The organism is Shimia sp. W99 (assembly GCF_053851455.3).
The window spans coordinates 1,292,441-1,346,168 of the sequence record NZ_JBSQBU020000001.1 but is presented as its reverse complement, the minus strand read 5'-3'; the positions used below and the strand labels follow the sequence as shown (position 1 = coordinate 1,346,168).

Genomic DNA, 53,728 nt, shown 5'->3' with positions numbered 1-53,728 from the left:
ACCTGGGCGCACCATGCGCTCGTGCATGAAAACAACCGCCAGGACATGAAATGGGGCCTGATCATCGCCATCGCTCTGGGTGTGATCTTCACCGGTTTCCAGGCGTATGAATACAGCCACGCGGCCTTTGGTTTTGCCGGCAACATCTACGGCGCGTCCTTCTTCATGGCGACCGGCTTCCACGGCGCGCACGTAATCATCGGGACGATCTTCCTGTTCGTCTGCCTGCTGCGTCTGATGAAGGGGCATTTCACCCCCGAGAAACACGTCGGTTTCGAAGCGGCCGCCTGGTACTGGCACTTTGTTGACGTTGTCTGGCTGTTCCTCTTCGCGGCGATTTACGTCTGGGGCCAGTAACCCTCCCGGCAACGGTTGAAATCCGGTGCCAAACAGAGAATAACACGTCGCGGGCGGCCCGGTGCTGCCCGCGATTTTCTTTGCCCCGAATGAGGCCCGTGTGACCCGTTACATTCTGCCCCTGTTTTTCGGCATTCTCGGCACCGTGGTGCTGGTGAGCCTCGGTACTTGGCAGGTGCAGCGCTTGACCTGGAAGACGGGGGTTCTGGCCGAGATCGACGCGCGGATCGCCTCCGATCCCGTGGCCGTACCGGTGCAGCCCGATCCCGAAGAGGATCGGTTTTTGCCGGTCACCGCGCGTGGCACGATCACGAATGAGGAACTGCACGTGCTTGCCTCCACGCGCGATGTGGGGGCAGTTTATCGCGTGATCGCAGCCTTCGAGATCGAAGATGGGCGGCGCCTGCTTCTGGATCGTGGTTGGATCAAAACACCCCAGAAGAATGCCGCCCGCGCCCCTGTCGAAGCGACCATTGTGGGCAATCTGCACTGGCCCGACGAGATCGATAACTATACGCCGGATAACGATCTGGCGGGGAATATCTGGTTCGCACGCGATGTGGATACCATGGCGGCGGCGCTGACAACCGAACCTGTTCTGATCGTTTTGCGCGATACGTCGGAAAACGACCCTCCCGTGACGCCGTTGCCTCTGGACAGTGCGGGAATTCCCAACGATCACCTTGAATATGTTGTCACCTGGTACGGTCTGGCGATTGTCTGGGTGATCATGACGCTTTATTACCTGCGCCGACTGCGCAAAACCAAGAAGGCTTGAGACCGGTGAAATACATTTCGACCCGCGGAAACGCGCCTGTTCTGAGTTTCGAAGAAGCCATGCTGACCGGCCTTGCCCGTGACGGCGGCCTTTACGTGCCGGAAACCATCCCGACGATGAGCGCGGACGAGATCGCCGCGCTGGCCGGGGTGAGCTACGAAGAGGCGGCGCTCCGGGTGATGCGCCCCTTCGTGGGCGATGCCTTCACCGACGACGAATTCAAGGGCATCATCGCACGCGCCTATGAAGGGTTCCGGCATGTCGCCCGTGCGCCGCTGGTACAGCTGGGCCCTAACCATTTTCTGCTTGAGCTGTTCCACGGCCCCACGCTCGCCTTCAAAGACTTTGCCATGCAGCTCATCGGCCAGCTGTTCCAGTTCTCGCTGGGGCGCCGGAACGCGCGCGTGACCATCGTTGGCGCCACTTCGGGCGACACCGGTTCGGCGGCGATTGAAGCCTTCCGGGGCTTGGATAACGTGGATGTGTTCATCCTGTTCCCGCATGGCCGCGTCTCTGATATTCAGCGCAAACAGATGACCACGCCGGACGACGCCAATGTGCACGCGCTGGCGCTGGATGGCGACTTTGACGATTGCCAGGCCAAGCTCAAGGACATGTTCAACGATTTCGAATTCCGCGATGGCGTGAAACTGGCCGGGGTGAACTCGATCAACTGGGCGCGGGTGCTGGCGCAGGTGGTATATTACTTTACCTCCGCCGTCTCGCTCGGCGCGCCGAACCGCGAGGTGTCGTTTACCGTGCCGACCGGCAATTTCGGTGACATCTTTGCAGGTTACATCGCCAAGAAGATGGGGCTGCCGATCAAGGATCTGGTGATTGCTACGAACCAGAACGATATCCTGCATCGCACGATGGAAACCGGCGCCTACACCAAGGAAGGTGTGACGCCCTCGATCAGCCCGTCGATGGATATTCAGGTGAGTTCGAATTTCGAGCGTGCGCTGTTTGATGCCTATGGGCGCGACGGGAATGCGGTGGCACAATTGATGGAAGAACTGAAGGACGGGTCCTTCTCGATCAGCCAGGGGGCGATGGAAATCCTGCGCGAGACTTTCAAGTCGGGCCGTGCCTCGGAAGACGAGACCATGGCCACCATTCGCGATGAGTTTACCGCCTGTGGAGAAGTTCTTTGCCCGCATTCGGCAGTTGGGGTAAAAGTTGGTAACGAGAACCTGTCCGGGACACCGATGATCACCTTGGCCACAGCCCATCCTGCGAAATTCCCTGATGCCGTGGAACGGGCGATGGGGCGCCGCCCCGATCTGCCTCCGCACATGGCGGACATGATGGATCGCGAGGAGCACGTGACACGGGTGCCCAATGACCTTGCGCATCTCGAAGCCCTGATCAAAGAACGGATTGCCCAGCGTTGACCGTAGAACTGCACACACTCTCGAACGGTTTCCGGATCGTCACCGAGAACATGCCCGGGCTTGAATCCGCGGCCATCGGAATTTGGGTCAATGCGGGGGGGCGCCATGAACGCCCCGAGCAGAACGGCATTGCGCATTTCCTCGAACACATGGCCTTCAAGGGGACCAAGCGGCGCAATGCGCTTGAGATCGCCGAGGCCATCGAGGACGTGGGCGGCTATATCAACGCATATACCAGCCGCGAAGTGACGGCCTATTATGCGCGGGTGCTGCGCAATGACGTGGCGCTGGCGTTGGATGTGGTGGGGGACATCGTTCTGAACCCGGTCTTCGACCCGGTCGAGATCGAGATTGAACGCGGCGTCATCCTTCAGGAAATCGGGCAGGCGCTCGATACGCCGGATGACGTGATCTTTGATTGGCTGCAAGAGCGGGCCTATCCCGATCAGCCGCTGGGGCGTACCATTCTTGGGGAAGGGGCGCATGTGCGAGGGTTCGGACGGGACGACCTGTCATCCTTCGTGCGAGAACAGTATCGCCCGGATCGCATGATCCTGTCGGCTGCGGGCGGCATCGACCATGAAGAAATCGTACGGCTGGCCGAGGAGATGTTTGGGCATCTCGAGCGCGGCCCCCGCATTGAGATTGCACCGGCCAGATTTGGCGGCGGCGAATACCGCACCGAGAAGGCGCTGGAGCAGGCGCATTTTGCGCTCGGGCTCGAAAGCCCGGATTATTGCAGCCCGGATATCTATTCCGCGCAGATCTACACCACCGCGCTGGGGGGAGGTATGTCGAGCCGCCTGTTCCAGGAAATCCGTGAAAAGCGGGGCCTGTGCTATTCGATATTTGCCCAGACCGGCGCCTATGCCGACACCGGCATGACCACGATCTACGCCGGGACGTCCGGAGGCCAGATTGCTGAACTGGCGCAGATCACGATTGATGAACTCAAGCGTGCGGCCGAAGACATGAGCCCGGTGGAAATCGCGCGCGCGCGAACCCAGATGAAGGCGGGCTTGTTGATGGGGCTGGAAAGCCCGTCCAGCCGTGCCGAACGGCTGGCGCGGATGCTGGCAATCTGGGATCGCATCCCGGCGTTGAGCGAAACCGTGGAGCGGATTGACGCTGTCACGGACGAAGATGTGCGTCGCATCGCCGAACACATGGCGGTCGCCGCGCGTCCGGCCATGGCGCTTTATGGCCCCGTCTCCGGTGCGCCCGATCTGGACGCGTTGCAGCAGAGGCGCGCTGCCTGATGCTCCTGAACCGGCGCAAGGTGCGGATCGATTCCGAACGGTTGGTCCTGCGTCCGCCGATGCATTCGGATTTCCGCGACTGGGCCGAGCTGCGCAGCGCCAGCGCAGGTTTCCTTGTGCCGTGGGAACCGGTCTGGTCGTCCACGCACCTGAGCCGCAAGAGTTTTACGAACCGGGTCTACTGGGCGCAGCGTTCGATCAGCAATGACAGCGCACTGCCCCTGTTTCTGGTGCGGCGGCGCGATGAGACCCTGCTTGGCGCGATCACATTGGACAATATCCGGCGTGGCCCGGCACAGGCCGGGACCCTTGGCTATTGGATCGGAGAGGAATTCGCGCGCCGCGGTTACATGCGCGAGGCGATCGAAGCGGTGGTGCATCACGCGTTCCAGCGTATGGACCTGAGCCGGATCGAGGCGGCCTGTCTGCCCGAGAACATCGCATCACGCGGGGTATTGGAGAAATCCGGGTTCAAATACGAGGGCGTCGCGCAGAGTTATCTGCAGATCAACGGGCGCTGGCGCACGCATGTGCTTTATGCCGCTTTGCGCAATGACCGGCGCGGGCGCACCATGATTGGACAGGCCTGAGGCTTGTTGCGGGGAAGGGGGGCGGGGCCCCCTCTTGAGCCTGAAGGCTCAATTCACCCCCGGGGTATTTCTGGAAAAAGAAAGATGCGAGGCGCGGTCTAGCGCATCCAGAACCCGTTTTTGCGGATGGTGTTGCGGATCGCCTGTTCCCGGCGCGGCAGGAAATCGCGATCGAACAGGGCGCGGACCTTGTGTCCCCGGCCCTGGTAGATCATGCGTTTGAACGGGTCGTATTGTTTCAGAACCTTCTTGATCCTGTTCGGGGCGGAGACATGTTCGAGGACCTCGACCACGTGGTCACCTTCCCGTGCATAAAGCAGGGGGAGCACCCGGTAATGGCAGCTGATTTCGCCATCGAGATAGCCCTTGGGCAGGCTGTCACGACCACCACCAAAGGAGTGAATGACCAGTGGCAGCGCAATCTGGTCCAGCCAGGGCGTCATGCTTTGGCAGACCAGCTCGGGCGGGGGATCGGTGCGGATACTCTGTGCAAAATCTGCAAACCGGGTGCCGAATTCATGCGGGCAGCGGAAATAGAAGAAGCCCGCGTTGAAATACATGTAGCGGCGCCAGTACTCATCCGGCTGGGACAGGTCCAAAGTCGGCGTCATGTCCAACCCGAACCTGTCATATAGAGATTGCCAGATTTCTGTGTAACCGGGGCCATAAAGCTCGATCTGGGGCCAGGTCCCCTCGACGCGCAACGAGGCGGAGGGGCGGTCGAAATCAAATGGCACCGTCGTCAGGTCGCCGGTGATCAGGGTGTCGGTATCAAAGAACACGAAAGGTTCACCCCTAGGCAAGGCGGTCAGCAATTCGATCTTGTTGCCTTCGGGATAGGACTGGCCGAAGAGGCGGTTTTCAAACGGCAGGAAGGTGACATCGAATGTTTCCAGAAGCGCGCGCACGTCGGGGCTGGAGATGCGCGGGTCTTTTTCCCATCTGGGGCCCGGCTGGGGTTCGGCCACGAAAAGCTTGCCGGAAAACTGCGGCGACATGGCGCGCAGCGAGGCGGCAAAGAGAACGGCCTCGTATTGCAGGCGGCCGGATTGGCCGACAATCACCACGTTGAAACGGGGAGGTTTCGATGCTTTTCTTGCCATTTTTTCTGCTGCCCTGCACGATAGCTGCGAGGACTATAGATTGCCACCGGGCGCGGTAAAAGGCGGGAAACACCGCGGTTTATGGGGGCAATCGGTTTTTCACGGGAGGAATTGCAATGAAAACCATTGGTATCACGTTGCTTGCGGGTGTTTTGGGGGCATGTATTGCGTTTGCGCAGGACGCGCGCGAGGCCGAGGATCAAACCCCTACAGGCAAGTTCATGACGGCCACGGAAGTACGTCCCATTCTTCAGGCGACCAAAGGGAACTGGATCGCGGTGCGTGAATATGGCGGGCAGGACCTGGTGTATTTCACCCATCTGATTTCGTGGCGCTGTGGGCTTTACGAGGTGCATTATTCGATCAATGGCGGCCCGGTGCGGGAATTCCCGTTGCCGGATTGCCCGCCTGACATCGCTCAACCAAATGCCATACCCCAGGATGCAGAGATTTACCTGTCTTTTGGTGCGGGCGCGGTTCAGTCGGTGCGCGTGGACCTGCTCTATGACGACCTTGGCTCCGAAAGCGTGACCTTCGAGCGGGCAGCAGTTCTGATGAACTAACGACGTGCAGCGGCGTCTATTCCGGCGGCGCAATATGTGACGAGCTCGTCCAAGTGCTCGCTGATCTCGCTCGAATCCTGACCCAAGGCTCCGATCCGCCAGCGCGAAGTCAACAGCGCCAGCATCGCGGACACCGAGTAAACGAACCCGGCAGAGATCGTCTGGCGCGGGGCTTGCGGGTAGAGCGCGCAGATTTCGCTGACAAAGCGATTGGCGGTCGGGTCGAAGCAATGCGCCGTCAATGCGCGCCAACGCGGATCCGCCGACACGATGGCAACGAGCCGCGCATAGGCAAACCAATGCGCCCCACCTACTTCCGCCTTTTCCAGGTATGGGCCAAAGAAACATTCTAGAAGCGCGTTCACCGTGAGCGGGCCACGTGCCTTGCGGGCCGCAAGCGCTTCGAGCCGTGCGGTAGACAGCTCCTCGGCGCGCCGTGCCACGACGCGCCAGAAGAGCTCTTCCTTAGTGCCACCATGATGATTGACCAACGCCACCTGAACCCCGGCTTCCGAGGCGATGTCACGCAATGAAGCACCATCGAATCCGTGGGCGGCAAAGACCTGTTCGGCGGCATCCATGATACGCGCGCGGGTCTCCAAGGAGCGTTTGGACGGCGCTCTTTGTCGTTGTTTTTCCTTTGGAATTCCACTTGGCATAAAAACAGCTTGCCTTATTTTTAACAGTTGTTCAATTTAAAATGAAGGGAGTGAGGAGAAAGCCCGGTGAACACACGTGAACAATTCGCCCTGATCGGGGCGGGGCCGATGGGGTTGGCAGCGGCCAAGGTCTTGGTCGAACAAGGCATCGCCTTTCAAGGGTTCGAGCTGCATTCTGATGTGGGGGGCTTGTGGGACATCGAGGCGCCGCGGTCGACGATGTATGAAAGCGCGCATCTGATTTCGTCCAAGACAATGACCGAATTTGCGGATTTCCCGATGGCGGAAACGGTGGCCGAATACCCGTCGCATCGTGAAATGGCCGCCTATTTCCGTGCATTTGCCGATCACTTTGATTTGCGCAAACACTACCGTTTCGGGGCCGAGGTGCTGGAAACCTCGCCCCTGGGCCGGGATGGCGAAGGCTGGCGCGTACGTTGGCGCGATTCTGACGGCGCGCACGAGGCCGTGTTTGCCGGTGTCATGATTGCCAACGGTACCTTGTCCGAACCCAACATGCCCACCTTTCAGGGCGCGTTCGAGGGCGAATTGATCCATGCCTGCCAATACCGCCACCCAGAACAGTTCGCGGGCAAGCGTGTGCTTGTGGTGGGGGCGGGCAATTCGGGCTGTGACATCGCCGTGGATGCGATCCACCACGGCGCGCGGTGCGATCTGTCCATGCGGCGGGGATACTACTTTGTGCCGAAATACGTGTTCGGAAAACCGGCGGATACGATGGGCGGCGCGATCAAGTTGCCGATGTGGCTGAAGCGCAAGGTGGACGGGCTGATCCTGAAGTGGTTTGTCGGCACGCCCGAGAAATACGGATTTCCCAAGCCTGACTACAAGCTTTATGAAAGCCATCCTGTCGTGAATTCGCTGGTGCTTTATCATGCGGGCCATGGCGACCTGACAATCCGTCCCGATATCGACCGTTTCGAAGGCGACACCGTGCTTTTCAAGGATGGCACGCGGGTTGCCTATGACATGATCCTCGCAGCGACGGGCTACAAGCTGCATTACCCGTTCATCGACCAGGCCGAGTTGAACTGGCAGGGGGATGCGCCGCACCTTTATCTGAACGCAATGCACCCCGAACGCGATGACCTGTTTGTTCTGGGCATGATCGAGGCCACCGGGCTGGGCTGGCAGGGGCGGCATGAACAGGCCGAGATGGTGGCGCGCTATATCGCCGGGCTGCGGGCCGGATCAGAGGCGGCGCGTACGCTCCAATCCGAGAAAGCGAAGCAGTTCGAAAGGGCCACCGGCGGAATGGATTACCTGAAACTGCCGCGCATGGCCTACTATGTCGACAAGGCCACCTATCGCAGGGCCGTGACCAATTGGATCGACCGTCTGTCGAAAGGAGCCCACGCATGACCCCGGTAGATGACGTTGTCCTGAACTTCAGCCCCGGATCGCTGAACGTGTTGAATGCCATTCTGGCGGTGGTGATGTTCTCGATCGCTATCGACCTGACACCGGCGGATTTCAAGCGGCTGCTCAAGGCCCCGAAACCGGTGATCACGGGGCTGGTGTCCCAGTTCGTCGTGCTTCCGGCGCTCACCTTCCTGTTGGTGCTGGCGCTGCAACCGCAGCCATCAATCGCGCTCGGGCTAATCCTTGTCGCGGCCTGTCCGGGTGGGAATATCTCGAATTTCATCACCCACAGGGCAGGGGGCAACGCGGCGCTTTCGGTCAGCCTCACCGCCTTCGCCACGGTTTCCGCGATCCTGCTGACACCTTTCAATATCGCCTTCTGGGGCAGTCTATATGCTCCAACGCGCGAGATCCTGCGCCAGACCTATATCGACCCGGTGGCCGTGGCGATTACCGTGGGGCTGATGCTTGTTCTGCCGCTGATCCTTGGCGTTACCTTGAACGTGAAGCGCCCCGACCTGACACAAAAGATGCGCACACCGCTGCAATGGCTGTCGATGGGGATTTTCGTGGCTTTCGTCATCATCGCGATCGCGGCGAACTGGGCCTACTTCCTGCAATATGCGGGGCTGGTGGCCGGGCTGGTCATCTTGCACAACGCGCTTGCTCTGGGCGCGGGTAACGTCGTGGCGCGCATCGCCGGACTGTCGCAGTTTGATCGCCGCTCGATCACCATCGAGACGGGCATTCAGAACTCCGGTCTCGGGCTGGTCCTGATATTTGCCTTCTTCCACGGGCTTGGGGGCATGGCCGTCGTGGCGGCGTTCTGGGGCATCTGGCATGTCCTGTCCGGTATCGGGCTGGCTGCGCTCATGGCCCGGACGGAGGCTGCACGATGACGCGTATCCTGATCACCGGCGCGGCGGGCATGGTTGGGCGGGCCCTTCTGGACGAGCTATGCGGCAAGGGGCATGAAGTGATCGCCACCGACTTGCGCGCGCCGGATCGGCTGGACGGTGCCGTGCGCTTTTCGCCGATGGACGTAACAAGCGACGATCCGGGCCGCGTCATCACAACCGAATGCCCCGAGGTCATCGTACACCTGGCAAGTATCGTGACACCGCCCAAGGGCTCGACGCGCGATCTTGAATACGCCGTCGACGTTGACGGCACGCGCAAGGTGCTCGAGGCGGCGATTGCCGCTGGAACGCGGCGCATCGTCGTGACCTCGTCCGGCGCGGCCTATGGCTACCACGCGGACAACCCGGTGCCCTTGCACGAGGACGACCCGGTGCGCGGCAATGCAGAATTCCCCTACAGTCATCACAAGCGGCTGGTCGAAGAGATGCTGGCCGAAGCGCGCCAGTCGTTCCCTGCTCTGGAACAGGTTGTCCTAAGGGTCGGGACCGTATTGGGCCCCGGAACGGAAAACCAGATTACGGCGTTGTTTCACAAGCCCCGGCTTCTGGCACTGCAAGGCAGCGACAGCCCCTTTGTCTTCATCTGGACCCGCGATCTTGCGCGCATTCTCGATCGCGCAGCCACTGATGGACCTGCGGGGATCTTCAACGTCGCCGGGGACGGCGCGATGGCGGTGGATGATCTGGCCCGGGAGCTCAACAAACCTGTTTTGCGTCTGCCCGCCACACTTCTGAAAGGGGCCCTGTCGGTAGCCAAGCCACTTGGCTTGTCCCGGTATGGCCCGGAACAGGTGCGCTTTCTGCAATACCGCCCGGTTCTGGCCAATGACGCTCTGAAGCAGAAATTCGGTTATGTGCCTGAGAAATCGAGCCGCGAGGTGTTCGCGCTTTGGAAAGAGGCGGCAGGGCTATGAAAACAGCGGTGATTTCCGGCGGGGCCGGGGGGCTCGGGCGTGCGCTCTCTGCGGGTTTGCAGGCGCGCGGCTGGCGTTGTGTGTTACTGGACCTTGACGTTTCGAATCTTGAAAGAACGTCTACACAGGTCCCGATTGCCTGCGACCTGACCAACTCCGCACAATTGCAGGCAGCGACGCAGGAAATTCTCGACCTCACACCGGCCATCGACCTCGTGATCTACAATGCGGGCATTACCCATATCGGCCCATTTGAGGCTCTAGAGGACGCGACCTTGCGCCGGGTGTTCGAGATCAACGTCTTTGCCGCCGTCGCCATGGCGCGCGCATTTCTCAAGCCGGTACGCGCGGCGTACGGCACACATCTGGCGATCTCTTCTGTGGCCGGGTTTTCGCCGCTATATCACCGAACGGCCTATGCTGCGTCCAAACATGCGCTCGAAGGATTTTTTGCGTCGCTGCGGTCCGAGGAATCGCCCCATGGCGTGCGCACCCTGATCGCCGCGCCAAGTTTTGTCGCCACCAATATCGGTAATGCGCAGGCCGACGAGACCGGAATCGCCCGCCCCGGATCGGCAAGCGACGGGATCGACTACATGACCCCCGAAGACGCGGCTGCCGTGATTCTCAAAGGGGTTGAGCGCGGCGTACCTATGATTCCGGTGGGGCGGGTCGCACGGCTAAGTTGGTGGATCAACCGCATGAGCCCGCGTCTTTTCCAGCGCCTGATGGAACGCAATATCCGCGATGCGTGACAGCAAGCGCGCCTGTCGCCGCAACTGGAATCTGTGTCTCTGAGGAGGGGAAAGTGGTGGGCGACCTTGGAATCGAACCAAGCGTGCGTCTCCGCGAGGGAGTTACAGTCCCCTGCCACACCTTGCGGCCTGTCGCCCACTTTCCAGACCTTGCGGTCTCGGTGTGAGGGGCTGATTAAAGTGATGCGCCGGGGGCGTCAACAAGAAAATCCCTTGCGCTGACCGCTTCCTCGGAGCATTGGTAGATCCGCTTGTTTTGAGAGGGATCGGGCCATGAAAAAACCAAAGTGGGTGGTCGAAAAGGAACAGGCCAAACGCAAGGCTGCTGCCGAAACGCTCTGGCTCTTTGGCCTGCATGCGGTGCGGGACGCGCTGATGAACTCCGCGCGCGAGAAAACACGGCTTGTGGTCACGAAAAACGCCGCAGATAAGCTGGCCGATGCGATTGCCGCGTCGGGCATGACGCCGGAAATCGTCGACCCACGCAAATTTTCCGTGCCGATTGATCCTCAATCGGTGCATCAGGGCGCCGCGCTTGAGGTCAAACCGCTGAACTGGGGCCGACTGGAAGAGCGCGCCCTGGGCGACGGAACCAACCCGCCCCGGCTGATTCTGCTCGACCGCGTGACCGATCCGCACAATGTGGGCGCCATCCTGCGTTCCGCAGAGGTGTTTGGCGCCCAGGCCGTGATCGGCACACGCCACAACGCGGCACCGGAAACTGGCGCGCTTGCCAAGACAGCGAGCGGCGCGTTGGAGCGCCAGCCCTACCTGCGCGAACGCAACCTCGCAGATACGATCGTGGCGCTTCAGGGGATGGGCTACGTCGTTCTGGGGTTGGATGGCGAGGCCGACACGACCATTGAACAGGCGCTGGACGGGCGGCGCGATCATGCTGTCGCGCTGGTTCTGGGGGCCGAAGGGCCGGGGCTGCGGCAAAAAACCAAGGAAACCGTGGACCAGCTGGTCAAGATCGACTTCGCCGGCAATTTCGGTTCTCTCAATGTGTCCAATGCTGCGGCCGTGGCGCTCTACGCTTCTCTGCCGCGCTGATCAGTCTTTCTTTTTCCAGAAATACCCCCGCCGGAGGCTCCCGAAGCCGCCGCGCGCGCCTTACATAAGGCAAAAGGCATGCCAGAGAGGAAACGCCTTTGCCCCACTATTCGAAAATCGCGACCTGCTGTTATTGCGGCGCCCGCGCCGCACTGGTGTTGCGGGGCAAGACACGACATGAACTGGCCTGTGCCTCCTGCGGTGCGCCCTTGCACGACCTCAAGCAAATGCCGCGCCCGACAGGTGATCCCCAGCCGGCAAGGCCTGCTGCGGCGCCCGTGCTGCGTCGCAAGGTGAAATCGAAGAAAAACAAGTCCAAGAAACGCAGAAGCCGTCGTTCGGACTGGATCGAAGACATCTTCGATGTGATTGAGGATATCTTCGATTGAGCAGAATTTCGCCGATTTTCACCTTCTGTTCACATGTTTTTTATAGACCCTACAAAACGTGTTCAACGTACCTAGATCTATAAGGCAAACGCGGACACGGAACGTTCGTGTTTGACTTCACTGTCCCTCGTTCCGTACCTCGCGCCCAAGTTCGTCTTGGGCGCTTTTTTCTTTGCCACAAGCCGTGTAGCGTGGCGCCATGAGCTATACTGATGACTTCCTGAAAACCGTTCTGCGCCGGACCAAAGTGGTGGCCGTGGTGGGTGTGTCGATGAACCCTGTGCGCCCGAGCTATTACGTGGCGCGCTACATGGGGCTCAAAGGGTATCGCGTGATTCCGGTCAATCCGCTCCATGCAGGCGAAAAGCTGTTTGGGGAAACCGTGGTAGGGGGACTTGCCGAGATCGACGCGCCGGTCGACATGGTCGACATCTTCCGCCGGTCCGAAGCTGTTCCGCCGATAGTGGAGTCTGCGCTCGAACACCTGCCGCATCTCAAGACGATCTGGATGCAGATCGGCGTCGAGCATGCCGAGGCAGCCGCAATGGCCGAGTCGCGCGGTGTGGACGTGATCATGAACCGCTGTCCCAAGATCGAATACCAGCGGCTCTTCGGTGAACTGCGCATGGGCGGTTTTGCGACGGGCGTGATTTCGTCCAAACTCTGACCGGCTCAGTTTCGGCTGCGCGTGACGGCGTCTTCCCGTTCCGCGCGCCGCCTCTTTTCGGCAAACACCTGTTGGCGCGGAATCCAGCGATACCGCGTATCTTCCTCGACAGGCGCCCAGAACAGCTTTCCGCCATAGCGCCACGGATCAAGCACGATCCCATCTTCCATCGCCGCCCCCGGCGCCGACACAATAACGGTGCTATGTTCAACGCGCACGTTGTCGGTGTTGGCAATGGCGCGATGGAACTGCACTGACTGGAAGTTCTCCTGTCGCAGGCGTTTTTCCAGATCATCCGCCCAATGCCAGCACAACCCCCGTGGGCGCGTGCCGCGATTGACCTTGGCGTTGTGCACCAGCGGCGGGTCGGTCACATTGTATTCCCGCGCAAGCTGCTGAGAATAGCTGAAGGAAATCTGGGCCAGCCGTGTGGCTTCTTCGGGATCAATCGCCGGGCTCAACTGGCGCACCTCCTGGCTCAGACCACCGACATCCGGTTTCCAGTCCGAGGGCGCTGGCGCCCCACAGGCGCCGAGGGTCAGGGCCGTCATCACAACGGCGAACAGGCGAAGGATCATGCGCGTAACGTCATTCTGTTTCCAACCCCAGAATAACGCGCTCTGGGACAGTTGGAAGCCCGCAAGGTCAGCTTTTGCGCGACGCCTTTTCGGCAACCCCGCTCATGCCCTGACGCCGGGCCAGTTCGCCCAAAACATCCGCCAGCGCCACATCGCATGACTCGAGCATGACCAGCAGGTGATAGAGCACATCCGCTGCCTCATAAGTCAGCTTGTCCCGGTCATTCTTGACCGCTTCGATCACGGCCTCGATGGCTTCCTCACCGAACTTCTCGGCGCATTTCTCAGGTCCCTTGGCCAATAACTTGGCCGTCCAGCTCGACTCCGGATCGGCCTTTGCCCGATCTGCGATGGTCGCGGCAAGATCTTCTAGAATGCTCATATCAGCCTCATCGGAATACCTGCGTCGGCCATGTGCTGCTTGGCTTCCTGGATGGTGTATTCGCCAAAGTGGAAGATCGAGGCCGCAAGCACGGCGCTTGCGCCGCCCTTGGTCACGCCTTCGACCAGATGATCAAGTGTCCCGACGCCGCCCGAGGCAATCACCGGCACGTCCACCGCGTCCGAAATCGCCTTGGTCAGGGGCAGGTTGAACCCGGCCTTGGTGCCGTCGCGATCCATCGAGGTCAAAAGAATCTCTCCCGCGCCCTTGGCCACGACCAGCTTGGCAAATTCCACGGCGTCGATCCCGGTGGGTTTGCGCCCGCCATGGGTGAAGATCTCCCATTTCCCGGGGCTGACCGTCTTGGCGTCGATGGCAACCACGATGCACTGGCTCCCGAACTGGGCCGCGGCTTCGGCCACGACTTCCGGGTTGGCAACCGCCGCCGAGTTGAACGACACCTTGTCCGCCCCGGCCAGCAAAAGCCGCCGCACATCCTGAACCGTGCGCACGCCGCCGCCCACGGTGAGCGGCACGAAACATTGCTCGGCACAGCGTTGCACCATGTCGATCATCACGCCACGGTTGTCGTGGGTGGCGTGAATGTCGAGGAAACAGATCTCGTCGGCCCCGGCCGCGTCATAGGCGCGGGCCGCTTCCACCGGATCGCCCGCATCACGCAGGCCAACAAAGTTCACGCCCTTGACCACACGGCCATCGGCGACATCGAGACAGGGGATAATGCGGGTTTTCAACATGGCTCTCTCTTAGACCGGACCGCGCAGCAATAAAAGAGACAACGCGCCTCACGCGGGGGCTCGTCTTGACGCCCGATAGGGCACGCTGATACCCCTCGACCCATCTTGCGGCCCGGATCGGGCCAGCCCCAAGCGAAAGCCCCGAAGACATGCGCTGGATCGTTGCCCTTCGCCGGATCAGTTACGCCCGCAAATACCGCCGCCGTCATCCCAGCGCGCCGGTGCCGTCAGAGGTGTTATATTACCTGCATATCGGCAAAACCGGAGGCACGTTCTTCAAGAAAACCACCAAGGATTCCGGTAGCTTCACCCATGAACCGATGTTGCTGATCCCCCTGGGTCACAACCTGCTGCATTCCCATTTGCCCAAGGGCAGCCGTTTTATTCTCGGAACACGCGATCCTGCCACGCGCTTTGTCAGCGGTTTCCTGAGCCGCCGCCGCCGTGGCGTTTCGGGACGTAACCGCCAAAGCCGCGCCGAACAGGTGGCTTTTTCACGGTTTGAGAGCCCTAACGCCCTTGCCGAAGCGCTGAGCGCCCAAGACCCGGCCACCTGCAGGGCCGCCGAAAAGGCCATGCGTGACATCCGTCACGTGAACGAACCGCATGTGCACTGGTTCCCGGATCGGGATCGACTGGCCGAGGACATTGCCGCGGGACGTGTCTATCGCGTCCGCCAAGAGGCACTGATCCCCGACATGCGCGCCGTGTTCCGCGCAACCGGGTTCGAAGTGGCGCCTGACAAGCTCGAAGACCGTCCGCGCGCCCATGTGGCCCCGGACGGGGACGACAAACACCTCAGCCCCGAGGCCGAGGCCAATCTGCGGCAATACTACGCCGCAGATTATGCTTTTCTGGAATGGCTTGACGCACAGGGGCTGCCCGGCGCCAGCGCCTGATCTCAGCCCTGAAAGAGTGCCAGCGCCTCTTTGAGGTCAATCGCCCCATCATAAAGCGCGCGCCCCGAAATCGCGCCATTGAGCGGCGCGCCGCAGGATTTCAGCGCCTTCAGGTCATCAAGCGATGAAACACCGCCCGAGGCAATCACGGGGATCGACACCGCGTTGGCCAAGGCGGCTGTCGCCTCGACATTCGGCCCCTGCATCGCGCCATCACGGTTGATGTCGGTGTAGATAATCGCGGCGACGCCCGCATCTTCGAACGACTTGGCGAGATCTGTGACCATGACGTCGGTCTCTTCGGCCCAGCCCTTGGTGGCCACCTTGCCGTTGCGCGCGTCAATACCAACCGCAACCTTGCCCGGAAATGCCTTTGCCGCTTCGCGCACGAGATCGGGGTTTTCAACCGCCACTGTGCCAAGGATAACCCGCGCCAGCCCCTTGTCGATCCAGCGTTCGATGGTGGCCATATCGCGAATACCACCACCCAGCTGCGCCGGTACCTTGGTCTGTTTCAGGATCTCTTCCACGGGTGCCGCATTCACCGGCTCCCCGGCAAAAGCGCCGTTGAGGTCCACCAGATGCAACCACTCACAGCCCGCGTTCACGAACTCCAGCGCCTGTGCGGCAGGGTTCTCGTTGAACACGGTTTCCTTTTCCATGTCCCCGTGGACAAGACGCACGGCATTGCCGTCTTTGAGGTCGATGGCGGGGTAGAGGATCATGGGCACACCTGTCTGACTGTCGTTTCGCGCGCGGTGTGGCATGGGTTTGCCGGAAATGCAATGTGACCCCAAGTCAGGGTTGATCGGAATCGGGCGCTGGATCAGTCTCTTTTGCAAAGAGGGAGGACCAGACATGAAAAAGACACTTCTGGCCGCAGCCGCGGCAGTGGTTTGTGCAACAGCGGCCATGGCAGACCCGGTTGCGGGCACATGGAAAACCGCGCCGGGCGACACCGGGGGCTATCTGCACGTGACCATTTCGCCCTGTGGCGCGGCCATTTGCGGGACCATCAAGGAAGCCTACGACAAAAACGGCAAGGTCTCTGCCGGGTACGAGCATAAGGGCAAGAAGATGCTCTGGGACATGAAGGCAGACGGCGGCGGCGCTTATAGCGGCGGCAAGATCTGGGCGCCGGATAGCGACAAGACCTACAAGTCCAAGATGAAGCTCTCGGGCGCCAAGCTGAACGTCAAGGGCTGCGTGGCTGGCGGCATGATCTGTCGTGGCCAGGATTGGACCCGGATCAACTGATCTCACAATCTATTGCAAAAAAGGGGGCGCGTCGACCGACACGCCCCCTTTTTTGCTGGATTACACAGCGCCCGTGTATTCGCCACGCGCCGGGTAGTTGTTGGCAATCGCGAAATCCAGTGCGCTGACCAGTTCCGAAAAATGCGGACGCACGAAAGGCATGGTCTGAACCGAGCCATAATAAAGCGACATGTCCGGGCTCACCATGAACAACCCCGGCTCCGAGAACAAAGCGGGCTCTTCAATTCCGATCGACGTTTTTCCGCGTGAAGTCGAGATATAAAGCCCCCAATCACGCGCGACGGACAGCGGCAGATCATATCCAAACCGCAGGTCCTTGGCGTCAATCTTCTCGGCCATGTCACGGGTGCGCTCTTCGCCATCCGAACTAACCGCGATGCAGGTCACGCCGCGTTCGGCAAAGTCGCCCCCGCGCTTTTCCAGCTCCTTGAGATAATTGGCGCAAATCGGACAATGCAAACCGCGATAGAAACAGATGACCGTTCCCCGCGCGCTGTTTTCGCTGGCAAGGTCAAACTTTGTCCCGTCCAATGTGGAAAGGGTCAGGTTCGGTGTTTTCTGACGGGGAATCAGCATCTGAGCTCCATTTGCGAAAAGACTTGATCTCAACTATTACAGGAATTATCGTCGGGAAAATCCGAAATATCCGACAAGAATGCCGAAAGCCATGGATCGATTGACTACTCTCGTGGAGCGGTTCCGCCTCTCTGTGCGCCCGTCCGCACCGCCCATGGCCAACCTGGTTGCGCTTGCGGATACGCAGATGGTCCCGTTACAGGTATTGTTCTTTGCCCATGGTTCCTGCGAAAGCGTGCCCGACTCGTCGGTGCTGTTCGCGCTCGAGGTGGAGTGGGCCGGGGCTCAGAACCCTCTGTTGGCGGCCTTGCCGGATTGCGTTGCGTTTGATCTTGCAGACAACACGGACACACGCGCGCTTGTGGCCTTGATGCATGCCGAGGTTCAGTCAAACCGATGTGGCGCGCAATCGGTGGTGAACCGGTTGGGGGAGGTGTTGATGGTGCGCCTCCTGCGCGATCAGATCGAACGCGGCGCCACTGGCACCGGTCTGTTGGCCGGGCTCGCCGACCCGCGTCTCAGCCGTGCGATCGTGGCAATTCACGATCATCCCGGCCGGGTCTGGAGCAATGAGGATCTCGCGCAAACGGCTGGCCTGTCGCTGTCACGCTTTATTGAACTCTTCCGGGACAGGGTTGGCGAAACCCCGATAGGATACCTGCGCCGCTGGCGGCTCATTCTGGCGCGGCAGGATGTTGCGCACGGAGATCGTATCGACATGGTCGCCCGCCGCTATGCCTATGGCTCGCCTGACAGTTTCACGCGTGCCTTTCGCAAAGCATACGGGATACCCCCAACAGCGCTGCGCAGGTCCTGATCCTTCTTTTTCCAAAAATACCCCGGGGTGAACGCTGAAAACCAAGGGTTTTCAGCGTGAGGGGCTGGCCCCTCCTGCCGTCAGGGCGTCCAGCGCAGGAAATTCCCGATCATGCGCAGGCCAACCGCCTGGCTTTTCTCGGGATGGAATTGCATCCCCAGCATCGTGTCGCGCCCGATAATCGCGGTGACATCGCCGCCATAATCCACATGCGCAATCCGCTCCTCAGGATGGGCGACATGGAACTGGTAAGAGTGAACGAAATAGGTGTGATCCCCGCTGGCAATCCCCCCCAACACCGGATGGGGCCGTTCGATCACCAGATCGTTCCAACCCATATGCGGCACCTTGAGCGTCCGGTCCTTCGGGGTGATCTTTTCCACGTCGCCAGCCACCCAGCCCAAGCCGGATGTCTCTTCGTATTCATGCCCGGTGGTGGCCATCAATTGCATGCCGACGCAGATCCCGAGGAAGGGGCGCCCTTTGTCTTCGACGGCTTCGACCATCGCGTCGTAGATACCCTTATGTCCGCGCAGTTCCGCCGCGCAGGCGGGAAAGGCACCGTCGCCGGGCAGAACCAGCCGGTCGGCTCGCGCCACGGTTTCGGCATCCGAAGTGACGACAACTTTGCCGCCGTCAACCTCTTTGGCCATGCGTTGAAAGGCTTTCTCGGCGGAATGCAGGTTGCCGGATTCATAGTCGATAATGACGGTCAGCATGGGCGTTACAACGCGCCTTTCGTCGAAGGGATCGTGTCGGCCTTGCGCGGATCGGTCTCGACCGCTTCGCGCAAGGCACGCGCAACCGCCTTGAAGGCGGCTTCGGCAATATGGTGACTGTTGAACCCGTGCAGTTGGTCCACATGCAGCGTGATACCGCCATGTGTGCTAAAGGCCTGAAAGAACTCACGCACCAGTTCGGTGTCAAAGCTCCCGATTTTCTGGGTCGGCATGTCGACGTTCCAGATCAGGTAGGGGCGTCCCGAAAGATCGAGCGCGGCGCGCACCTGTGCATCGTCCATCGGCAGGTGGCAGGATGCGTAGCGGCGGATGCCTTTCTTGTCGCCAAGCGCCTGCGTCAACGCCTGACCCAGCGTGATGCCGGTATCCTCGACCGTATGGTGGTCGTCGATGTGATAATCGCCCTTGGCGCGAATCGTCATGTCGATCAGCGAATGGCGCGACAGCTGGTCCAGCATGTGATCGAAAAAGCCGACCCCGGTCTGGTTGTCATAGATGCCGGTGCCATCGAGGTTGATTTCGACGGTGATCTCGGTTTCCGCGGTACCCCGCGTGATGGTCGCCTTGCGCATTGGGCTGATCCTCTGCCTGATTGCGCCGTCCTTATAGGCGCGGGTTGGGGCGGGGCCAAGATGCCTGTTTCGGGATTGTGGTCCGGGTGGCTTTTGTGCCAGCCTTGCGGAAAATCTCACGAGGCTCATCATGTCCACCTGTGTCTTCATCCAGATCCGCTGCAAACCCGGTTCGACCTACCGGGTCGCCGAAGAGATCGCGCTCAAGGAAATCCACTCCGAGCTGCATTCCACGAGTGGAGAATACGATCTTTTGATGAAGCTCTATATCCCCAAGGATGCGGATGTCGGCAAGTTCATCAATGATCACCTGCTGGATATTCCCGAGATCGAACGTTCGCTGACCACATTGACCTTCAAGGCATTCTGAAGCGTGATTTCGAGGAGCGCGCCAAAGGCGCGCGCAGGGGATCTCGGCTGACGCCTCGGGGTGGGGCGCTGCCCCGTCGCGCGGGGCGCGACTCCCCGGAGTATTGTCAACAAAATGAAGAGGATAGTTGCCCGTCGATCCAGGTCGCGGTGATGGCGCGGTCGTCTCCCATCATGATCGTTGGAAACAGCGCTTCCCAGAGCGAATTGGCGCGTTTGCTGCGTTGGGCGATATCCGGGGTCGAGGCAAGGTCGAGCACGACGAGATCGGCTTCCATGCCCGGGGTGAGATTGCCGATCCGGTCTTCCATGTGCAGCGCGCGCGCTGATCCGGCGGTTGCCAGCCAGATCAGCTGGGCCGCATGCAGTGGATTGTGGCGCAGTTGCGCGACTTCGTAGGTGGCGGCCATGGTGCGCAGAATAGAAAAGCTTGATCCGCCGCCGGTGTCACTGGCCAGCCCGACGCGCTGTCCTTCAGCCATCAGCCCTCCCATGTCGAACAGCCCCGACCCGATGAACTTGTTCGATGTGGGGCAGTGGATCAGCCCAGCGCCTACCTCTCTCAGCCGGGCGCGTTCGCGCGGTTCGAGGTGGATGGCATGCCCGTAAAGGCCCTTTTCCCCGAGGAGCCCGAAACGCTCGTAGGTATCGAGGTAATCGCGCGCTTCCGGGAACAGGCCGCGGACCCACTCGATTTCGTCGGTCTGCTCGCTCAGGTGGGTTTGCATGAGACAATCGGGATGCTCGGCCCAGAGCTGACCGAGCGCGTCTAGCTGGTCCGGGGTGGAGGTGGGCGAAAACCGCGGCGTGATGGCATAGGAGAGCCGCGCGACCCCGTGCCATTTCTCAAGCAGGGCTTTGCTTTCGTCATAGGCCGATTGGGGCGTGTCGCGCAGGCCATCGGGTGCGTTTCGGTCCATGCAGGTTTTGCCGGCAATCACCCGCTGGCCGCGCGACCGGGCCGCCGTGAAGAAGGCGTCCACCGATTCAGGGTGGATGGTGCAATAGCTGGCCATTGTGGTCACGCCATGGCGTGCGGTGAGATCGAGATAGGTCTCGGCAATCTCGCTTGCATAGGCGGCATCGCCAAATCGCATTTCTTCGGGAAACGTGTAGGTGTTGAGCCAGTCGATCAACCGCTTGCCCCAGGACGCGATGATGCCGGTCTGGGGGTAATGCACGTGGGCATCAACGAATCCAGCGAGGATCAGGCCGTCGCCGTAATCTTCGACCGCGGCCGAAGGGTGAGCCGCGCGCAGACGGTCTGCGGTGTCGACGGCAGCGATTTTCCCATCCCGCAACAACACGGCGCCCTTGCTTTCGTGACGCGCCGCAGCTTCGGGCGGAACAGCGAACGGGTTGTCGTCAAAGCCGAGTGTCTGTCCCAGAAGAAGAATATCCGGCATGGCTGTGATCCTGTCCTTTCTTTGGGCGCGAGGCTTCAGCCTAGCCCGCCTTTTTTGGCCTGTAAATTGTCGCATCCCATTGAGTTCCCGCAACGCTTTCCCCTATGGTCCGACCAGCAGGCAACAGGAGGGCGCATCATGAGTGAGACTGTCGATCAGACCGCCCCGGAGACCGAGGCCGACGACGAATATTACGAGCTGGACCAGCGCACGGTGGCTGCCGCGCTCTATGCCGTCGAGGTCGGGGATCGCCAGCGCCTGATCGACCTGCTCGAACCCTTGCACGCCGCCGATATCGCGGACATTCTTGAACAGATCAATCCGTTCGACCGGCGCCGACTTGTCCTGCTTTACGATCGTGAATTCGACGGGGAAATTCTGTCGGAACTGGATGAAAGCATCCGCGAGGACATTATCGCAGTCCTCAAGCCGGATGTGCTCGCCGAAGCCGTGCGCGAGATGGAATCCGACGATATCGTCGACCTGGTCGAGGATCTGGACGAACCGCAGCAGGAAGCCATCCTTGATCAGCTCGAGGACGCAGACCGCGTCGCGGTTGAACAAGCGCTGTCCTACCCGGAATATTCTGCCGGGCGTCTCATGCAGCGCGAAACCGTGTTTGCGCCAGAGCATTGGACGGTCGGGGAGGCGATTGATTACCTGAGAAACTCGGACGAGCTGCCGGAACAGTTCTATCACGTGATTCTCGTCGATCCGAAAATGCGCCCGATCGGCAATGTGACACTTGGCAAGATCATGTCGTCGCGCCGGGATACGGCGCTGATGGACATCACCGAGGACATGTTCCAGGTCATCCCGGTGACACAGCCTGAATCCGAGGTGGCCTATGCCTTCAACCAGTATCACCTCATCTCGGCGCCTGTCGTGGATGAGGATGACAGGCTTGTCGGTGTAATCACCATTGATGATGCGATGATCGTTCTGGATGAAGAGCATGAGGAAGACATCCTGCGCCTGGCCGGGGTCAGCGATGATGCCAGCCTGTCCGACCGGATCATGGACACGGTCAAGGGGCGCGCGACGTGGCTGTTCGTGAACCTGCTCACCGCGATTCTGGCGTCTCTGGTGATTGACCTCTTTTCGGAAACGATTGACCAGATGGTCGCGTTGGCCGTGTTGATGCCGATCGTTGCGTCCATGGGAGGCAATGCCGGGACACAGACCATGACCGTGGCCGTGCGCGCCCTTGCGACCAAGGACCTGACGGCGCAGAACGCCATGCGTGTCGTGCGCCGCGAGGTTTCGGTCGGGGCCATCAATGGCCTGTTGTTCGGTTTCATCATGGCGCTGGTTGCCGGGTTCTGGTTTGGGGTGCCGATGCTCGCCGTGGTGATCGCCGTGGCCATGTTGCTGACACAGGTGGCCGCGGCGTTGGGCGGTATCGTGATCCCGATGCTGTTGGATCGGGCCGGGATCGACCCGGCGCTCGCCTCGGGGCCATTCGTCACCACGGTCACGGATGTGGTTGGGTTCTTTGCCTTTCTCGGGCTGGCAGCCTCGGTTTTGTTGTAGGAGCAGCGCATGGAACTGAGCGAAATCAAATCGGCGGCGCGCAAGGCTGCGTTTGCGCGTCGCAAGGCAGCGTTTGACGGGGCCGGACCGGGGCAGGCGGCGCATCTGTCCGAGGTCCTTGCCGGGTTTCGCGGGGTGCCGCTCTCGGGCTTCCTGCCGATTCGGACCGAGATCAACCCGGTCCCGGCCATGGCCGAGGCCGCGGCCCACGGGCCGGTTGGCGTGCCGGTGATCCAAGGGGCGGGGCTGCCGCTGGAGTTTTCCCGCTGGGAACCGGATATGGCGCTGCGCGAGGGTCCGTTCGGGGCGAAGGTGCCGATGGTGGACGATTACTTTGACCCGGAAATTCTTATCGTGCCGCTGGTGGCCTTTGACAAAAACGGTGGCCGGCTTGGCTATGGCGGCGGGTTCTATGATCGCACACTCGAGCGTTTGCGCGCGCGCCGCGCGACACTGGCGATCGGTTTTGCCTTCGATGCACAACAGGCTGATGCGCTGCCGCTTGAGGAGACGGATCAGCCGCTCGACATGATCGTGACCGAGAGCCGCATTCTCGATCTCACCTGAAAAAGCCGCCTTGCGGCGGCTGCCTGCGGCGCGAGTATTTCTGGCAAGATGAAGAGAGGGCCGCCTGTTTGCTGAAAAATTGCATTCTGCAACGGGAACCCTTGTTCAAACGCGGGAAGCGGGATAGGGCATTTTCCCCATGAAGATATTGTTCTTAGGCGATGTTATGGGCCGGGCGGGCCGGGCAGCGGTGCAAGAGCGCCTGCCAAGGTTGCGCGAAGACTGGAAACTCGATTTTGTCGTGGTGAATGGCGAGAACGCCAGCAATGGGATGGGGCTGTCCGGCGCCCATGCCAAAGTGTTGCTCGAGGCGGGGGCAGATTGCATCACGCTGGGCGATCATGCCTTTGACCAGAAGGACATGCTGCAGTTCATTCAGTCCGAACCGCGCATACTGCGCCCGTTGAACTTTGCCCGTGGCGAAGTGCCGGGGCGCGGCTATCGGGTGTTCGAGGCGCGCGGCGGGCGCAAGGTGCTTGTGACGCAAGCGCTTGGGCAGGTGTTCATGAAACAGCCCTATGGCGATCCGTTCTCTGCCGTGGATCAGGTATTACGGGCACATCCTCGTGGGGGCATGGTGCAGGCGGCGATTGTCGACATGCATTGCGAGGCGACATCCGAGAAGATGGGTATGGGCCATTTCTGCGACGGGCGTGTTTCGCTTGTTGTGGGCACACATACCCATGTGCCCACCGCCGATACCCAGATCCTGACGGGCGGTACCGGTTTTCAGGCCGATGCGGGCATGTGCGGCGACTACAACTCGGTGATCGGCATGGAGAAATCCGAACCCATGCGCCGGTTCATCACCGGCATGCCCAAGGCGCGTTTTTCGCCTGCATTGGGCGAGGCGACCCTGTCTGGGGTCTATGTCGAGACCGACGACCGCACCGGCCAGACCACACGTATCGAAATGGTGCGACAAGGTGGACGTCTGGCCCAGGCCGGACCCGCCTGAGATGTCCCCGATCCGCGGGATGGGGGCCTTGTTGGCAATGGGTGCGGGTTGGGGTCTGACCCAGCCTCTCACCAAGGTCGCCGTCTCCGAAGGCTATCTGCCATTGGGACTTATTTTCTGGCAGCTGGTGATCGGTGCGCTTGGCATGGGGATTTTTCGACTGGCCACGGGAAAACCCATAGCCCTGCCACGGCGGCATTGGGCGTTTTTCCTGATGATTGCGCTGCTGGGCACTGTGATCCCGAACAGCTTTTCCTACCGTGCTGCAGCCTATCTTCCTGCTGGTGTCATGTCGGTGGTGATCTCGCTGGTGCCAATCTTCGCCTTTCCGATCGCGCTGATGCTTGGCATCGACCGGTTCGGCTGGCTTCGGCTATTCGGGCTGCTGGCGGGGCTGGGAGGGGTGATCATCCTTGCCGGGCCGGACACGCTCCCGGACGCATCCATGGTGTGGTGGCTGCCGGTCGCCATGGTGGCGCCGCTTTGCTACGGGCTTGAAGGCAATATCGTTTCCAAGTGGGGCATGCATGGGCTGGGGCCGGGACATGTGCTTTTTGGTGCGTCCGTGATGGGCGCGCTGGTGGCCTTGCCGCTGGCCATTGGTTCGGGACAGTTCATTGATCCGCGCACCGATTGGAACGCACCCGAGTTTGCTTTGGTTGGGTTGGCGCTGATCCATATCGTGGTCTACACCGCCTATGTGTGGCTGGTGAACCGGGCCGGATCGGTGTTTGCGGCGCAGGTGTCCTATGTCGTCACCGGAACGGGCGTGCTTTGGGCCATGCTGCTCTTGGGCGAGCGCTATTCAATGTGGGTCTGGGCTGCGCTTGCGCTTATTGTCGCGGGAATGTTCCTTGTGCAGCCGCGTACACAGGACAGGGTTGCCACATGATCACGGCTGAGTGATTGTAACGCCAGAAAACGACCGGATGCATTATGGAACTTTTTGATTTTTCGCAGACGACGCAAGCATTTCTTGCCCTTGGAGTTGTCGTTTGCATGTTTGCTCTTTTCATGCGCGAAGCATATCCGGCCGAGGTGGTTGCCATTACCGGAGCTGCCGTCATGCTGGTGTTGGGGCTCTTGAGCTACGAAGAAGCGCTCCACGTGCTTTCCAACCCGGCACCATGGACCATTGCCGCCATGTTCATTGTTATGGGGGCGTTGGTTAGAACTGGGGCACTCGACTGGTTCACGCAACTGGCCGAGTCCCAGGCCGAACGCAATCCTGCCCTGGCGATTGGTGCCCTCATGGTTTTTGTCATGGTGGCCTCTGCCTTCATGAACAACACGCCGGTTGTCGTGGTGATGATCCCTGTATTCGTGCAGTTGGCCCGAAAATTGAACATGTCGGCCAGCAAGTTCCTGATTCCGCTCAGCTATGCCGCGATCCTTGGGGGGTGTCTTACGCTGATCGGCACGTCGACAAACCTTCTGGTGGATGGTGTAGCACGGTCACGGGGGATGGAGCCGTTTACGATTTTCGAAGTGACCCCGCTGGCGATCGTTTTGGCCATTTGGGGCGGGCTCTACCTGCGGTTTGTCGCGCCGCGCCTGCTGCCGGCCCGCGACAGCATGGCGGACATGCTTTCATCGGACAAAGCCTCCAAGAAGTTCTTTACCGAGGCGGTGGTCCCGCCCGAGTCCAACCTGATCGGGCGCGAGGTTCTGGACGTGCAGCTTTTCAAGCGTGACGGCGTGCGGTTGGTGGATGTGATCCGTGGGGATGCCTCGCTGCGGCGCAACCTCAAGGATGTGGTTCTTCAGGTTGGCGACCGGGTCGTGCTGCGCACAAAGATGACCGAACTCCTGAGCCTGCAGCGCAACAAGAGCCTGAAACGGGTCGATCAGGTATCGGCAGTGGAAACCACCACCGTCGAGGCGCTGATCACGCCAAATTGCAAGATGGTCGGGCGCAAACTTGGTGATCTGCGCCTGCGGCGTCGGTTCGGGGTGTATCCCATCGCGGCTCACCGTCGGGACAGGAATATCGGGCGCCAACTGGACGATCTGGTGGTTCAACCGGGCGATACGCTGCTTCTTGAAGGGGCGCCCGAAGATATTCAGCGCTTGGCCAAGGAAATGAACCTGCTTGACGTGTCCAAGCCGACCGACCGGGCCTATCGGCGCAGCCATGCGCCGCTGGCAATCGCGGCCCTTGCCGGGATCGTGATCCTTGCGGCCTTTGGTGTGGCGCCGATCCTTCTCTTGGCGGTTCTGGCCATGGCGATGGTCTTCCTGACCCACTGTATCGACAGCGACGAAGCTTTTGGCTTTGTCGATGGCCGCCTGCTTGCGTTGATCTTCGCCATGCTGGCCGTGGCCACAGCGCTCGAAACATCGGGCGCCATCGAGATGATCGTGCATGCGATCTCTCCTTATATTCAGGGGTTGCCTCCGTTCCTGATCGTCTGGTCCATCTACCTGCTGACGTCGCTGCTCTCAGAAACCATCAACCATGCCGTCGCGGTGGTGTTGACCCCGGTCGCGATCGGGATCGCAACCTCTCTTGGTGTTGATCCGCGCCCCCTTGTTGTGGCCGTCATGATCGCCGCCAGCGCAACCTTTGCCACCCCGATCAGCTATCAGACCAACATGATGGTCTATGGCCCCGGTGGCTATCGCTTCACCGACTTCATGCGCGTCGGCATTCCGCTGAACCTGTCGGTCGGGGTGCTGGCTTCGGCGCTGATTCCGTTCTTCTGGCCGCTATGATATTCGGGACGTTTGCCTGAACGCGGCGTCCTCGGCTAAGCTGTTCGTGCAACAGTCAAACGGAGGCGGAAATGCCGTTCGCGCGGGTTTTGGCGGCCATTCAAGGCTATTTCTCCGCCACCCCGGAGGGGCTGAGCGATCGCGAGTTGCGTCTGCACGTGATGGCGCGCGGCGGCTATCCACTGGCCCTGATCACGCATGTTGCATTCGTCTTCGTGTTCTATGAAATCGGCCACGTGCCACTCGTCTGGTTCAATATCGCCAGCGTCGTTATCTGGGGATGGGCCGTCTGGATCAGCTCGTTCAGGAATTGCTTCAGCTATCTCTCCTATGTGCTTTGTGTGCTTGTGGAAATTCCACTGCATGGGGTCGTTGCCACACTCTATTTTGGCGTTGAACCGGCGTTTTTCCTCTACATCGTGAATACGGTTGTGACGGGTATGATCATGCCCTTCATTTCACGTTTGCTTCGTATCCTTATGGCCGGATTCTACGTCTTCATCATGGCGGCGTCGGGTGTCTGGGTTCTGATCAACGGAGCCCTTACGCCGCTTGATCCAACCCTCAATCTTGTCTTTTTTGCCGTCAACGCGGTGTGCCTCACATTGGTCATGGGCATGTGCATGGGGCTTTACGAATGGGCGGCAACCACGGCTGAGCAGGGTCTTCTTGACAGCCGGCGGCGCACGGAACTGGCCAATCAATCGCTGGAAAATGTATCCCGGCAACTGGCCAAGTACATTTCTCCACAGCTGTATCAGGCGATTTTGAGGGGGGATCAGGAGGTGCGTGTCGAAAGCAAACGCAAGAAGTTGACGGTGTTTTTCTCCGACATCGTGGGTTTCACGGAAACCACCGATCAATTGCAATCCGAGGAACTCACGGCACTTTTGAACGAATACCTGACGGAAATGAGCCGCATTGCGCAGGAACACGGTGCAAATCTCGACAAGTTCATCGGTGATGCCATTGTGCTCTACTTTGGTGATCCTGACACATTGGGAGTCAAGCAGGATGCTCTTCAGGCTGTGCGCATGGCCATCGCCATGCAGCGCCGTATGTACGAGTTACGTCAGCGCTGGCTTGATCAGGGGCTCGAGCGCCCATTTGAAATGCGCATCGGCATCAATACCGGGTATTGCACGGTTGGCAATTTCGGGTCCGAGGACAGGATGGACTACACGATTATCGGCGGCGAGGTGAACCTTGCCGCACGGCTGGAAAGCGCCGCAGAGTCGGGAGGCATTCTTCTGGCGCACGAAACCTGGTCCCTTGTGCGAGACACGGTGCTGGCCGAACCTGTGGGAGAGATTTCGGTCAAGGGGTTTGCCAAACCGGTCAGGACCTACCGCGTGGCGGGTCTTTATGACGGTCTGGCAGAAAACGGGCAAATCATCCATCATAGGGATGATGCAATCTCGCTGACGATCAACCGTGCACTTCTGAAAGACGGAAAGCGACAGGAGATCGTCGCGCTTCTGAGATCCGCGTTGAAGGATCTCGGCGCCGGTAAAGGGCAAGCGGAGGGAGATTAGGTTCGAGCCGACGGTTTTGCGCGCAGTCCAAGGGCTTCCGAAATGCCGCGTGACCCGGCATTTTCTGCACTGCAGTACCGACGCGGTACCGACGTAATGCCGACGCAATACCGAAGGCACTTTTGCCTTGATATCAGAGTATTGAAGTTAGATCTTCACGTGATGTGCGCCGCCCCTTGATGAGGGCGGCGCGCTGCATTTACTTTTTCTTCTTCGGCGGCATCAGGTCGGTGATTGTGCCTTCGAACATCTCTGCGGCGAAGTTCACCGTTTCGCTGAGCGTGGGGTGCGGGTGGATCGTGTGGCCTAGGTCCACCGCGTCCGATCCCATCTCGATGGCCAAAGCCACCTCGGCGATCAGGTCGCCCGCGTTGGGGCCGACAATGCCTGCACCGATGACGCGCTCATGCTCGTCAAACAGCACCTTGGTGATGCCTTCCGAACGGCCCAGCGATAGGGAGCGGCCCGAGGCGGCCCAAGGGAACGATCCCTTGCCCAGCTTAATGCCCTCGGCCTTGGCTTGGGTCTCGGTCACACCAACCCACGCGACCTCGGGGTCGGTATAGGCGACGGATGGGATCACGCGCGCATCAAAATAGCGCTTGTGACCGGCGCAGACTTCTGCCGCAACCTTGCCCTCGTGCACAGCCTTGTGGGCCAGCATCGGCTGGCCTACGACGTCGCCGATGGCAAAAATGTGAGGCACGCCAGTGCGTTGCTGGTTGTCGACCGCGACAAAGCCCCGCTCGTCCACGGCCACACCCGCCGCCGCTGCGTTGATCTTGGCGCCATTCGGGCGACGGCCCACGGCAACGAGCAGTTTGTCGAACGTGTCGACTTTTTCGCCGTCCGGACCTTCCATCGTGACCTTGAGACCAGCGTCCGTCGCCTCGACACCCGTGACCTTGGTCTTGGTCAGGATCGCTTCGTAGCGGCCCTTGATCCGGTTGTGCAGGGGCTTGACGATGTCCTTGTCGGCACCCGGAATGATCTGGTCCATGAACTCGACAATGGTCACGTTCGCCCCCAGCGCGTCATAGACACAAGCCATTTCAAGGCCGATAATCCCACCGCCTAGAACCAGAAGGCGTTCGGGGACGTCCTTGAGCTCCAGCGCGCCGGTCGAGTCGATCACGCGCTCATCATCATGCGGAATGAAGGGCAGGGTGACAGGTTCGGACCCGGCAGCAATGATGCACTGGTCAAAGCTGACCGTGCTTTTAGCGCCATCATTGTCGACCTCGATCATGTTGGGACCGGTGAAGCTGCCATAGCCGTTCACGATCTGCACTTTGCGCGCCTTGGCCAGCCCGGCAAGACCGCCGGTCAACTGGTTGATAACGCTTTCTTTCCAGCCGCGCAGAGCGTCAATGTCGACCTCTGGTTTGGCAAAGGTGATGCCGTGATGCGCCATGTCTTCGGCCTCGGTCATGACCTTGGCGGCATGCAGCAGCGCCTTGGACGGGATACAGCCAACGTTAAGGCACACCCCGCCAAGCGAGGCGTCCTTTTCAATCAGCACAACCTTCTTGCCAAGATCGGCGGCGCGGAACGCAGCCGTGTAGCCGCCGGGGCCGGAGCCCAGTACAACCACCTCGGCATGCACGTCACCCGCACCTGTTGCGGTGCCGGTCGCGGCAACGGCCTGCGGGGCTGCGGGGGCGGCAGGGGCCTCGGCTTTCGGGGCCTCTGCCGCCGCTGCGCCTTCAAAGATCATGATGACGCTGCCTTCCGAGACAGTGTCACCTTCGGCCACCTTGATCTCTTTCACCACACCAGCGGCGGGCGAGGGCACTTCCATCGTGGCCTTGTCGCTTTCCAGCTCGATCAGCGGGTCTTCGGCGGCGACGGTGTCGCCAACCGAGACAAGGATGCTGACTACGGGAACATCGGAAAAATCACCGATATCAGGGACTTGAATTTCCATGTTGAAGTTCCTCCTTACCACATCAGCTTGCGCATGTCGCCGAGCAGGGTCTTGAGCGTCACGCAGAAGCGTGCGGCCAGGGCCCCGTCGATGGCGCGGTGATCATAGGACAGTGACAAGGGCTGCATCAGGCGCGGCACGAACTCCTCACCGTTCCAGACCGGTGCCATTTTCGAGCGCGTCAGACCGAGGATGGCCACTTCAGGCGCGTTCACGATGGGCGTGAACGAAGTGCCGCCAATGCCGCCCAAAGACGAGATGGTGAAGGTCGCACCGGACATGTCCGCCGCCTTCAACTCACCTGCACGCGCTTTGCCCGACAACTCCATGAGGTCCTTGGAGATATCGACCAGCCCTTTGCGGTCGGCGTCCTTGATAACCGGAACCACAAGGCCATTGGGCGTGTCCGCCGCAAAGCCGATGTTGTAGTAGTCCTTCTTGATCAGCTTGTCGCCGTCGGGGTGGATCGAGGAGTTCACTTCCCAATGCTGTTTCAACGCCGAGACCGAAGCCTTGATGACAAAGGAGAGCAAGGTCACGCGATAGCCTTCCTCCTTGGCCAACGTATCCATTTCCTTGCGGTATTTATCAAGGTCAGTGATGTCTGCTTCGTCGTTGTGCGTTACATGCGGTACATTCAGCCACGAGCGATGCAGGGCCGGGCCGCTGATCTTCTTGATGCGGGGCATCTCGACATCTTCGACCGGTCCAAATTTCGAGAAATCTACAACCGGGATCGGCGGGATGCCCATGCCGCCCTGCGCCGCGCCACCGGCGGCCGGGGCCGCAGCGGTCGAAGACTTCAGGAAGGCGGTGACGTCTTCGCGCAGGATGCGACCCTTGCGGCCCGATCCGTTCACCTTGGCCAGGTCAATGTCGAGCTGACGGGCAAATGCGCGCACCGAAGGTGACGCGTGGGCCTTGCCGAATCCGGCATCGGTCACGGCGGGTGCAGCAGCAGGCGAGGCTGCCGGAGCTGCCCGGGCAGGGGCTGCCGTGGGCGTTTCGGCAGGTTTCTCTGCCGGTACCTCTCCAGCATCTTCTCCTTCCACGATCAGGATCAAAGAGCCTTCGGACACGGTGTCCCCTTCGCTCACCTTGATCTCGACCACCTTACCGGCTGCAGACGAGGGCACTTCCATCGTGGCCTTGTCGCTTTCCAGCTCGACAATCGGGTCTTCCACGGCGATTACGTCGCCCACGCTGACCAGAACGGTCACAACCGGCACGTCCGAAAAATCGCCGATATCGGGAACTTTCACTTCAACAGTCATCGTAATGTCTCCTCTCTTCCCGATCACACCAGGCGCGGGTTCGGCTTGGCGCCGTCGATGTCGTATTTCTTGAGTGCTTTTTCGAGCACGGATTTGGTGATGCTGCCTTCGCGGAAGAGATCCACCATGGCGGCAGCAGCGATGTGGTTGGCATCCACCTCGAAGAACCGGCGCAGGTTCACGCGGCTGTCTGAGCGGCCAAACCCGTCCGTGCCCAGCACCGTGTAGCGCCCCGGAACGCAGGAGCGGATTTGCTCGGCATAGTTCTTCATGTAGTCGGTGGCCGCGATGACCGGACCTTTGGCCTTGCACAATTGCTCGGCCACGAAAGATGTCTTGGGGTCCTCCAGCGGGTTGAGACGGTTGAAGCGGGCCACGTCCTGACAATCGCGGGCCAGTTCGTTGAAGCTGGTCGCTGACCAAATCTCCGAAGTCACGCCGAAATCCTCTTCGAGCATCTCTGCGGCCTTGATCGCCTGCACAAGGATCGTACCCGACCCCATCAGGGTCACGTGCTTCTTGGTCGGTTTCTTAACCTCTTTGAAACGATAAAGCCCTTTAATGATCTCCTCTTCGACACCCATGGGCATGTCGGGATGGGCATAGTTTTCGTTCATAAGCGTGAGGTAGAAGAACACGTCTTCCTGATCCTGGTACATCCGCTTCAGACCGTGTTGCACGATAACGGCAACCTCGTACTGGAAAGTCGGGTCATAGGTGATGCAGTTCGGGATGGTCCCGGCGAGGATATGGCTGTGGCCGTCCTCATGCTGCAGACCTTCCCCGTTCAGCGTTGTCCGCCCTGCGGTCCCGCCCAGCATGAAGCCGCGTGCACGGCTGTCGCCTGCGGCCCAAGCCAGATCGCCAATCCGCTGGAAGCCAAACATGGAGTAGTAGATGAAAAACGGGATCATCGGTACGCCGTGGTTGCTGTATGCGGTTGCGGCAGCAATCCAGTCGGCCATGGCGCCGGCTTCGTTGATGCCTTCCTGCAGAACCTGGCCGTTGACCGATTCTTTGTAGTACATCATCTGGTCTGCGTCTTCGGGGGTATAGTTCTGCCCCATCGGGTTGTAGATACCGACTGAGCGGAACAGCCCCTCCATGCCGAATGTGCGGCTTTCATCCGGCACGATCGGAACCACGTTCTTGCCGATCTGCTTGTCACGCAAAAGCGTGGTCAGGATGCGGACAAAGGCCATGGTGGTCGAAATTTCGCGCTCACCGGTGCCCTTGAGTTGGGTTGCGAACTTGTCCAACGCGGGGATTTCCAGTTTCGGAGCGGCGCTAAACCGTTTGGGGAAGTCGCCCCCCAATGCCTTGCGACGGTCGGTCAGGTACGCCTTTTGAGCGTTGTTCAACTGGACGAAGGGAGCCTTGGGCAGGTCCTCGTCGCTTACCGGGATCTTGAAGCGGTCACGGAAGGCGCGCAGCTGATCTTCGGCCATTTTCTTCTGCTGGTGGGTGGTGTTCTGCCCCTCGCCAGCGGTGCCCATGCCGTAGCCTTTGATGGTTTTCACCAGAAGACAGGTTGGGGTGCCTTTAGTCTCGGTCGCTTTCTTGAATGCAGTATAGACTTTTTGCGGATCATGGCCGCCACGGTTCAGGCTAAAGATTTGTTCGTCGCTCCAGTCCTCGACCAGCGCGGCGGTTTCCGGGTATTTTCCAAAAAAATTCTTGCGGATATACGCGCCATCTTTGGATTTGAAGGTCTGGTAGTCGCCATCGACAGTTTCATCCATCAACTGGCGCAGTTTACCCGAAGTGTCCTTTTCCAGGAGCTGGTCCCAACCCTTGCCCCAGAGGAGCTTGATCACGTTCCAGCCGGCGCCACGGAAGTCACCTTCGAGTTCCTGGACGATCTTGCCGTTGCCACGCACCGGTCCGTCCAGGCGTTGCAGGTTGCAGTTGATGACAAAGATCAGGTTGTCGAGCCCTTCGCGTACGGCAAGGTCGATTGCGCCACGCGACTCCGGCTCGTCCATCTCTCCGTCACCAAGGAAACACCAGACCTTGCGGTCCGCCATGTCGATATGGCCGCGGTTATGCATATATTTCATGAACCGCGCCTGATAGATTGCCATCAGCGGGCCAAGACCCATGGAAACGGTGGGGAACTGCCAGTAGTCGGGCATAAGCCACGGGTGCGGGTAAGAAGACAACCCTTCGCCCGACACCTCCGACCGGAAGTTCTCCAACTGCTCTTCTGTCAGGCGACCTTCCATAAAGGAGCGCGCGTAGATACCGGGGATCACGTGACCCTGAAAGAAAACAAGGTCGCCGCCGTGAATGGCGGATTTGCTTCGCCAGAAATGGTTCAACCCTATATCATACATTACGGCCGACGAGGCGAAGGACGCGATGTGTCCGCCGTATTCCGAAGATTCCTTGTTCCGGCGCACGACCGTCGCCATGGCATTCCAACGATTGATCGTACGGATCCGCCACTCCATCTCCATGTCGCCTGGGAAATCATCCTGATCGTCCGCAGGGATTGTGTTCTGATAGGGTGTGGTTGCCGAGAACGGAAGATTGGCTCCGGCAGCGCGTGCTTGCTGCACAGCTTTGTCCAGCAAAAAGTGGGCTCGATCAGCCCCATCGCGTGCAATGACATCCTCGACGGCTTCTTGCCATTCGCGGCTTTCAATTGGGTCGATGTCTTCGAAATGGGTCGCCATGCGCAGCGTCCTCCTCCTAGTTGACGTAGCGTTTCGCGCTTATAGTTTAATATTAAACTATTGAGCTAGATGCGTGGCGTCATAGCAGTCATGCACTCAGCGGGAAACTCTTTTTTGTTAGGTATGTCGAATTGGCGCATTCATGCGCGGGGGGGTCTCATCGCTTTGTGGCGGGCTTAGCCGAGAAAGCGGAATGTACAAACCGTATGCCGTAAGGAGCGGCGCGGATCATGTGGCGGCAACACATCGCTATTGTTATTCACACATTCGAATGCGAATGTGCTGTTGGAGTTTGGAGCAAGGGAGGCGATGCAATGCAATTCACACGTCGATCGTTTTTGAAGGCGTCGGGGGCCAGCGCGGCGGCGGCCGGGTTTGGAGGGCAAGCGGTCTGGGCAGCCTCCGAACTGACTGTTGGGAGCGTGAGGATCGATAGCCTCTCCGACGGGTTTCTGAATTTACCGCGCGAGTTCATTTTTTCGCCGATGCCCAAGGATGAACTTGGCCCCGTATTGGCAGAGATGGGCGTCGCAGACGGCAATCTAACGCCTGACTGCAATGTCACGCTTTTGCGCGACGGTGAGAATACGATCCTTTTTGATGTTGGTTCGGGTTCCGGATTTCAGCAAAGCGCAGGGCAACTCTTGGATGCGTTGGATGCGGTCGAAGTTGCGCCAGAGGACATAACGCATGTTGTCTTCACTCATGGTCATCCGGACCACCTTTGGGGCATTCTGGACGATTTTGATGAGCCTTTGTTCTACGAGGCGCAGCATATGATGGGACGCACAGAGTGGGAATACTGGATCAACCCCGAGACCGCCGAAACGATTGATGCTTCGCGCACGACAATGGCCGTGGGGGCCCGACGGCGTTTGGAGATGATGGAGGAAAGCTTCGTTCTTTTTGAGGATGGTGAGGAAATCCTCCCGGGAGTCGCTGCACGCCTTACACCTGGCCACACACCGGGACATATGGCTTTCGAGATCCGCTCTGGGAGCGAGTCTGTTCTTGTGGTGGGGGATGCGATTGGCAATCATCATGTCGCTTTTGCCCGTCCGCAATGGAGTTCCGGCTCGGATCAGGATCAGGAGCGCGCGGCGGATACTCGGGCTCGGCTGATGGACCAGCTCAGCACCGAAAAGATGCGCCTGATCGGTTTTCACCTGCCACATGGCGGGATCGGGCACGTCGAAAAGCGGGATGATGGCTATCGCTTTGTCCCAGAAGGCGCCTGAAACAAAACACTCCAAGGGAGGGCTGGACCCGCGCGTGGCTTTGCGCCATCAGGTCTTTGAAACAATGAAAGCGGGACCATGGCCTCTGTGATTTTCGACCTCGATGGCACCCTTGTGGACAGCCTGCCAGACATTCATGCGGCCGTGAACAGGATGTTGGCGGCCGAGGGGCAATATGAGATGGACCGGGAAACCGTGCAGTCCTTTGTCGGAAACGGACTGCCCAAGCTGGTTGAGCGGGTCATGGCTGCGCGACGTATTGCACCTGTAGAGTTCGAGCGGCTGCACGCAGGCATTTTGGCCGATTATGAAACAAGGTCAGCCGAGTTTAGTGTGGTCTATCCGGGGGTGCGAGCAGCCCTGGAGTGGTTACAAGCGGACGGGATGCGGTTGGGGGTCTGCACGAACAAACCCAAGGGCCCGGCCGTGCATTTGTTGACCGAGATGGGGCTGGCCGACTTGTTCGAGGTTGTTGTTGGTGGGGATAGTACGAGGGAGAAAAAGCCACATCCTTTACCCTTGACGACGGCCATTGAGGCTTTGGGGGAAGGGGCGGTTCTCTATGTTGGGGACAGCGAGATCGATGCGGCGGCTGCTGCAGCTGTGCCAGTAGAGTTTGCTTTATTCACAAAGGGTTACAGGAAGGTCCCGGTGGCCGAGATCCCGCATCTTGTTAGTTTTGATTACTTCCAGAAACTACCCGATATCGTACGGAAGGCTCTGAGTTGAGGCAGTTTCCTGGGCGATTGAATGCCGGTGATTATATTTCCACGCAATCGTGGCTTGCTGTTTGGGGCCTTTCCTACGTAACCTGATCCAGAGCTTTTTTTCTACCTGGGTGGAGGGGAGAGTAATATGAAATCGTTAATAACCAGTATTCTGGCCGGTGTGTTCGCGTTGGTGTCCAGTGTGGCGATGGCCGGAGTGATTGAATTGAAACCTGCCAGCCCGCAACCATCGGGGTTGAAGCAGGGGTTGAAAATGCAGTTTCGAACGGGCCCGGATATCCGTCCGCGCAGCCTGAGCGAGGCGAATGGCAAGCTGGCTTCCGGTGCGAAGGTTTCGGCGATTTCCAAGCTGCAATGGCCGGATAAAGGCAAGGGAGCAACGATGTTCGGCTCCAATGCCTATGAGCATATCGTGGCGCGGTTCTCGGGGTATATAAAGTTTGATCAGGCGGGGGAGTACAAGCTGGAATGGTATGCCAATGACGGCTTGCAGGTCTGGATCTCGGGGCAGCAGGTCGGGCGTCTGGACGGGATCAACCCGTGTTCGAGCGCGGGCCGCCCGAAGGTGCGGGTGCCGTCGCCCGGATGGTATGAATTCAAGGCCTTTTACTATCAAAAAGAAGGGACTGCGTGTTACGAGAGCGAGTGGACGCCGCCCGGTGGGAAGCGGGGTTTGATCCCGAATTCGGCCTTTGGATACAAGTAAACACGGGTCGTTCAGGTGATGTGAAAAGGGGCCGCGCGGCCCCTTTTTTCGTGATCGGTATCACGTCGGTATTGTGTCGGTATTGCGTCGGTATGGATCAGGATGCCCGGCAGATGCCGCGTAGCTCGGCATCTTTCCACGGCAGGGCGACATTTGTCGGGCGAGGCAGGTTTTCGACCGGGAACACCTCGCCCAGCATCGCCTTGAGGCGGCTGGTGCGCGGGGCCTTGGGGTCAAGAACCGCGCAGCAGAGATATTCCTCGACAATCGACGCCTGCTGTTCATAGCCATAGTCGAGAAAGGCGGTCTCGGTCTGAAGCTCGAACTGATAGGGATCGTCGCTGGTGCTGTGTTCGCGCGCGGCGCGGCGGGGGGAATAGCCGGTAATGTCGCGGTTCTGCCATTGCCAGACATGCACCATCTCATGCGCAAAGAAGAGCGCGGCTTGCAGGTTCATCTGCTCGGGGTAGCCGGGCATGTAGTCGTCCAGATACCAGCCCTCGGAGGTCAGCAGACGGTTCCAGAGCACGACGCCCGCCGGTGAGGTGGTTATGACTTCGTCCGAGGGTTCGGGGAAGATGCGTTCTCGACACGACAGGCGCGGGCGTTTTTCGTATTTGAAGGTGGCCACGCCGAGGGGCACGTCGGCGGTGATGCGCACTGGGGCGGGGTCAAACGTGTCGCCCGCCAGATCGGCGGCAAAGGCGCGCTCTGACTCGGTCAGAGGACGGGAGCAGGCAGCCAGCAGGAGGAGGGAAAGGAAAGCGACGCGCATGGGTTTGAGCGTAGCAGGGCGCGCAGGCGGATCAAGGGCTTCGCGTGCCTAGCGGCCAGTTGTGATCAGGCGTCCGCCGGACATGCATTCGCCAAAGTGATAGTCAAAGAACTGCTTGTCACGGCTGGCACCCGTTGCCGAGCCGATGGTGGCGCCGACAATGCCCAGCCCCTCGGCCTGTTTGCGGTTACCGGTGGCGGCGAGCCCGCCCTGTTCGCCGATGGTTCGGCCGGTGATGCTGCCCTGTACCCGGCCGCTCTGGCCTGCGGCGGCGCGGGCGTATTGTTCACAAAAGAGGTGTGTGCGGGCCTGGTTCTGTGGCCATGCTTGTGTGTTCGGTTGGCGCTGGTTGTTGTGGGGGAGTTGCTGGTGCCGCTTGCTGTCGGCGCGGGCCTGCGCCTCGGCATGGAGGGGGAGATGGCAGAGCAGAAGGATCAGAAGGGCGCGCATGGGGGGAGTGTGGCAGGTGTCGGAGTGTCACTCAAGCCAATGCGAAATGCGGAGCATTTCGCCGCGCCCGACCCGCGCCCATGGGCGGGCGCGCCGGCAATAAATCAATAGCTTTGCTTCTGAGCGTGTAAGAACCGGATGTTTTGTTTTAGTAGCTCAATGTCCGATTCATCATTTTGCTTGTGAATGACGCGATGGCAGGTCGGGCAAAGAACAAGAAAGTCATCAGGTATTTTGTAACGTCTAGTCTCGCCTTCGGACAATTCTCTAATGGGGCTTGCGTGATGGACATCAAGCGGAGTGTTCTTGATTGGTCCTTGGTAGTTATAGTGTTTCGCGGGTTCTAAACCACAACCTTCGCATTTGAGACCGCGCCTTTCTAAAACTGGGAGTCGGACGTTTTTGGCGCGCTCAATGCGCCTTGAGAGAATGTATTTTCTGGTTTCGATAATGTCAGTTGAACCCGCTTCTTCCATCATGCTGTCGATTGGGGTTCGACCACCTCGGTCGACCAGCGACCGATATGCTGCCAGCATGTTCTCGAGGTCGGCATAAAATTGGTCGGGGTCAATTTCAGTTGCGCGATATCTTCTGCCAAAGGCATGTCCAGCTTCGTAGCCCGCGGGTAAGCTAGCATTCGAGCCAAGGTCAATTTGGTCTGTGTCGAAATACGTCGAATAGTCTGAAACACGTTCGGCCATTTCGTTTGCTCGCCGCGCTAGAATTTGTCTTCCTCGTTCGTTGTCGCCAAACTCTTCATATACCTCGGTTGTGCCTTGATTGAGTGAAAGAACAATCTCTTCGTTCTCCGCATTGATCAGGTAGACGATATAAAATCCCCTAGTTGCGGTGTCGGTTACAATTGGGTCAAAAAAAGCCAGCCAGGGCACAGAAGCCCATTTAGATTGGCCCACACTGGCTTTTACTTCCAAATCGTACGGCAAGAAGATCAGGCGTTTTTTAGCTTCCAGCGCAATATCGTGCCGCACAAAATTAGCGAACTCGTTTCCTGCGAACCGCTTGGCCCTCTCAAAGACATACTCACGTGCTAGACGAGATAGTTGTTCATGAAGCATATGCCCTCACCTCATACATCCAACTCCTCCACGAACCGCGCATTCTCCTGAATATACTCGAACCGCTTTTCGGGCTTCTTGCCCATCAGCCGTTCCACGAGGTCGCCGGTTTCACCGGGTTCGTCCTCGTCAATCGTCACGCGGATCAGTTTGCGCGAGGCAGGGTCCATGGTGGTTTCCTTGAGGTCCTTGGCATCCATTTCGCCCAGACCCTTGAAGCGGGAGACGTCGATCTTGCCTTTGCCGCCCAGACCTTTTTCAAGCCATTCATCGCGCTCGGCTTCGTCAAGGCAATAGACCCGTTTCGCACCTTGCGTCAGGCGGAAGAGGGGCGGGCAGGCGAGGTAGAGGTGGCCTGCGTCGATCATGGGGCGCATCTGGGTGAAGAAGAAGGTCATCAGGAGCGCGGCGATATGGGCGCCGTCGACATCCGCATCCGTCATGATGATGATCTTGTCATAGCGCAGGTCATCGACGTTGAACTTGGTGCCCAGCCCGACGCCAAGCGCTTGGGTGAGGTCGCTGATCTCCTGGTTGGTGCCGAGTTTCGAGCTGGCCGCGCCGAGCACGTTGAGGATTTTACCGCGCAAGGGAAGCAGGGCCTGGGTCTTGCGGTCGCGGGCCATTTTCGCGGAGCCGCCTGCCGAGTCGCCCTCAACGATGAACAATTCGGTGCCGTCGCGGTTGTTCTGGGAACAGTCGACCAGCTTGCCCGGCAGGCGCAGTTTCTTGGTGGCGGTCTTGCGGGCGGTTTCTTTTTCCTGACGGCGGCGCAGACGCTCTTCGGCGCGCAGGACGAGGAAGTCGAGGATCGCGCCTGCGGATTTGGTGTCGGCGGCGAGCCAGTTGTCGAAATGGTCGCGCACGGCGTTTTCCACGAGACGCTGGGCTTCGACCGTGGCGAGGCGGTCTTTGGTCTGGCCCACGAATTCCGGCTCGCGGATGAAGCAGGAGACCAGCGCGCAGCCCCCGGTGATCAGGTCGTCACGGGTGATCTGGGCGGCTTTCTTGTTGTTGACCAGTTCGCCATACGCCTTGATCCCCTTGAGGATCGCGGCCCAGAAGCCGCCGACATGGGTGCCGCCTTCGGGGGTGGGGACGGTGTTACAGTAGGACTGGATGAAGCCGTCGCGGGACGGAGTCCAGTTGATGGCCCATTCGACCTTGCCCGGGGTGTTGAAGCGTTCCTGAAAGTCGACGGTGCCGGCAAAGGGCTGGTCGGCATAGGTGGAGGAGCCATTCATTGACTCCTTAAGGTAGTCCGAAAGGCCGCCGGGGAAGTGGAAGGTGGCCTCGGTCGGGGTTTCGCCGTCGTCGATGGCGGATTTCCAGCGGATTTCGACGCCCGAGAAGAGATAGGCCTTGGAACGGATGGATTTGAACAGGCGGGCCGGTTTGAAGCGGTGATGGCCGAAAATGTCCGGGTCGGCGTGGAAGGTCACGGTGGTGCCGCGCCGGTTGGGGGCGGCGCCGACTTTTTCCACGGGACCAAGGGGGAGTCCGCGCGAGAACCGCTGTTCGTAGACTTCCTTGTTGCGGGCCACCTGTACGACCATGGAGTCGGAAAGCGCGTTCACCACCGAGGCGCCCACCCCGTGCAGACCGCCCGAGGTCTGATAGGCCTTGCCCGAGAACTTGCCGCCTGCGTGCAGGGTACAGAGGATCACCTCGAGCGCGGATTTGTCCGGGAACTTGGGATGCGGGTCGACCGGGATGCCGCGCCCATTATCGCGGATGGTGATCGCATAGTCGTCATGTAGCTCGACCTCGATCCGATTGGCAAAGCCTGCGACGGCCTCGTCCATGGAGTTGTCGAGCACCTCGGCAACCATATGGTGCAGCGCGCGTTCGTCCGTGCCGCCGATATACATGCCGGGGCGTTTTCGGACGGGTTCAAGCCCCTCAAGCACCTCGATGGAAGAGGCGTCATAGTCAGAGGGTTGGGTCTCGGTCAGGAGATCGTTGGGCATTCGCGCTGCTCTTTTTAGTGTTGATTGGCGCGTATTATGGCAGGGGATTTGGGAAGGGGGAAGTGGCGATTGATGCCGCCTGCCGTTCCTGTCAGGCCCAGTCGATCACCAGCTCTTCGCGAAAGGCGAAGCGCAAGAGGTGTCGGTCCACGACGTCTTTGAAATGCGCGAGGTCGCCGGTCTCGGGAACCGTCACCGAGAGCGAAAGCTGTTCTGCGTCGGCGCGCATCGAAAGCGTGTTGCCCGAGTCAAAGGTCACCGTGCCTTTTTCGGGAGTAAAACTCGTTTCGGCCTTGTGGGACCAGTGTTTGCAGAGTTGCTGGAGATATTTGCCGGCGTTCGGGGTGCTTGCGATTGCGAATGCGCTTTGGGTCATGTCGAGCCTTTATAAAGTAATGTCTGGTGGCTGACCCGGTGGGCTGGCTTGTTGGGCCAGTATGCGCAGGAGGCTGTGAGAAGGGAAGGGGGAGTCGCGCGCAATGGCTGTGCGGCGCTGCGCAGGACGCAAAAGATGTCGCAAAAGCTTCACTTTTCTTGACGTGTATCAAAGCGTCTTCGGCTGGTTTCAAATAGGATGCGCTCAACCGAATTTTCAACCAAGGAGATACCATGCCCGAAACCCCCGCGACCACCCCGGAGGCCGTCAAGAAAGCAGCAGCAGAAGCCGCAGAAGCCAAGGCAAATGGGGCGGCAGCGCCTGCCAAGGCGGCGCCTGCTCGCCAGCCCAAGAAGGCTCCGACGGCGGACGATGTACGCCGCGCCTTTGAAAGCGGCGAGTACCCTTATGAAACCAAGATGTCGCGGCGTACGTACGAGCGCCAAAAGGCACAGCTGCAGGCAGAGCTTCTGAAAGTTCAGCTTTGGGCGCAGGAGACCGGGCAGAAGTTCGTGATGATCTTCGAAGGTCGTGACGCCGCTGGTAAGGGGGGGACGATCAAGCGGTTTACCGAGCACCTCAATCCGCGCTCGGCCCGTGTGGTCGCATTGAACAAGCCGACAGATGAAGAGCGTGGCCAGTGGTATTTTCAACGCTACATTGATCATCTGCCGACTTCGGGTGAAATCGTTCTCTACGACCGCTCGTGGTATAACCGCGCTGGCGTGGAGCGGGTGATGGGGTTCTGCGAACCACACGAGTATCTTGAGTTCATGCGGCAGACCCCCGATTTGGAACAGATGCTGGTGCGGTCGGGCATTCGTCTCTTCAAGTTCTGGTTCTCGGTCACGCAAGACGAGCAGGCGCGCCGCTTTGCCAGCCGGGAGACCGACCCGCTCAAGCAGTGGAAGCTGAGCCCGATCGACAAGGCGTCGTTGAGCAAGTGGGACGATTATACCGAAGCGAAGGAGGCGATGTTCTTCTATACGGATACGGCTGATGCGCCCTGGACCGTGATCAAGTCGAATGACAAGAAACGCGCGCGTATCAACTGTATGCTGCATTTCCTCAATTCGCTGGACTATCCGGGCAAGGATCCCAAAATCGCCCACGCGCCCGATCCACTGATCGTGAACACGGCGAGTCATGTGATCCATCGTTCCGATCATATTCTGGGATCGTCCCTGCACCCGGATTCGCGGCGCAGCTAAGCAGACTCGAGTGCCTCGCGCGGGCCATCCCATCGGCCCGTCGGTGCTGCGTCAGAGGAGGGATTGCAGCATCTTCCCAAGCGGGAGCATCTCGGAAAAGGCGGCTTCGATCTGTTGGGTCAAGCCGCCTTTTTTTACGTCCGCCTCGGACAGGTCGAACCAGACGGTCAGGCTTTTGTGTTGTAGGAGATCGCCGTGGGCATGAGCCTTGTCAAAGGGCGGTGGCACGCGCTTCAGCTCGGGTTCCGAGAAGCGTGCGCCCTTTCGCGACAGGGTGTCCAGCAGGCTGGAAATCTCGATCCCCTTGGGGCCATCGACTGCATTGCGCCAGTTTGACAGGGTCCCTTTGTCGAACCCCATTACCCCGGCGCCGATGGAGACATAGTCGGGCGCGATGCCAAGGAACCAACCAACCGGAGGCGTGTTCCAGAGCATATGCAGATGGGTGTGATAGGGTGTTTTGTCCTTGGAAAACCGGATGTCCCGGTTGGGCCTGAACAGCTTGGTTTGCGGGGTTGTGCCCGTTTGCTTTTCCAGAAAGGCCGACAGGGTGTCCAGCAGGGCGAGGGCGGGCGCCTTGAGCCGGGCATCATATTCAGTCTTGTGGGCGAGGAACCAATCGCGGTTATTGTTCTGTTTTAGATCGCTCAGAAAGAGGCGTGCGTCAGGCACGAGGCTGTCGAAGGGGTCGTTCATTTCAGCGCCCAGTCAATGGCGTCTTCCAACCGGTCGTCTCCCCAGAACAACTCCTCACCGACGGTAAAGGACGGAGCGCCAAAGATGCCCCGCGCGCGGGCATCGTTGGTGGCGGCGCCATAGGCCGCGCGGATGTCATCGGATTGTGCAAGGGGGAGGACGCGGTGGGGATCCTGACCGATGGCGCGCAAGGCGTCCGAAAGGTTCGGTTCTCTGCCTGCTGGCTGCCCCTGTTCGAACCAGCGCTGGTAGGTCGCGATCGTGTAATCGCTGACCCAACCTTCCCGGACGCCGAGGATCGCAACCTGGTTGGCGAGGTCAAACGCTTCGAGCGGGTAGGGCGCGGGGAGTTTTGGTGAGAGACCATAGCGCGGGGCACGCCGTTCGATGTCGCGCCACATATGGGCGGCGCGCGCGGGTTTGCGCGCAAATGGAATGTTGTCCTGTTCGATCATGATCGCGCGCACGTTGAAAGGCTGCCAGTGAAATGTCAGGCCGGTTGTTTGCGCAACATCTGAAAGACGCATGACGGTGAGATAGGAATAGGTACTGCCGATGGCGTACCAGAAGGTGATCTCGGGCATGACAATGGCTTTCGTTTTGGAAACTGCGGATAGAGTGCCAGACACGGGGCTGTCGATCAACGTGGCGATGTGGCTTGCCCCGGTACCGCATCGGGCCTAAGCCTTGGGGATGACACGCGAGCAGATGGCATTTTCGGATCATTGGCGATCCTTGATGAGGCTGGGCATTCCCCTGATCGGGGGGCATGTGGCGCAGTTCTCGATCGGTTTGACCGACACGGTCATGCTGGGCTGGTATTCTGTTGAGGCACTGGCGTCGGTCGTCCTTGGCGGAACATTCTTTTTTGTCATCTTCCTTTTTGGGTCGGGCTTTGCCATCGCGGTGATGCCGCTTGTGGCCGAGGCGGATGCGTCGGGGGATGAAACGACGCTGCGCCGTGTGACGCGCATGGGGCTTTGGCTGTCCGTTCTGTTCGGAATGGCCTTCTTGCCACTGTTCATCTGGTCGGGCGGCATTCTTGAGGCGCTGGGGCAGGATCCGGAAGTTGCGCAATTGGCCCAGATGTATCTCAGGATCGCCGGGCTGGGTCTCTTGCCGGCATTGCTGGTGATGGTACTGAAAAGCTACCTTGCGGCGCTGGAACGCACGCGGGTGGTGTTCTGGGTCACGGTGGCGGCGGTGCCCGCGAATGCACTGGTGAACTATCTGTTGATCTTCGGCAATTGGGGGTTTCCCGAACTGGGGGTCGAGGGGGCGGCCATTGCCTCGTTGGTGACGCAAGCTGTGTCGCTGGCTGGTGTTGTGGTCTATTGCGCGCTGACCATGTCGCATCACGATCTTTTTCGGCGCGTGTGGCGCCCCGATTGGGAGGCCTTTGGACGCGTGTTCCGGCTTGGTGTTCCGATCGGCCTGACCAACCTGTCGGAGGTGGGGTTGTTTGCGGCTTCGTCGTTGATGATGGGGTGGCTGGGCACGGTGCAACTCGCCGCGCATGGCATCGCGCTGCAACTGGCCAGCCTAGCTTTCATGGTTCATCTAGGTCTGTCCAGTGCTGCCACGGTGCGCGTGGGCAACGCCATGGGACGCAAAGATGCGGAACACATGGCGCGGGGCGCACGGGTTGCAGTCGGAGCGTCTTTGATTACGTCGCTGGTGACTGTGACGCTGTTCCTGACGATTCCCGAATTTCTGCTGAGCCTGTTCCTTGATCCGAACGAACCGCAAAGGGAGGCCATCCTGGCGGCCGGGGTCGTGTTGCTTTACGTGGCGGCGCTTTTCCAGGTGATGGACGGGATGCAGGTTATGGCGCTGGGCTTGCTGCGCGGGGTGCAGGACACACGGGGACCTATGATCATCGCTGCAATCAGTTATTGGGTGATTGGCGTGCCGAGCGGCTATGCGCTCGGCTTTGCGCTGAATCTCGGCGGTGTCGGAGTGTGGAGCGGGTTGGTGATCGGACTGACCTTTGCGTCTGCCCTGTTGATGTGGCGCTTCTGGGGACCTTGTTTGCGGCGGCTGCGTCAGAGATTTGCGTGAGAGTTGTGAGGGGGCGCTGCCCCCAGCCTTGAAAACCCACAAGGTTTTCAAGGCTCCCCCCAGGGTATTTAAGACCGTTGAGAAAAGTTGATTTGTGTGCCGAAGCTGACGCGGTAGCGTTCTGTGGAGCGAGGGAGAAGTCTATGGGAACGATGCTGGATCAGGACGCAGGGGCCATTCTTGCGACATTGAGATTGGGGGGTGTGACGGCTGAGGCGCTGATGGCGCAAACGCTGGAACGGATCTCGATCCGAAACGGGGCAGTGAATGCAATCGTTGATCTGCGCGACCCGAACAGTTTGATGGCGGAAGCGCGCGACGCGGATGCGGCTGAAGTCAAGGGGGCATTGCACGGGCTGCCGATCGCTGTAAAGGCGTTGGCGGATGTCAAAGGCACGCGTAACACGCAAGGCTCACCACTTTTTGCGGAGCATCTGTCGGAAAAAGACAGTGCTTTCGTGGCCGCGATGCGTGCGGAGGGCGCGATTTTCATCGGCAAGACCAATGTCCCGGAATTTGGTCTGGGCAGTCACAGCTACAACCCGGTGCATGGCGTAACACGCAACCCATATGCATTGGATCGTACGGCGGGCGGGTCGTCTGGCGGGGCGGGGGCCGCATTGGCGACGGGGATGGTGGCCCTGGCGGATGGCAGCTACATGATGGGCAGCCTGCGCAATCCGGCGGTCTGGAACAACGTCTACGGGTTCCGCCCCAGTTGGGGAGTGGTGCCGCGTGAAGCGGGTAGCGAGAGTTTCTGGCAGCAATTGTCCACGATTGGACCCATGGCGCGCAGCCCGCGCGACGTCGCGCTGTTGCTGTCGGTGATGGCGCGTTTCGAGCCGCGTGTGCCGTTCAACATGCCGCTGCAGAACTGGACCCTGCCCGAAAAGTGCAGCACCGCGGGCAAGCGGATTGGCTGGCTTGGGGATTGGGGCGGTGCCATGCCGATGGAGCCGGGGATCGTGGACCTGTGTCGGGAAGGGCTGCAATGTCTCGAGGTCTTGGGCGCGAGGTTGTGGCGCTGGCGCCCCCGTTTGATGCCGAAGACATCTTTTGGGCCTGGACGGATTTGCGCAGCTTTGCCCTTGCCGGAGAGTTGGCGTCGTTATTTGACGATCCTGTTGCACGACAGCGTCTGAAACCGGAGGCGCAATGGGAAGTCGAGCGGGGGCTCGTCATGGACGCACGCGCCTTGCACAGGGCGAATGCCGTGCGGGCGGCGTGGTTTGCGCGGGCCGCCGGGCTGTTTGAGCAGTATGACGTTCTGGCGCTCCCGGTGGCGCAGTGCTGGCCTTTCCCGGTGGATTGGGAATGGCCAAGCGAGATCAATGGTGTGGCGATGGATACCTATCATCGCTGGATGCAGGTCATGGTGCCGGTCAGCCTTTTGGGGCTGCCCGCGATCAGCGTGCCTGTCGGGTTCAACGATCAAGGTTTGCCCATGGGCGTGCAGCTGATCGGGGCGAAGGGGAGCGACACCGCGCTCCTCGAAGTGGCACAGGCCTATCACGAGGCAACGTTCTGGCCGCAAAAATATCCGCCAAACATTCACGAAGGTTGATTTGTACCGGGAATCCCTGTCTCTTGGTCGCTACGCGCAGACATGCAGAGGGAGGAATGCATGCCGAAGGCACCAAAACAGGGTGTACCCGATCTGGGTGCAGTGACAGGCGCAATGTTGCGCGAAGCGCTGCACAGGGGGTGGAAGGACTTCAGGGCCAAGCCGGGCTACGGGATTGCTTTTGCGCTGTTTTATGTCATCGCGGGTTGGTTCATGGCGTGGGTTACCGTGGCGACCGGGCAGAGTTATTGGTTGGTTTTTGCCGCGATCGGGTTTCCTTTGATCGGCCCCTTTGCCGCCGTCGGCCTTTATGAGGTGTCGCGCCGTTTGGAACAGGGTGAGGCGATGGACTGGTACGCGATATTCGGCGTGATCGGACGGCAGAGCAAACGGCAATTGCCGTCGATCTGTGCGGTCATCATTATCGTTTTCCTGTTCTGGTTCTTTCTAGCCCACATGATCTTTGCGCTGTTCCTTGGGTTGTCGACCATGACCAATGTATCGAGCTCCTACGAGGTCTATCTTTCGGGAAGCGGTCTTCAGATGTTGGCGTTCGGAACGGTGGTGGGCGCCGCGTTTGCGCTGTTGCTGTACATGATCACGGTGATTTCCCTGCCGCTGCTGCTTGACCGGGAGGTCGATTTTGTCACGGCAATGATCACCTCGTTTCAGGCGGTGCAGGCGAATTTTGTGATCATGATGGTCTGGGCCATGATCGTTTCCGGTCTGACATTTGTCGCGATGATTCCCGCGTTTCTTGGATTGCTGATTGTCCTGCCACTTTTGGGGCACGCCACATGGCACCTCTATTCGCTGATGCAGCACGCGGCAGAGTAGGGCGGTCCGACTTAATACTCGCGTCCCATCGACTTGAGGCGTGCCCGTAAACTGGCTGCGTCTGGATGGGCGCTTTCTAATGCAAAAACGTAAGCGTGGGTCAGGTAGAAGCCGCGGGCGATGTCATCTGACGCGGCTTCGGCGGCCTGAGCATAAAGAGTTACCAGCGCCTGCCGGTCATTGTCGGCATGCGCCGCGAGCAGGCGCTGATCAAGGTCTCTCATTCGGCGGCGACGGTCTCATGCGCTTGCAGGCGACTTGCCACCCAATCGTGGAAGCAATGCGTCGGCCCATCCATCGCCGGAGAAAAGCGCCCGCCGTCGAAACCGACCGCATGGCGACCGCGTTGCATGCCTTCGACGACAAATACGTCCTCTTCGAACACGGTTTTCCATTGTTGGGCATTCTTGGCACGCATGGATTCGTCCGTGCTGGGCTGGGCATAGTAGAGATGCACATGCTCGGAAGTCTGATCCAGGCTGACAGGTTCCAGGATGATGGCGAAGGCGTGGTCACGATGCACGCCCAGCAGGACGTTGGGATAGACGGCGACATATTCGGCGCCCTCATCCCATTGCGAAGACAATCCGTCGAAATCGGGGAAAACCTGGTCTTCTCCGCCGCGCAATTGACGATAGACCAGCGTGCCCTGGCCGGAATACTGCCCCGGCACGTTGATATTGTAGTGATCTTCGAGGCGCGAATAGCTGTTCAGGCCCGGATGAACCCACGGCAGGTGATAGCTTTCACAGTAGTTTTCGACGGCCAGCTTCCAGTTGGTTTTCACATCGAGGGTGAACTTGCTGTCGTGCCCACCGTGATGCAGCGGTTTCTCGAATTCCGCCCAGCGTTGCAACAGGTCGGCATGGACCTCTTCAAAGGCGGGGGCGTCTCCCGAGATATTCACGTACACCACGTCGCGCCAGATATGGCTGCGTACCTCGGCGAGGCCAAGTTCGTTGCGGTTCACGTCCGGGTGGGTGTTCTGACCGGGTCCGCCGACATGCGGTGTGGTGACCAGGCGGCCATCGGTGGCATAGCACCAGGAATGATAGGGGCAACGGATTGCGCCCTCGATCTTGCGCGGTTCTTCGACAAGGATCATCCCGCGGTGGCGGCAGGTGTTATAAAAGACACGGACCTGACCCTCGCGGTCGCGGATGAGGAGCAGCGGCATTCCCAAGAACGAAATCGGCACCGCGTCACCCGGTTCGGGAACGTCCGCGGCAACGGCCAGACCGGCCCATGTCGAGAGCAACACGGCACGCTTCTCCACCTCGAACTGGGCAGGATCCGTGTAGTGTTCATTGCCAAGGCCGTTGGCAGTTTCAACAGGGCGGCGCACCGCCGAAAGGTTGGTCGTGATGGTCATATCGGTTTCTCCCCCTGCGCGTCTCGGCAAGGGTAACGCCGTGAAACGCCAAAGGGATTGCCCAACAGCGACACGGAATGACCCAGACCGACTTTTTGCGCGGAGATTGTGGGGGAGGCCTAGCTGAACGGCCGATCCAATTGCAGGAGTTTGCGGTGATAGGGCATAAGCTCTTCCGGGCTGCAGAAACCGACGGAACGGGCTGCCTGAAGAACAGTGGCGGTATCCTTGCCCAGATGTTCATAGACCAGGCGAGCAGCACGGCATCCGGTTACGGTTTCACGCACGGTGCGGGTGGCATAGCCGATCCAGTAGTGGTTCTGGAACGAGGCAACACGGCTGAGATAGTTGAAGGAGGTCGCCATAGTGCGGGCATGGCTCACCAGAGCGGCGACGCCGTCTTCCTGGGGCAGAATCACACCGCGAAACTCGCGCGTGGCGCTGTCTGTGGGCAGGCCCTGTTCCTGCATGGCTTCCTTGGCTTCATAGCCGCGAATGAATGTGTGGTCGTCCTTGCGAAAGACATAGACGAGGCCGATGATGATGAGTTCCTGTTCGATGAAACTGCGCCGGGAAAAACGATAAAACCCATCCGGGAACACGTCCTGCGGGATGTCGGTCATTCCGGTGCCGACATAGTCGGCAATCAATGGGTGGTTGAGTACGCCTTTTTCGACACTGAGGTCTTCGAGCGGTTCAAGAAGGATACGGGCGTCGACGTCGAAGAAGGTACATATACGGTGCAGAACGTCGGGTCTCGGGAAGCTTTCGCTGGACAGGTAGCGATTGAATTGTGTTCGGTTGATTCCAAGCTCTCTGCATAATCGGGATACAGATGGATAGCCGCGCGCGAGAATCCGCAGGTTCTGCCCAAGCATCTGGCGCAGTTCCGCTGGCGATTTCTGCGGACGTAAGGAAGAAGTTCCGTCGTTCAATTCACCCTCCGGTTGGTTTTTTTATGGTGCATTCTATCATTTGCTGCTTGTTTTTAGTCATCACATTTGAAGGTGATGCGATTTAGCATCAACTTGACGCATAGTGGCATCAGGTATGCTTCAAGTCGACACAATTTTGCGGACACAGACGCGGAAATTTCAATGTCACCCTCCAGCTTCTTTTGTGAAACTCAGTCAAGAGGCGAAAAGGAGTTAGAACTCAAATGCTTGGCGTGGTGCTCTGGAGTGATACGAATGACAGCAAAGCCGTAATCTGGTGCGAGGATCACGGAGATTTGGCATTTTTCAATGGTGGGTCCGAGCAACCTGACGCTCTTTTGGGACTCGATGCAGGTGATCTGGTGCAGTTCGAGCTCAGCGAAGAGCGTCATCAGCGTTATGCCAAGAATCCCCGCCCCGTAATGCATGGCGCGTATTCAGGACTCTCCGATACGTTGTGCGCGCAGACACCGGGCAAGGTGATCGAACGCCGACCCGCCGGCAGGCAGGCAACTCGCGCAGGTTTCGAAACCGGTGACGTTATTTCCTTTGCTGCCGCCAGAGCGCGCCAATCAGATCGCACGCTGGAGCTGGCCTGAGTCAGGATTGATCATCTCCGGACAAAAAAGGGGGCCGTGAGGCCCCCAATTTCATTGTGCTGTCCGCTGAGCCTTAGGCGGCGCCGCGCGACAAGGCCGCGACGCCGGTCCGTGCCACCTCGATGAGCCCGAGCGGGCGCATCAGGTCAGCGAATGCATCGATCTTTTCCGGAGCTCCGGTGATTTCGAAGACAAAGCTTTCCAGCGTGCTGTCCACGACATTTGCACGGAAGATATCGGCCAAACGCAGCGCCTCGACCCGCTTGTCTCCTGCGCCGGAAACCTTGAAGAGGCCCAGTTCACGTTCAACCGAGGGTCCCTCAACGGTCAAGTCGTTGACCTGATGCACCGGCACGATGCGACCCAGTTGGGTCTTGATCTGCTCGATGACCTGCGGCGTGCCCTTGGTGACAACGGTAATACGTGACTGGTGCCCGGTGTGGTCGATCTCGGCCACTGTCAGGCTTTCGATGTTGTATCCCCGGCCCGAGAACAGGCCGATGACGCGGGCGAGCACGCCCGGTTCGTTGTCCACCACGACGGCGAGCGTGTGGGTTTCCTGCACGTCCGAGAAATTGGGGCGCAGGTTGTAGGCGGAATGCTTGGTCGAGCCTTTTTTGATTTTTAGAGCAGCCATCTTTCTTATCCTTACACCAGAACCGCGCCACCAGCTTCGATCGCGCCTTGCGTCGAAGCCTCGCCCAGAAGCATTTCATTGTGGGGCTTGCCCGACGGGATCATCGGGAAACAGTTTTCGTGCTTTTCAACGAGGCAGTCAAAGATCACCGGGCCGTCATGGTTGATCATTTCAAGGATTGCATCATCAAGATCATCCGGGTTGTCGCAATAGATCCCCTTGGCCCCGAAGGCCTCGGCGAGTTTGACGAAATCGGGCAGGGCTTCGGACCAGGAGTGCGAGTAGCGTTCGCCATGCAAGAGTTCCTGCCACTGGCGCACCATGCCAAGGCGCTCGTTGTTGAGGATGAACTGTTTCACCGGCAGGCGGAACTGAACGGCGGTGCCCATTTCCTGCATGTTCATCAGCCAGCTGGCTTCGCCCGCGACGTTGATCACGAGGCTTTCGGGATGGGCCATCTGCACACCAATCGACGCCGGGAAGCCATAGCCCATCGTGCCCAGACCACCAGAGGTCATCCAGCGGTTGGGATCTTCGAAGCCAAGGAACTGGGCCGCCCACATCTGGTGCTGGCCGACCTCGGTGGTGATGTAACGGTCTTTGTCCTTGGTCAGGGCTTCGAGACGCTGGAGCGCATATTGCGGTTTGATCACCTTGCCCTCTTGCTTGAAGTGCAGGCAGTCCACTTTGCGCCATTCATCGATCTGTTTCTGCCACTTGGCAATGCCGTCACGGTTGAGATTGCGCCCGCGCGCCTTCCAGACCTTGAGAATATCGTCGAGAACGCTGGCCACGTCGCCCACGATCGGAATGTCGGTCTTGATCACCTTGTTGATCGACGAAGGATCAATGTCGATATGCGCCTTTTTGGACTTTGGCGAGAACGCGTCGATCAGACCGGTGATACGGTCGTCGAAACGTGCACCAACGTTGATCATCAGATCACACCCGTGCATTGCCATGTTGGCCTCGTAGAGACCATGCATGCCGAGCATACCCAGCCAGTTCTTGCCTGAGGCCGGGTATGCGCCGAGACCCATCAGGGTCGAGGTGATCGGAATGCCCGTGGCTTCGACCAGTTCGCGCAACAGTTCGGATGCCTTGGGGCCGGAGTTGATCACGCCGCCACCTGTGTAGAAAACCGGACGCTCGGCAGTCTCGAGGGCTTCGACCAATTCGTTGATCATCTCGATGTCGCCCCGGATCTGAGGCTGATAGTTCGAGGTGTTCGTGGCCTGCGGTGCCGTGTATGTGGCCGAGGCGAACTGTACGTCCTTGGGGATGTCGACAAGCACCGGACCGGGACGGCCCGAGCGCGCCACGTGGAAAGCCTGATGGATAGTCTCCGACAGGGTCGCGGTGTCCTTGGCCAGCCAGTTATGCTTGGTGCAGGGGCGGGTGATGCCCACGGTGTCGGCTTCCTGGAACGCATCCGAACCAATCATGAAGGTCGGCACCTGACCGGAAAGCACGATGATTGGGATCGAGTCGAGCAGCGCGTCGGTCAGGCCGGTCACGGCGTTGGTGGCGCCAGGACCCGAAGTCACCAGCGCAACGCCGACCTTGCCGGTCGATCGGGCATAACCTTCGGCGGCATGAACGGCGCCCTGTTCGTGGCGCACGAGGATGTGGCGAATATCGTTTTGCTGGAAGATTTCGTCATAGATCGGCAGGACAGCCCCGCCGGGATATCCGAATACCGTGTCCACACCCTGATCCTTGAGGGCTTGGACTACCATTCTCGCTCCGGTCATCTGACGTGCCATCTGTCTCTCCGTTTACACCGTCATCAATTCATTCACACAAAAAAGCCCCCGATCATCTGACGGGGGCGCATGGGGTTCCATTATGGTGTCCGTTACCGGCCCATGCGCCAAAATCCTACGACTACGACTAGCGAATGCATCGTCTGGTTTCCTTTTTGCGTTCGAAGCGGACCTTATTTGCGCCGCGCCGCGGCGTCAACCGCGAATGAGGCAGAAAATGTGTCTCGACGTGATGTTTTTCTTTTCGATTGTTGCGCAAACACCCGGTTTGACGGACATATGCGCAAAAGTGGGGTGGCGAAATAGGTGCTGCGCGCCAAGATTCAGGCGCAGCACCGTTTTGCAAAGTCACTTAGCGCGTTTTTCGTCCACCAGGGCTAGCATG

58 protein-coding genes and 1 tRNA gene (2 of these 59 cut by a window edge) are annotated in these 53,728 nt (G+C 59.6%); 32 read left to right on the top strand and 27 right to left on the bottom strand.

The genetic code is table 11. The features are described from left to right. From ACS3QZ_RS06595 to ACS3QZ_RS06575, 5 genes are all read left to right on the top strand, one after another. Nucleotides 1–357, top strand: the 3' portion of a protein-coding gene (locus tag ACS3QZ_RS06595) for a cytochrome c oxidase subunit 3 (RefSeq protein WP_093094837.1). It extends 444 nt beyond the left edge of the window; only the last 357 of its 801 coding nucleotides appear in the window; its start codon lies off the left edge, out of view; it ends in the stop codon at nt 355–357. A 100-nt stretch (nt 358–457) separates the two neighbouring features. Then, complete coding sequence (locus ACS3QZ_RS06590; protein ID WP_456037114.1) at nt 458–1,135, top strand: SURF1 family protein; 678 nt, start codon at nt 458–460, stop codon at nt 1,133–1,135. 5 nt (nt 1,136–1,140) lie between these two features. After that, complete coding sequence (gene thrC / locus ACS3QZ_RS06585; protein ID WP_456037113.1) at nt 1,141–2,529, top strand: threonine synthase; 1,389 nt, start codon at nt 1,141–1,143, stop codon at nt 2,527–2,529. Then, a complete protein-coding gene (locus ACS3QZ_RS06580; RefSeq protein ID WP_093094834.1) occupies nt 2,526–3,788 on the top strand; it encodes a M16 family metallopeptidase in 1,263 nt (420 codons plus the stop codon). The genes thrC and ACS3QZ_RS06580 overlap by 4 nt, the downstream gene beginning before the upstream one ends. Continuing rightward, complete coding sequence (locus tag ACS3QZ_RS06575) at nt 3,788–4,378, top strand: GNAT family N-acetyltransferase (RefSeq protein ID WP_456037112.1); 591 nt, start codon at nt 3,788–3,790, stop codon at nt 4,376–4,378. Before ACS3QZ_RS06580 ends, ACS3QZ_RS06575 begins: the two co-directional genes overlap by 1 nt. A gap of 98 nt (nt 4,379–4,476) precedes the next feature. On the opposite strand, the gene ACS3QZ_RS06570 is transcribed toward ACS3QZ_RS06575, so the two are convergent. Further along, nucleotides 4,477–5,481, bottom strand: a complete 1,005-nt coding sequence (locus ACS3QZ_RS06570) for a GT-B fold glycosyltransferase domain-containing protein (RefSeq protein ID WP_456037111.1) — start codon at nt 5,479–5,481, stop codon at nt 4,477–4,479. A 116-nt stretch (nt 5,482–5,597) separates the two neighbouring features. Here ACS3QZ_RS06570 and ACS3QZ_RS06565 point away from each other — a divergent pair, with 116 nt between their 5' ends. After that, on the top strand, nt 5,598–6,044 hold the full coding sequence (locus ACS3QZ_RS06565) for a hypothetical protein (RefSeq protein WP_456037110.1): 447 nt from the start codon (nt 5,598–5,600) through the stop codon (nt 6,042–6,044). Here the strand turns inward: ACS3QZ_RS06565 and ACS3QZ_RS06560 are convergent. After that, complete coding sequence (locus ACS3QZ_RS06560) at nt 6,041–6,625, bottom strand: TetR/AcrR family transcriptional regulator (protein WP_456037109.1); 585 nt, start codon at nt 6,623–6,625, stop codon at nt 6,041–6,043. The two genes, ACS3QZ_RS06565 and ACS3QZ_RS06560, sit on opposite strands and share 4 nt — an antisense overlap. Nucleotides 6,626–6,769: 144 nt before the next feature. Here ACS3QZ_RS06560 and ACS3QZ_RS06555 point away from each other — a divergent pair, with 144 nt between their 5' ends. Genes ACS3QZ_RS06555 through ACS3QZ_RS06540 form a run of 4 tightly spaced genes read left to right on the top strand, consistent with a single transcriptional unit; the run spans nt 6,770 to nt 10,675 of the window. After that, complete coding sequence (locus tag ACS3QZ_RS06555) at nt 6,770–8,086, top strand: flavin-containing monooxygenase (protein WP_456037108.1); 1,317 nt, start codon at nt 6,770–6,772, stop codon at nt 8,084–8,086. Further along, nucleotides 8,083–8,985, top strand: coding sequence for a bile acid:sodium symporter family protein (locus ACS3QZ_RS06550; RefSeq protein ID WP_456037107.1), 903 nt, complete (start codon nt 8,083–8,085; stop codon nt 8,983–8,985). Before ACS3QZ_RS06555 ends, ACS3QZ_RS06550 begins: the two co-directional genes overlap by 4 nt. Further along, on the top strand, nt 8,982–9,920 hold the full coding sequence (locus tag ACS3QZ_RS06545) for an SDR family oxidoreductase (protein ID WP_456037106.1): 939 nt from the start codon (nt 8,982–8,984) through the stop codon (nt 9,918–9,920). The genes ACS3QZ_RS06550 and ACS3QZ_RS06545 overlap by 4 nt, the downstream gene beginning before the upstream one ends. After that, nucleotides 9,917–10,675: an SDR family NAD(P)-dependent oxidoreductase gene (locus tag ACS3QZ_RS06540; protein ID WP_456037105.1), complete on the top strand. Its 759-nt coding sequence runs from the start codon at nt 9,917–9,919 to the stop codon at nt 10,673–10,675. The genes ACS3QZ_RS06545 and ACS3QZ_RS06540 overlap by 4 nt, the downstream gene beginning before the upstream one ends. Before the next feature lie 54 nt (nt 10,676–10,729). Here the strand turns inward: ACS3QZ_RS06540 and ACS3QZ_RS06535 are convergent. Further along, nucleotides 10,730–10,813, bottom strand: a tRNA-Tyr gene (locus tag ACS3QZ_RS06535). A gap of 135 nt (nt 10,814–10,948) precedes the next feature. On the opposite strand from ACS3QZ_RS06535, the gene rlmB reads away from it, so the two are divergent. The 3 genes from rlmB to ACS3QZ_RS06520 all read left to right on the top strand — a co-directional run bounded on the left by rlmB (nt 10,949) and on the right by ACS3QZ_RS06520 (nt 12,784). Further along, nucleotides 10,949–11,728 (top strand): 23S rRNA (guanosine(2251)-2'-O)-methyltransferase RlmB, encoded by a 780-nt coding sequence (gene rlmB, locus ACS3QZ_RS06530; protein WP_456037104.1) that lies wholly within the window; start codon nt 10,949–10,951, stop codon nt 11,726–11,728. A gap of 98 nt (nt 11,729–11,826) precedes the next feature. After that, nucleotides 11,827–12,117, top strand: coding sequence for a hypothetical protein (locus tag ACS3QZ_RS06525; protein ID WP_456037103.1), 291 nt, complete (start codon nt 11,827–11,829; stop codon nt 12,115–12,117). A gap of 199 nt (nt 12,118–12,316) precedes the next feature. Continuing rightward, nucleotides 12,317–12,784, top strand: coding sequence for a CoA-binding protein (locus ACS3QZ_RS06520; RefSeq protein ID WP_456037102.1), 468 nt, complete (start codon nt 12,317–12,319; stop codon nt 12,782–12,784). A 5-nt stretch (nt 12,785–12,789) separates the two neighbouring features. Here ACS3QZ_RS06520 and ACS3QZ_RS06515 read toward each other — a convergent pair whose 3' ends face one another. From ACS3QZ_RS06515 to hisF, 3 genes are all read right to left on the bottom strand, one after another. Further along, nucleotides 12,790–13,362, bottom strand: a complete 573-nt coding sequence (locus tag ACS3QZ_RS06515; RefSeq protein WP_456037101.1) for a hypothetical protein — start codon at nt 13,360–13,362, stop codon at nt 12,790–12,792. A 67-nt stretch (nt 13,363–13,429) separates the two neighbouring features. After that, nucleotides 13,430–13,744 carry a phosphoribosyl-ATP diphosphatase gene (locus ACS3QZ_RS06510; RefSeq protein ID WP_456037100.1) on the bottom strand — a complete coding sequence of 105 codons (315 nt, stop codon included), beginning with the start codon at nt 13,742–13,744 and terminating at the stop codon, nt 13,430–13,432. Next, nucleotides 13,741–14,502: an imidazole glycerol phosphate synthase subunit HisF gene (gene hisF / locus ACS3QZ_RS06505; RefSeq protein ID WP_456037099.1), complete on the bottom strand. Its 762-nt coding sequence runs from the start codon at nt 14,500–14,502 to the stop codon at nt 13,741–13,743. The genes ACS3QZ_RS06510 and hisF overlap by 4 nt, the downstream gene beginning before the upstream one ends. Nucleotides 14,503–14,651: 149 nt before the next feature. On the opposite strand from hisF, the gene ACS3QZ_RS06500 reads away from it, so the two are divergent. Further along, the gene (locus ACS3QZ_RS06500) at nt 14,652–15,401 is read left to right on the top strand and encodes a hypothetical protein (RefSeq protein WP_456037098.1); all 750 of its coding nucleotides are present in this window, start codon (nt 14,652–14,654) and stop codon (nt 15,399–15,401) included. Nucleotides 15,402–15,403: 2 nt separating this feature from the next. On the opposite strand, the gene hisA is transcribed toward ACS3QZ_RS06500, so the two are convergent. Further along, nucleotides 15,404–16,126 (bottom strand): 1-(5-phosphoribosyl)-5-[(5-phosphoribosylamino)methylideneamino]imidazole-4-carboxamide isomerase, encoded by a 723-nt coding sequence (gene hisA, locus ACS3QZ_RS06495; protein ID WP_456037097.1) that lies wholly within the window; start codon nt 16,124–16,126, stop codon nt 15,404–15,406. Between the two features lie 133 nt (nt 16,127–16,259). On the opposite strand from hisA, the gene ACS3QZ_RS06490 reads away from it, so the two are divergent. Next, nucleotides 16,260–16,658, top strand: coding sequence for a DUF2147 domain-containing protein (locus ACS3QZ_RS06490; RefSeq protein WP_456037096.1), 399 nt, complete (start codon nt 16,260–16,262; stop codon nt 16,656–16,658). A 60-nt stretch (nt 16,659–16,718) separates the two neighbouring features. Here ACS3QZ_RS06490 and ACS3QZ_RS06485 read toward each other — a convergent pair whose 3' ends face one another. Next, complete coding sequence (locus tag ACS3QZ_RS06485) at nt 16,719–17,255, bottom strand: peroxiredoxin-like family protein (protein WP_456037095.1); 537 nt, start codon at nt 17,253–17,255, stop codon at nt 16,719–16,721. A gap of 91 nt (nt 17,256–17,346) precedes the next feature. Here ACS3QZ_RS06485 and ACS3QZ_RS06480 point away from each other — a divergent pair, with 91 nt between their 5' ends. Further along, nucleotides 17,347–18,072, top strand: coding sequence for a helix-turn-helix transcriptional regulator (locus ACS3QZ_RS06480; RefSeq protein WP_456037094.1), 726 nt, complete (start codon nt 17,347–17,349; stop codon nt 18,070–18,072). Between the two features lie 80 nt (nt 18,073–18,152). Here ACS3QZ_RS06480 and hisH read toward each other — a convergent pair whose 3' ends face one another. Together hisH and hisB are read right to left on the bottom strand one after the other, a co-directional pair. Then, nucleotides 18,153–18,791 (bottom strand): imidazole glycerol phosphate synthase subunit HisH, encoded by a 639-nt coding sequence (hisH, locus tag ACS3QZ_RS06475; RefSeq protein ID WP_456037093.1) that lies wholly within the window; start codon nt 18,789–18,791, stop codon nt 18,153–18,155. A 5-nt stretch (nt 18,792–18,796) separates the two neighbouring features. Further along, nucleotides 18,797–19,384 (bottom strand): imidazoleglycerol-phosphate dehydratase HisB, encoded by a 588-nt coding sequence (hisB, locus tag ACS3QZ_RS06470; protein WP_093094813.1) that lies wholly within the window; start codon nt 19,382–19,384, stop codon nt 18,797–18,799. 130 nt (nt 19,385–19,514) lie between these two features. Here hisB and ACS3QZ_RS06465 point away from each other — a divergent pair, with 130 nt between their 5' ends. Then, complete coding sequence (locus ACS3QZ_RS06465; RefSeq protein ID WP_093094812.1) at nt 19,515–19,754, top strand: Lrp/AsnC ligand binding domain-containing protein; 240 nt, start codon at nt 19,515–19,517, stop codon at nt 19,752–19,754. A 106-nt stretch (nt 19,755–19,860) separates the two neighbouring features. On the opposite strand, the gene guaD is transcribed toward ACS3QZ_RS06465, so the two are convergent. Beyond that, a complete protein-coding gene (guaD, locus tag ACS3QZ_RS06460) occupies nt 19,861–21,159 on the bottom strand; it encodes a guanine deaminase (protein ID WP_456037092.1) in 1,299 nt (432 codons plus the stop codon). Nucleotides 21,160–21,297: 138 nt separating this feature from the next. Between guaD and mgtE the strand changes: the two genes are divergently transcribed. The 6 genes from mgtE to ACS3QZ_RS06430 all read left to right on the top strand — a co-directional run bounded on the left by mgtE (nt 21,298) and on the right by ACS3QZ_RS06430 (nt 28,467). Then, nucleotides 21,298–22,692, top strand: a complete 1,395-nt coding sequence (gene mgtE / locus ACS3QZ_RS06455; RefSeq protein ID WP_456037091.1) for a magnesium transporter — start codon at nt 21,298–21,300, stop codon at nt 22,690–22,692. Nucleotides 22,693–22,701: 9 nt separating this feature from the next. Continuing rightward, nucleotides 22,702–23,259: a 5-formyltetrahydrofolate cyclo-ligase gene (locus ACS3QZ_RS06450; RefSeq protein ID WP_456037090.1), complete on the top strand. Its 558-nt coding sequence runs from the start codon at nt 22,702–22,704 to the stop codon at nt 23,257–23,259. Nucleotides 23,260–23,398: 139 nt separating this feature from the next. Next, complete coding sequence (locus ACS3QZ_RS06445; RefSeq protein ID WP_456037089.1) at nt 23,399–24,217, top strand: TIGR00282 family metallophosphoesterase; 819 nt, start codon at nt 23,399–23,401, stop codon at nt 24,215–24,217. A 1-nt stretch (nt 24,218) separates the two neighbouring features. Then, entirely contained in the window at nt 24,219–25,109 is an 891-nt protein-coding gene (locus ACS3QZ_RS06440) for a DMT family transporter (RefSeq protein WP_456037088.1), read from the top strand. Between the two features lie 44 nt (nt 25,110–25,153). Continuing rightward, entirely contained in the window at nt 25,154–26,932 is a 1,779-nt protein-coding gene (locus tag ACS3QZ_RS06435; protein ID WP_456037087.1) for an SLC13 family permease, read from the top strand. A 71-nt stretch (nt 26,933–27,003) separates the two neighbouring features. Continuing rightward, entirely contained in the window at nt 27,004–28,467 is a 1,464-nt protein-coding gene (locus ACS3QZ_RS06430) for an adenylate/guanylate cyclase domain-containing protein (RefSeq protein WP_456037086.1), read from the top strand. Nucleotides 28,468–28,666: 199 nt separating this feature from the next. Here the strand turns inward: ACS3QZ_RS06430 and lpdA are convergent, their stop codons facing one another. Genes lpdA through aceE form a run of 3 tightly spaced genes read right to left on the bottom strand, consistent with a single transcriptional unit; the run spans nt 28,667 to nt 34,346 of the window. After that, nucleotides 28,667–30,394, bottom strand: coding sequence for a dihydrolipoyl dehydrogenase (gene lpdA / locus ACS3QZ_RS06425; RefSeq protein ID WP_456037085.1), 1,728 nt, complete (start codon nt 30,392–30,394; stop codon nt 28,667–28,669). A gap of 14 nt (nt 30,395–30,408) precedes the next feature. After that, nucleotides 30,409–31,734, bottom strand: coding sequence for a dihydrolipoyllysine-residue acetyltransferase (aceF, locus tag ACS3QZ_RS06420; protein ID WP_456039313.1), 1,326 nt, complete (start codon nt 31,732–31,734; stop codon nt 30,409–30,411). After that, nucleotides 31,692–34,346 carry a pyruvate dehydrogenase (acetyl-transferring), homodimeric type gene (gene aceE / locus ACS3QZ_RS06415; RefSeq protein WP_456037084.1) on the bottom strand — a complete coding sequence of 885 codons (2,655 nt, stop codon included), beginning with the start codon at nt 34,344–34,346 and terminating at the stop codon, nt 31,692–31,694. Before aceE ends, aceF begins: the two co-directional genes overlap by 43 nt. Nucleotides 34,347–34,660: 314 nt before the next feature. Here aceE and ACS3QZ_RS06410 point away from each other — a divergent pair, with 314 nt between their 5' ends. From ACS3QZ_RS06410 to ACS3QZ_RS06400, 3 genes are all read left to right on the top strand, one after another. Beyond that, nucleotides 34,661–35,584, top strand: coding sequence for an MBL fold metallo-hydrolase (locus ACS3QZ_RS06410; protein WP_456037083.1), 924 nt, complete (start codon nt 34,661–34,663; stop codon nt 35,582–35,584). 78 nt (nt 35,585–35,662) lie between these two features. After that, a complete protein-coding gene (gene gph, locus ACS3QZ_RS06405; RefSeq protein WP_456037082.1) occupies nt 35,663–36,313 on the top strand; it encodes a phosphoglycolate phosphatase in 651 nt (216 codons plus the stop codon). Between the two features lie 126 nt (nt 36,314–36,439). Beyond that, nucleotides 36,440–37,018 (top strand): PA14 domain-containing protein, encoded by a 579-nt coding sequence (locus tag ACS3QZ_RS06400; RefSeq protein ID WP_456037081.1) that lies wholly within the window; start codon nt 36,440–36,442, stop codon nt 37,016–37,018. Nucleotides 37,019–37,115: 97 nt separating this feature from the next. Here the strand turns inward: ACS3QZ_RS06400 and ACS3QZ_RS06395 are convergent, their stop codons facing one another. The 5 genes from ACS3QZ_RS06395 to ACS3QZ_RS06375 form a co-directional block, all read right to left on the bottom strand. Then, on the bottom strand, nt 37,116–37,793 hold the full coding sequence (locus ACS3QZ_RS06395) for a hypothetical protein (RefSeq protein WP_456037080.1): 678 nt from the start codon (nt 37,791–37,793) through the stop codon (nt 37,116–37,118). A gap of 48 nt (nt 37,794–37,841) precedes the next feature. Beyond that, nucleotides 37,842–38,243 (bottom strand): hypothetical protein, encoded by a 402-nt coding sequence (locus ACS3QZ_RS06390; protein ID WP_456037079.1) that lies wholly within the window; start codon nt 38,241–38,243, stop codon nt 37,842–37,844. Nucleotides 38,244–38,347: 104 nt separating this feature from the next. After that, a complete protein-coding gene (locus ACS3QZ_RS06385; RefSeq protein ID WP_456037078.1) occupies nt 38,348–39,319 on the bottom strand; it encodes an MrcB family domain-containing protein in 972 nt (323 codons plus the stop codon). A gap of 11 nt (nt 39,320–39,330) precedes the next feature. Then, nucleotides 39,331–41,289, bottom strand: a complete 1,959-nt coding sequence (parE, locus tag ACS3QZ_RS06380) for a DNA topoisomerase IV subunit B (RefSeq protein ID WP_456037077.1) — start codon at nt 41,287–41,289, stop codon at nt 39,331–39,333. Nucleotides 41,290–41,380: 91 nt separating this feature from the next. Then, complete coding sequence (locus ACS3QZ_RS06375; RefSeq protein ID WP_456037076.1) at nt 41,381–41,665, bottom strand: DUF2218 domain-containing protein; 285 nt, start codon at nt 41,663–41,665, stop codon at nt 41,381–41,383. A gap of 233 nt (nt 41,666–41,898) precedes the next feature. Between ACS3QZ_RS06375 and ppk2 the strand changes: the two genes are divergently transcribed. Beyond that, entirely contained in the window at nt 41,899–42,876 is a 978-nt protein-coding gene (gene ppk2 / locus ACS3QZ_RS06370; protein ID WP_456037075.1) for a polyphosphate kinase 2, read from the top strand. Nucleotides 42,877–42,927: 51 nt separating this feature from the next. On the opposite strand, the gene ACS3QZ_RS06365 is transcribed toward ppk2, so the two are convergent. Both ACS3QZ_RS06365 and ACS3QZ_RS06360 read right to left on the bottom strand, forming a co-directional pair. Next, the gene (locus ACS3QZ_RS06365) at nt 42,928–43,572 is read right to left on the bottom strand and encodes a TIGR02453 family protein (RefSeq protein ID WP_456037074.1); all 645 of its coding nucleotides are present in this window, start codon (nt 43,570–43,572) and stop codon (nt 42,928–42,930) included. Then, on the bottom strand, nt 43,569–44,156 hold the full coding sequence (locus tag ACS3QZ_RS06360) for a 2-hydroxychromene-2-carboxylate isomerase (protein WP_456037073.1): 588 nt from the start codon (nt 44,154–44,156) through the stop codon (nt 43,569–43,571). Before ACS3QZ_RS06360 ends, ACS3QZ_RS06365 begins: the two co-directional genes overlap by 4 nt. A gap of 154 nt (nt 44,157–44,310) precedes the next feature. On the opposite strand from ACS3QZ_RS06360, the gene ACS3QZ_RS06355 reads away from it, so the two are divergent. From ACS3QZ_RS06355 to ACS3QZ_RS06340, 4 genes are all read left to right on the top strand, one after another. Continuing rightward, nucleotides 44,311–45,633, top strand: coding sequence for an MATE family efflux transporter (locus tag ACS3QZ_RS06355; RefSeq protein ID WP_456037072.1), 1,323 nt, complete (start codon nt 44,311–44,313; stop codon nt 45,631–45,633). 143 nt (nt 45,634–45,776) lie between these two features. Further along, nucleotides 45,777–46,775, top strand: a complete 999-nt coding sequence (locus ACS3QZ_RS06350; RefSeq protein WP_456037071.1) for an amidase family protein — start codon at nt 45,777–45,779, stop codon at nt 46,773–46,775. A 38-nt stretch (nt 46,776–46,813) separates the two neighbouring features. Next, nucleotides 46,814–47,197, top strand: coding sequence for an amidase family protein (locus ACS3QZ_RS06345; RefSeq protein WP_456037070.1), 384 nt, complete (start codon nt 46,814–46,816; stop codon nt 47,195–47,197). A gap of 60 nt (nt 47,198–47,257) precedes the next feature. Next, a complete protein-coding gene (locus tag ACS3QZ_RS06340) occupies nt 47,258–48,034 on the top strand; it encodes a DUF2189 domain-containing protein (protein WP_456037069.1) in 777 nt (258 codons plus the stop codon). 11 nt (nt 48,035–48,045) lie between these two features. Here ACS3QZ_RS06340 and ACS3QZ_RS06335 read toward each other — a convergent pair whose 3' ends face one another. The 3 genes from ACS3QZ_RS06335 to ACS3QZ_RS06325 all read right to left on the bottom strand — a co-directional run bounded on the left by ACS3QZ_RS06335 (nt 48,046) and on the right by ACS3QZ_RS06325 (nt 50,341). Further along, nucleotides 48,046–48,258, bottom strand: a complete 213-nt coding sequence (locus ACS3QZ_RS06335) for a hypothetical protein (RefSeq protein WP_456037068.1) — start codon at nt 48,256–48,258, stop codon at nt 48,046–48,048. Beyond that, nucleotides 48,255–49,406, bottom strand: coding sequence for an aromatic ring-hydroxylating oxygenase subunit alpha (locus ACS3QZ_RS06330; RefSeq protein WP_456037067.1), 1,152 nt, complete (start codon nt 49,404–49,406; stop codon nt 48,255–48,257). The genes ACS3QZ_RS06335 and ACS3QZ_RS06330 overlap by 4 nt, the downstream gene beginning before the upstream one ends. 119 nt (nt 49,407–49,525) lie before the next feature. Beyond that, a complete protein-coding gene (locus ACS3QZ_RS06325; protein WP_456037066.1) occupies nt 49,526–50,341 on the bottom strand; it encodes a helix-turn-helix domain-containing protein in 816 nt (271 codons plus the stop codon). Between the two features lie 224 nt (nt 50,342–50,565). On the opposite strand from ACS3QZ_RS06325, the gene ACS3QZ_RS06320 reads away from it, so the two are divergent. Further along, entirely contained in the window at nt 50,566–50,940 is a 375-nt protein-coding gene (locus tag ACS3QZ_RS06320; protein WP_456037065.1) for a hypothetical protein, read from the top strand. Nucleotides 50,941–51,013: 73 nt separating this feature from the next. On the opposite strand, the gene ilvN is transcribed toward ACS3QZ_RS06320, so the two are convergent. From ilvN to ACS3QZ_RS06305, 3 genes are all read right to left on the bottom strand, one after another. Beyond that, the gene (gene ilvN, locus ACS3QZ_RS06315; protein ID WP_456037064.1) at nt 51,014–51,577 is read right to left on the bottom strand and encodes an acetolactate synthase small subunit; all 564 of its coding nucleotides are present in this window, start codon (nt 51,575–51,577) and stop codon (nt 51,014–51,016) included. Between the two features lie 11 nt (nt 51,578–51,588). Continuing rightward, nucleotides 51,589–53,343, bottom strand: a complete 1,755-nt coding sequence (locus ACS3QZ_RS06310; protein WP_456037063.1) for an acetolactate synthase 3 large subunit — start codon at nt 53,341–53,343, stop codon at nt 51,589–51,591. 348 nt (nt 53,344–53,691) lie between these two features. After that, a protein-coding gene (locus tag ACS3QZ_RS06305) for a DsbA family protein (protein ID WP_456037062.1) crosses the window boundary here: on the bottom strand, nt 53,692–53,728 show its 3' end. The gene runs 713 nt beyond the window's last position; only the last 37 of its 750 coding nucleotides appear in the window; its start codon lies off the right edge, out of view; the stop codon is at nt 53,692–53,694.

Excerpts from the sequence above, each read along its gene's own strand:
- ACS3QZ_RS06575 (WP_456037112.1), top strand. The coding sequence starts at position 3,788 with ATGCTCCTGAACCGGCGCAAGGTGCGGATCGATTCCGAACGGTTGGTC.
- ACS3QZ_RS06570 (WP_456037111.1), bottom strand. The coding sequence starts at position 5,481 with ATGGCAAGAAAAGCATCGAAACCTCCCCGTTTCAACGTGGTGATTGTC.
- ACS3QZ_RS06565 (WP_456037110.1), top strand. The coding sequence starts at position 5,598 with ATGAAAACCATTGGTATCACGTTGCTTGCGGGTGTTTTGGGGGCATGT.
- ACS3QZ_RS06560 (WP_456037109.1), bottom strand. The coding sequence starts at position 6,625 with ATGGATGCCGCCGAACAGGTCTTTGCCGCCCACGGATTCGATGGTGCT.
- ACS3QZ_RS06550 (WP_456037107.1), top strand. The coding sequence starts at position 8,083 with ATGACCCCGGTAGATGACGTTGTCCTGAACTTCAGCCCCGGATCGCTG.
- ACS3QZ_RS06545 (WP_456037106.1), top strand. The coding sequence starts at position 8,982 with ATGACGCGTATCCTGATCACCGGCGCGGCGGGCATGGTTGGGCGGGCC.
- ACS3QZ_RS06540 (WP_456037105.1), top strand. The coding sequence starts at position 9,917 with ATGAAAACAGCGGTGATTTCCGGCGGGGCCGGGGGGCTCGGGCGTGCG.
- rlmB (WP_456037104.1), top strand. The coding sequence starts at position 10,949 with ATGAAAAAACCAAAGTGGGTGGTCGAAAAGGAACAGGCCAAACGCAAG.
- ACS3QZ_RS06520 (WP_456037102.1), top strand. The coding sequence starts at position 12,317 with ATGAGCTATACTGATGACTTCCTGAAAACCGTTCTGCGCCGGACCAAA.
- ACS3QZ_RS06515 (WP_456037101.1), bottom strand. The coding sequence starts at position 13,362 with ATGATCCTTCGCCTGTTCGCCGTTGTGATGACGGCCCTGACCCTCGGC.
- ACS3QZ_RS06510 (WP_456037100.1), bottom strand. The coding sequence starts at position 13,744 with ATGAGCATTCTAGAAGATCTTGCCGCGACCATCGCAGATCGGGCAAAG.
- hisF (WP_456037099.1), bottom strand. The coding sequence starts at position 14,502 with ATGTTGAAAACCCGCATTATCCCCTGTCTCGATGTCGCCGATGGCCGT.
- ACS3QZ_RS06500 (WP_456037098.1), top strand. The coding sequence starts at position 14,652 with ATGCGCTGGATCGTTGCCCTTCGCCGGATCAGTTACGCCCGCAAATAC.
- hisA (WP_456037097.1), bottom strand. The coding sequence starts at position 16,126 with ATGATCCTCTACCCCGCCATCGACCTCAAAGACGGCAATGCCGTGCGT.
- ACS3QZ_RS06490 (WP_456037096.1), top strand. The coding sequence starts at position 16,260 with ATGAAAAAGACACTTCTGGCCGCAGCCGCGGCAGTGGTTTGTGCAACA.
- ACS3QZ_RS06485 (WP_456037095.1), bottom strand. The coding sequence starts at position 17,255 with ATGCTGATTCCCCGTCAGAAAACACCGAACCTGACCCTTTCCACATTG.
- ACS3QZ_RS06480 (WP_456037094.1), top strand. The coding sequence starts at position 17,347 with ATGGATCGATTGACTACTCTCGTGGAGCGGTTCCGCCTCTCTGTGCGC.
- hisH (WP_456037093.1), bottom strand. The coding sequence starts at position 18,791 with ATGCTGACCGTCATTATCGACTATGAATCCGGCAACCTGCATTCCGCC.
- hisB (WP_093094813.1), bottom strand. The coding sequence starts at position 19,384 with ATGCGCAAGGCGACCATCACGCGGGGTACCGCGGAAACCGAGATCACC.
- ACS3QZ_RS06465 (WP_093094812.1), top strand. The coding sequence starts at position 19,515 with ATGTCCACCTGTGTCTTCATCCAGATCCGCTGCAAACCCGGTTCGACC.
- guaD (WP_456037092.1), bottom strand. The coding sequence starts at position 21,159 with ATGCCGGATATTCTTCTTCTGGGACAGACACTCGGCTTTGACGACAAC.
- mgtE (WP_456037091.1), top strand. The coding sequence starts at position 21,298 with ATGAGTGAGACTGTCGATCAGACCGCCCCGGAGACCGAGGCCGACGAC.
- ACS3QZ_RS06450 (WP_456037090.1), top strand. The coding sequence starts at position 22,702 with ATGGAACTGAGCGAAATCAAATCGGCGGCGCGCAAGGCTGCGTTTGCG.
- ACS3QZ_RS06445 (WP_456037089.1), top strand. The coding sequence starts at position 23,399 with ATGAAGATATTGTTCTTAGGCGATGTTATGGGCCGGGCGGGCCGGGCA.
- ACS3QZ_RS06440 (WP_456037088.1), top strand. The coding sequence starts at position 24,219 with ATGTCCCCGATCCGCGGGATGGGGGCCTTGTTGGCAATGGGTGCGGGT.
- ACS3QZ_RS06435 (WP_456037087.1), top strand. The coding sequence starts at position 25,154 with ATGGAACTTTTTGATTTTTCGCAGACGACGCAAGCATTTCTTGCCCTT.
- ACS3QZ_RS06430 (WP_456037086.1), top strand. The coding sequence starts at position 27,004 with ATGCCGTTCGCGCGGGTTTTGGCGGCCATTCAAGGCTATTTCTCCGCC.
- lpdA (WP_456037085.1), bottom strand. The coding sequence starts at position 30,394 with ATGGAAATTCAAGTCCCTGATATCGGTGATTTTTCCGATGTTCCCGTA.
- aceE (WP_456037084.1), bottom strand. The coding sequence starts at position 34,346 with ATGGCGACCCATTTCGAAGACATCGACCCAATTGAAAGCCGCGAATGG.
- ACS3QZ_RS06410 (WP_456037083.1), top strand. The coding sequence starts at position 34,661 with ATGCAATTCACACGTCGATCGTTTTTGAAGGCGTCGGGGGCCAGCGCG.
- gph (WP_456037082.1), top strand. The coding sequence starts at position 35,663 with ATGGCCTCTGTGATTTTCGACCTCGATGGCACCCTTGTGGACAGCCTG.
- ACS3QZ_RS06400 (WP_456037081.1), top strand. The coding sequence starts at position 36,440 with ATGAAATCGTTAATAACCAGTATTCTGGCCGGTGTGTTCGCGTTGGTG.
- ACS3QZ_RS06395 (WP_456037080.1), bottom strand. The coding sequence starts at position 37,793 with ATGCGCGTCGCTTTCCTTTCCCTCCTCCTGCTGGCTGCCTGCTCCCGT.
- ACS3QZ_RS06390 (WP_456037079.1), bottom strand. The coding sequence starts at position 38,243 with ATGCGCGCCCTTCTGATCCTTCTGCTCTGCCATCTCCCCCTCCATGCC.
- ACS3QZ_RS06385 (WP_456037078.1), bottom strand. The coding sequence starts at position 39,319 with ATGCTTCATGAACAACTATCTCGTCTAGCACGTGAGTATGTCTTTGAG.
- parE (WP_456037077.1), bottom strand. The coding sequence starts at position 41,289 with ATGCCCAACGATCTCCTGACCGAGACCCAACCCTCTGACTATGACGCC.
- ACS3QZ_RS06375 (WP_456037076.1), bottom strand. The coding sequence starts at position 41,665 with ATGACCCAAAGCGCATTCGCAATCGCAAGCACCCCGAACGCCGGCAAA.
- ppk2 (WP_456037075.1), top strand. The coding sequence starts at position 41,899 with ATGCCCGAAACCCCCGCGACCACCCCGGAGGCCGTCAAGAAAGCAGCA.
- ACS3QZ_RS06365 (WP_456037074.1), bottom strand. The coding sequence starts at position 43,572 with ATGAACGACCCCTTCGACAGCCTCGTGCCTGACGCACGCCTCTTTCTG.
- ACS3QZ_RS06360 (WP_456037073.1), bottom strand. The coding sequence starts at position 44,156 with ATGCCCGAGATCACCTTCTGGTACGCCATCGGCAGTACCTATTCCTAT.
- ACS3QZ_RS06355 (WP_456037072.1), top strand. The coding sequence starts at position 44,311 with ATGAGGCTGGGCATTCCCCTGATCGGGGGGCATGTGGCGCAGTTCTCG.
- ACS3QZ_RS06350 (WP_456037071.1), top strand. The coding sequence starts at position 45,777 with ATGGGAACGATGCTGGATCAGGACGCAGGGGCCATTCTTGCGACATTG.
- ACS3QZ_RS06345 (WP_456037070.1), top strand. The coding sequence starts at position 46,814 with ATGGACGCACGCGCCTTGCACAGGGCGAATGCCGTGCGGGCGGCGTGG.
- ACS3QZ_RS06340 (WP_456037069.1), top strand. The coding sequence starts at position 47,258 with ATGCCGAAGGCACCAAAACAGGGTGTACCCGATCTGGGTGCAGTGACA.
- ACS3QZ_RS06335 (WP_456037068.1), bottom strand. The coding sequence starts at position 48,258 with ATGAGAGACCTTGATCAGCGCCTGCTCGCGGCGCATGCCGACAATGAC.
- ACS3QZ_RS06330 (WP_456037067.1), bottom strand. The coding sequence starts at position 49,406 with ATGACCATCACGACCAACCTTTCGGCGGTGCGCCGCCCTGTTGAAACT.
- ACS3QZ_RS06320 (WP_456037065.1), top strand. The coding sequence starts at position 50,566 with ATGCTTGGCGTGGTGCTCTGGAGTGATACGAATGACAGCAAAGCCGTA.
- ilvN (WP_456037064.1), bottom strand. The coding sequence starts at position 51,577 with ATGGCTGCTCTAAAAATCAAAAAAGGCTCGACCAAGCATTCCGCCTAC.
- ACS3QZ_RS06310 (WP_456037063.1), bottom strand. The coding sequence starts at position 53,343 with ATGGCACGTCAGATGACCGGAGCGAGAATGGTAGTCCAAGCCCTCAAG.